Origin of the sequence: Streptomyces sp. NPDC005799 (assembly GCF_040630525.1) — a bacterium.
Taxonomy (GTDB): Bacteria; Actinomycetota; Actinomycetes; order Streptomycetales; family Streptomycetaceae; genus Streptomyces; species Streptomyces griseorubiginosus_B.
On record NZ_JBEXXQ010000070.1, the window covers coordinates 1 to 49,738 of the forward strand.

Annotated in this window: 43 protein-coding genes, 1 tRNA gene and 1 pseudogene; 21 read left to right on the forward strand and 24 right to left on the reverse strand. The window is 71.8% G+C overall.

The features are described 5' to 3' along the window. Positions 1-155: 155 nt before the first annotated feature. Both ABZ453_RS43860 and ABZ453_RS43865 read right to left on the reverse strand, forming a co-directional pair. Positions 156-866, reverse strand: a complete 711-nt coding sequence (locus ABZ453_RS43860) for a winged helix-turn-helix domain-containing protein (protein WP_359024509.1) — start codon at positions 864-866, stop codon at positions 156-158. Between the two features lie 47 nt (positions 867-913). Further along, positions 914-1,555, reverse strand: a complete 642-nt coding sequence (locus tag ABZ453_RS43865) for a TetR/AcrR family transcriptional regulator (RefSeq protein ID WP_359024511.1) — start codon at positions 1,553-1,555, stop codon at positions 914-916. A gap of 93 nt (positions 1,556-1,648) precedes the next feature. Between ABZ453_RS43865 and ABZ453_RS43870 the strand changes: the two genes are divergently transcribed. From ABZ453_RS43870 to ABZ453_RS43880, 3 genes are all read left to right on the forward strand, one after another. Beyond that, positions 1,649-2,800, forward strand: coding sequence for an acyl-CoA dehydrogenase family protein (locus tag ABZ453_RS43870; protein ID WP_359024586.1), 1,152 nt, complete (start codon positions 1,649-1,651; stop codon positions 2,798-2,800). A 76-nt stretch (positions 2,801-2,876) separates the two neighbouring features. Then, entirely contained in the window at positions 2,877-3,122 is a 246-nt protein-coding gene (locus ABZ453_RS43875; RefSeq protein ID WP_208780995.1) for a YiaA/YiaB family inner membrane protein, read from the forward strand. Between the two features lie 92 nt (positions 3,123-3,214). Next, positions 3,215-3,841, forward strand: coding sequence for a TetR/AcrR family transcriptional regulator (locus ABZ453_RS43880; protein ID WP_359024513.1), 627 nt, complete (start codon positions 3,215-3,217; stop codon positions 3,839-3,841). A 6-nt stretch (positions 3,842-3,847) separates the two neighbouring features. Here ABZ453_RS43880 and ABZ453_RS43885 read toward each other — a convergent pair whose 3' ends face one another. Further along, positions 3,848-4,309 carry a MaoC family dehydratase gene (locus ABZ453_RS43885; protein WP_133047203.1) on the reverse strand — a complete coding sequence of 154 codons (462 nt, stop codon included), beginning with the start codon at positions 4,307-4,309 and terminating at the stop codon, positions 3,848-3,850. A gap of 153 nt (positions 4,310-4,462) precedes the next feature. Here ABZ453_RS43885 and soxR point away from each other — a divergent pair, with 153 nt between their 5' ends. Further along, complete coding sequence (gene soxR / locus ABZ453_RS43890) at positions 4,463-4,945, forward strand: redox-sensitive transcriptional activator SoxR (RefSeq protein WP_359024515.1); 483 nt, start codon at positions 4,463-4,465, stop codon at positions 4,943-4,945. 33 nt (positions 4,946-4,978) lie between these two features. Here soxR and ABZ453_RS43895 read toward each other — a convergent pair whose 3' ends face one another. The 3 genes from ABZ453_RS43895 to ABZ453_RS43905 form a co-directional block, all read right to left on the reverse strand. Beyond that, complete coding sequence (locus ABZ453_RS43895) at positions 4,979-6,046, reverse strand: RNA ligase (ATP) (RefSeq protein WP_359024517.1); 1,068 nt, start codon at positions 6,044-6,046, stop codon at positions 4,979-4,981. A gap of 92 nt (positions 6,047-6,138) precedes the next feature. After that, complete coding sequence (locus ABZ453_RS43900; RefSeq protein WP_359024519.1) at positions 6,139-6,861, reverse strand: 3-keto-5-aminohexanoate cleavage protein; 723 nt, start codon at positions 6,859-6,861, stop codon at positions 6,139-6,141. Positions 6,862-6,975: 114 nt separating this feature from the next. Then, positions 6,976-7,578, reverse strand: coding sequence for a hypothetical protein (locus ABZ453_RS43905; RefSeq protein ID WP_208780989.1), 603 nt, complete (start codon positions 7,576-7,578; stop codon positions 6,976-6,978). Between the two features lie 266 nt (positions 7,579-7,844). Between ABZ453_RS43905 and ABZ453_RS43910 the strand changes: the two genes are divergently transcribed. After that, on the forward strand, positions 7,845-10,625 hold the full coding sequence (locus tag ABZ453_RS43910; RefSeq protein WP_359024522.1) for a penicillin acylase family protein: 2,781 nt from the start codon (positions 7,845-7,847) through the stop codon (positions 10,623-10,625). 49 nt (positions 10,626-10,674) lie between these two features. Here the strand turns inward: ABZ453_RS43910 and ABZ453_RS43915 are convergent, their stop codons facing one another. Next, a complete protein-coding gene (locus tag ABZ453_RS43915) occupies positions 10,675-11,997 on the reverse strand; it encodes a serine-threonine protein kinase (RefSeq protein WP_359024524.1) in 1,323 nt (440 codons plus the stop codon). Between the two features lie 94 nt (positions 11,998-12,091). Beyond that, positions 12,092-13,323: pseudogene (locus ABZ453_RS43920) on the reverse strand (DUF1343 domain-containing protein). 184 nt (positions 13,324-13,507) lie between these two features. Here ABZ453_RS43920 and ABZ453_RS43925 point away from each other — a divergent pair. The 3 genes from ABZ453_RS43925 to ABZ453_RS43935 are packed head-to-tail and all read left to right on the forward strand — an operon-like array spanning position 13,508 to position 16,585. Next, the gene (locus ABZ453_RS43925; RefSeq protein ID WP_359024526.1) at positions 13,508-14,281 is read left to right on the forward strand and encodes an SDR family oxidoreductase; all 774 of its coding nucleotides are present in this window, start codon (positions 13,508-13,510) and stop codon (positions 14,279-14,281) included. Further along, on the forward strand, positions 14,278-15,945 hold the full coding sequence (locus ABZ453_RS43930; protein ID WP_359024528.1) for an AMP-binding protein: 1,668 nt from the start codon (positions 14,278-14,280) through the stop codon (positions 15,943-15,945). The genes ABZ453_RS43925 and ABZ453_RS43930 overlap by 4 nt, the downstream gene beginning before the upstream one ends. A 46-nt stretch (positions 15,946-15,991) precedes the next feature. Next, positions 15,992-16,585: a TetR/AcrR family transcriptional regulator gene (locus ABZ453_RS43935; protein ID WP_359024530.1), complete on the forward strand. Its 594-nt coding sequence runs from the start codon at positions 15,992-15,994 to the stop codon at positions 16,583-16,585. 13 nt (positions 16,586-16,598) lie between these two features. On the opposite strand, the gene ABZ453_RS43940 is transcribed toward ABZ453_RS43935, so the two are convergent. From ABZ453_RS43940 to ABZ453_RS43965, 6 genes are all read right to left on the reverse strand, one after another. Beyond that, positions 16,599-17,813, reverse strand: a complete 1,215-nt coding sequence (locus tag ABZ453_RS43940; RefSeq protein ID WP_359024532.1) for an acyl-CoA dehydrogenase family protein — start codon at positions 17,811-17,813, stop codon at positions 16,599-16,601. A 6-nt stretch (positions 17,814-17,819) separates the two neighbouring features. After that, on the reverse strand, positions 17,820-18,842 hold the full coding sequence (locus ABZ453_RS43945; protein WP_359024534.1) for a phosphotransferase family protein: 1,023 nt from the start codon (positions 18,840-18,842) through the stop codon (positions 17,820-17,822). 134 nt (positions 18,843-18,976) lie between these two features. Continuing rightward, a complete protein-coding gene (locus ABZ453_RS43950; protein ID WP_359024536.1) occupies positions 18,977-19,294 on the reverse strand; it encodes a DUF202 domain-containing protein in 318 nt (105 codons plus the stop codon). Continuing rightward, a complete protein-coding gene (locus ABZ453_RS43955; RefSeq protein ID WP_359024538.1) occupies positions 19,291-19,683 on the reverse strand; it encodes a DUF202 domain-containing protein in 393 nt (130 codons plus the stop codon). Before ABZ453_RS43955 ends, ABZ453_RS43950 begins: the two co-directional genes overlap by 4 nt. After that, entirely contained in the window at positions 19,680-20,204 is a 525-nt protein-coding gene (locus ABZ453_RS43960) for an NUDIX domain-containing protein (protein ID WP_359024540.1), read from the reverse strand. Before ABZ453_RS43960 ends, ABZ453_RS43955 begins: the two co-directional genes overlap by 4 nt. Before the next feature lie 387 nt (positions 20,205-20,591). After that, positions 20,592-21,485 carry a DMT family transporter gene (locus ABZ453_RS43965; RefSeq protein ID WP_359024542.1) on the reverse strand — a complete coding sequence of 298 codons (894 nt, stop codon included), beginning with the start codon at positions 21,483-21,485 and terminating at the stop codon, positions 20,592-20,594. A gap of 395 nt (positions 21,486-21,880) precedes the next feature. Between ABZ453_RS43965 and ABZ453_RS43970 the strand changes: the two genes are divergently transcribed. The 4 genes from ABZ453_RS43970 (at position 21,881) to ABZ453_RS43985 (ending at position 25,883) form a co-directional block, all read left to right on the forward strand. Continuing rightward, positions 21,881-22,822: a hypothetical protein gene (locus ABZ453_RS43970; protein WP_359024544.1), complete on the forward strand. Its 942-nt coding sequence runs from the start codon at positions 21,881-21,883 to the stop codon at positions 22,820-22,822. 34 nt (positions 22,823-22,856) lie between these two features. Then, entirely contained in the window at positions 22,857-24,395 is a 1,539-nt protein-coding gene (locus ABZ453_RS43975; protein WP_359024546.1) for an APC family permease, read from the forward strand. Between the two features lie 125 nt (positions 24,396-24,520). Next, positions 24,521-25,273: a molybdopterin-dependent oxidoreductase gene (locus tag ABZ453_RS43980; protein ID WP_359024548.1), complete on the forward strand. Its 753-nt coding sequence runs from the start codon at positions 24,521-24,523 to the stop codon at positions 25,271-25,273. Then, a complete protein-coding gene (locus ABZ453_RS43985) occupies positions 25,257-25,883 on the forward strand; it encodes a cytochrome b/b6 domain-containing protein (RefSeq protein ID WP_208780973.1) in 627 nt (208 codons plus the stop codon). Before ABZ453_RS43980 ends, ABZ453_RS43985 begins: the two co-directional genes overlap by 17 nt. Here ABZ453_RS43985 and ABZ453_RS43990 read toward each other — a convergent pair. The 5 genes from ABZ453_RS43990 to ABZ453_RS44010 form a co-directional block, all read right to left on the reverse strand. Further along, positions 25,821-26,927 (reverse strand): hypothetical protein, encoded by a 1,107-nt coding sequence (locus ABZ453_RS43990; protein WP_359024550.1) that lies wholly within the window; start codon positions 26,925-26,927, stop codon positions 25,821-25,823. The genes ABZ453_RS43985 and ABZ453_RS43990 overlap by 63 nt on opposite strands. 111 nt (positions 26,928-27,038) lie before the next feature. Then, entirely contained in the window at positions 27,039-28,070 is a 1,032-nt protein-coding gene (locus ABZ453_RS43995) for an L-idonate 5-dehydrogenase (protein ID WP_359024552.1), read from the reverse strand. Between the two features lie 14 nt (positions 28,071-28,084). Then, positions 28,085-28,843, reverse strand: a complete 759-nt coding sequence (locus ABZ453_RS44000) for an SDR family oxidoreductase (RefSeq protein ID WP_359024554.1) — start codon at positions 28,841-28,843, stop codon at positions 28,085-28,087. A 10-nt stretch (positions 28,844-28,853) separates the two neighbouring features. Beyond that, positions 28,854-30,251, reverse strand: a complete 1,398-nt coding sequence (locus ABZ453_RS44005) for a gluconate:H+ symporter (protein WP_359024556.1) — start codon at positions 30,249-30,251, stop codon at positions 28,854-28,856. 39 nt (positions 30,252-30,290) lie between these two features. After that, a complete protein-coding gene (locus tag ABZ453_RS44010; RefSeq protein WP_359024558.1) occupies positions 30,291-30,809 on the reverse strand; it encodes a gluconokinase in 519 nt (172 codons plus the stop codon). Between the two features lie 130 nt (positions 30,810-30,939). Between ABZ453_RS44010 and ABZ453_RS44015 the strand changes: the two genes are divergently transcribed. Beyond that, positions 30,940-31,641: an FCD domain-containing protein gene (locus ABZ453_RS44015; protein ID WP_359024560.1), complete on the forward strand. Its 702-nt coding sequence runs from the start codon at positions 30,940-30,942 to the stop codon at positions 31,639-31,641. Between the two features lie 122 nt (positions 31,642-31,763). On the opposite strand, the gene ABZ453_RS44020 is transcribed toward ABZ453_RS44015, so the two are convergent. Further along, positions 31,764-32,159: a LuxR C-terminal-related transcriptional regulator gene (locus ABZ453_RS44020; RefSeq protein ID WP_359024562.1), complete on the reverse strand. Its 396-nt coding sequence runs from the start codon at positions 32,157-32,159 to the stop codon at positions 31,764-31,766. A gap of 234 nt (positions 32,160-32,393) precedes the next feature. Between ABZ453_RS44020 and ABZ453_RS44025 the strand changes: the two genes are divergently transcribed. From ABZ453_RS44025 to ABZ453_RS44050, 6 genes are all read left to right on the forward strand, one after another. Then, positions 32,394-33,335: a hypothetical protein gene (locus tag ABZ453_RS44025; RefSeq protein ID WP_359024564.1), complete on the forward strand. Its 942-nt coding sequence runs from the start codon at positions 32,394-32,396 to the stop codon at positions 33,333-33,335. Positions 33,336-33,356: 21 nt separating this feature from the next. Further along, on the forward strand, positions 33,357-34,436 hold the full coding sequence (locus tag ABZ453_RS44030) for a hypothetical protein (protein ID WP_359024566.1): 1,080 nt from the start codon (positions 33,357-33,359) through the stop codon (positions 34,434-34,436). A 173-nt stretch (positions 34,437-34,609) separates the two neighbouring features. Further along, entirely contained in the window at positions 34,610-36,136 is a 1,527-nt protein-coding gene (locus tag ABZ453_RS44035; protein WP_359024568.1) for a hypothetical protein, read from the forward strand. A gap of 132 nt (positions 36,137-36,268) precedes the next feature. Then, complete coding sequence (locus ABZ453_RS44040; protein ID WP_359024570.1) at positions 36,269-38,893, forward strand: carboxypeptidase regulatory-like domain-containing protein; 2,625 nt, start codon at positions 36,269-36,271, stop codon at positions 38,891-38,893. A gap of 12 nt (positions 38,894-38,905) precedes the next feature. After that, a complete protein-coding gene (locus ABZ453_RS44045) occupies positions 38,906-40,120 on the forward strand; it encodes a hypothetical protein (RefSeq protein ID WP_359024572.1) in 1,215 nt (404 codons plus the stop codon). Continuing rightward, on the forward strand, positions 40,117-41,595 hold the full coding sequence (locus tag ABZ453_RS44050; RefSeq protein WP_359024574.1) for a M20/M25/M40 family metallo-hydrolase: 1,479 nt from the start codon (positions 40,117-40,119) through the stop codon (positions 41,593-41,595). Before ABZ453_RS44045 ends, ABZ453_RS44050 begins: the two co-directional genes overlap by 4 nt. Here ABZ453_RS44050 and ABZ453_RS44055 read toward each other — a convergent pair. The 4 genes from ABZ453_RS44055 to ABZ453_RS44070 form a co-directional block, all read right to left on the reverse strand. Beyond that, positions 41,592-41,978, reverse strand: a complete 387-nt coding sequence (locus tag ABZ453_RS44055) for a YchJ family metal-binding protein (RefSeq protein ID WP_359024576.1) — start codon at positions 41,976-41,978, stop codon at positions 41,592-41,594. The genes ABZ453_RS44050 and ABZ453_RS44055 overlap by 4 nt on opposite strands. Positions 41,979-42,005: 27 nt before the next feature. Further along, entirely contained in the window at positions 42,006-43,376 is a 1,371-nt protein-coding gene (locus ABZ453_RS44060) for a M1 family metallopeptidase (protein ID WP_359024578.1), read from the reverse strand. A gap of 83 nt (positions 43,377-43,459) precedes the next feature. Further along, complete coding sequence (locus ABZ453_RS44065) at positions 43,460-47,326, reverse strand: Pls/PosA family non-ribosomal peptide synthetase (protein ID WP_359024580.1); 3,867 nt, start codon at positions 47,324-47,326, stop codon at positions 43,460-43,462. A gap of 346 nt (positions 47,327-47,672) precedes the next feature. Further along, positions 47,673-47,760 (reverse strand) — tRNA-Leu (locus ABZ453_RS44070). Between the two features lie 198 nt (positions 47,761-47,958). On the opposite strand from ABZ453_RS44070, the gene ABZ453_RS44075 reads away from it, so the two are divergent. Both ABZ453_RS44075 and chpH read left to right on the forward strand, forming a co-directional pair. Beyond that, entirely contained in the window at positions 47,959-49,284 is a 1,326-nt protein-coding gene (locus tag ABZ453_RS44075) for a M20/M25/M40 family metallo-hydrolase (protein WP_359024582.1), read from the forward strand. Between the two features lie 136 nt (positions 49,285-49,420). Continuing rightward, positions 49,421-49,654 carry a chaplin ChpH gene (chpH, locus tag ABZ453_RS44080; RefSeq protein WP_359024584.1) on the forward strand — a complete coding sequence of 78 codons (234 nt, stop codon included), beginning with the start codon at positions 49,421-49,423 and terminating at the stop codon, positions 49,652-49,654. Positions 49,655-49,738 lie beyond the last annotated feature (84 nt).

Here is a 49,738-nt window from a genome sequence, read left to right on the forward strand (position 1 = left end):
GGGGGGGGGGGGGGGGGGGGGGGGGGGGGGGGCGCGCGGGCCCCGGGGGGCTTGTTGGTGCTGTCTTCTTGCGGGGGGGGGGGCCCCCCCGCGCGACCAACCCCCACTCACGCGCACTCGGCAGACAACCGATCCGCCCTCCCCCCTGGCCGTCCTCACCGCAACGCCCCCGGTTCGATCCCCAACAGCTCCCACAGGGCCCGCTCACCGACATCCGTCACCTTCACAGCCCGCTCGGTACCGATCCGCACGCACCACCCCACCGAGAACGCATGCCGGCACAGCGCCGCCCCGGCCGCCCCGGCCAGGTGCGGTCGGCGTTCCGTCCAGTCCAGGCAGGCCCGGGCCAATGGGCGTCGGCTCCCGGCGGCCAGCGCGATACCCGCGGCCCCGAACCAGTCGACCCCCGCATCCGTGAGGGCGAACCCCGTGTCCTGGCGCAACAGCCCCCGCGCGGTCAGCCCGTCGGTCACCGCGATCCCGAGCCGCCCCGCCAGGTGGTCGTAGCAGGTCCGCCCCCGCGCCATCGCGGACCCCGCGCTCGACGCCCGCAGCCCCTGTGGCCGTACGGCGTCTCCCGGCGGTACCTGTGCCGCCAGATCCTCCACCAGGTGGGCGACCCGCGCGTCCGTGAGACGGACGTACCGGTGCCGGCCCTGGCGTTCCTCCGTCAGCAGGCCGCCCGTGACGAGCTTGCCGAGGTGTTCGCTGAGCGTCGACGGGGCGACCCCGGCGTGCCGGGCCAGCTCACTCGCGGTCCACGCCCGTCCGTCCAGCAGCGCGAGCAGACACGCGGCCCGTGTCTCGTCGGCGATCAGCCCGGCGAGCCGGGCCAGCCGCGGTGCCTGGGGATCCCTCGTGGTCATGCGTCCCAGGATGGGGTACGGACACTTCGGCGCCCGCCGAAAGGTCGCTACACCGGCCGCCGTACCTGCTCGTACTGCTGGGAAAGTCCGTCCAGCAGTGCCGTCAGGCCCGTCTCGAAGGCCCGCTCGTCGATCTTCTCCTGCTGCTCGGCGAGGAGGTGGGCCTGTCCGAGGTGGGGGTAGTCGGCGGGGTCGTAGGCGGTCGCGTCGTCCACGAAACCGCCGGCGAAGGAGCCGAGCGCCGAGCCCATGACGAAGTACCGCATCAGCGCGCCGATCGACGTCGCCTGGGCCGGTGGCCAGCCCGCGTGGACCATCGCGCCGTACACCGCGTCCGCCAGCCGGAGGCCGGCCGGGCGGCGGCCGGGGCCGGTCGCGAGGACCGGGACGATGTTGGGGTGGTCGCGCAGGGCGTCACGGTAGGAGACGGCCCAGTCGTGCAGCGCGGTCCGCCAGTCGCGGCCGTCCTCGAACATCGACAGGTCGACCTGCGCGCTCACGGAGTCGGCGACCGCTTCGAGGATCTCGTCCTTGGTGCGGAAGTGGTTGTAGAGCGAGGGCCCGCTGACCCCGAGCTGCGCCGCGAGCCGCCGGGTGGAGACGGCCGCCAGGCCCTCCGCGTCCACGAGCGCGCGTGCCGTCTCGACGATCCGGTCGGTGCTCAGCAGGGGCTTGCGCGGTCGGGCCATGGCGCACATAGTAGGGCTGCGAAGAGAAACTAGCAGTGCTAATTTAAATGTGCGGATTTCAAAGGTACGGATTTCAAGTGGGGTGATCCCGTGGTGAACCTGGGGCTGAGCGAGGAACAGACGGCCGTACGGCAGCTGGCCCGGGACTTCGTCGCCCGCGAGATCGCTCCCCATGTCGTCGACTGGGACCGGGCCGAGGAGGTCGACCGGGCCGTGGTGAAGAAGCTCGGCGAGGTCGGCTTCCTCGGGCTGACCGTGGACGAGGAGTACGGCGGCTCCGGCGGCGACCACCTCGCCTACTGCCTCGTGACGGAGGAGCTGGGTCGGGGCGACTCGTCGGTGCGCGGGATCGTGTCCGTCTCGCTCGGACTGGTGGCGAAGACCATCGCCGCCTGGGGGAGCGAGGAGCAGAAGCGGCGGTGGCTGCCGGGACTCACCGCCGGCGAGTACGTCGGCTGCTTCGGCCTCACCGAGCCCGGCACCGGCTCCGACGCCGGCAACCTGACCACACGCGCCGTGCGTGACGGTGACGACTACGTCATCGACGGCACCAAGATGTTCATCACCAACGGGACCTGGGCCGACGTGGTGCTGCTGTTCGCCCGCTCCACGGACGCACCCGGCCACAAGGGCGTCTCCGCCTTCCTCGTCCCGGCCGACGCCCCTGGTCTGACCCGCCGCACCATCCACGGCAAGCTCGGTCTGCGCGGCCAGGCGACCGCCGAACTCGCCCTGGAGGGCGTCCGCGTGCCCGCCTCCGCGATGCTCGGCGAGGAGGGCAAGGGGTTCTCGGTCGCCATGTCGGCCCTCGCCAAGGGGCGGATGTCGGTGGCCGCCGGGTGCGTCGGCATAGCTCAGGCCGCGCTGGACGCCGCCGTGCGGTACGCCGGTGAGCGCGAGCAGTTCGGCCGCTCCATCGCCCATCATCAGCTCGTTCAGGAGCTGATCAGCGACATCGCCGTCGACGTGGACGCGGCCCGGCTGCTGACCTGGCGGGTCGCCGACCTGATCGACCGAGGACAACCCTTCGCCGTCGAGTCCTCCAAGGCGAAGCTCTTCGCCTCCGAGGCCGCGGTGCGCGCCGCCAACAACGCGCTGCAGGTCTTCGGCGGCTACGGCTACATCGACGAGTACCCGGCGGGCAAGCTGCTGCGGGACGCCCGTGTGATGACCCTGTACGAGGGGACCAGCCAGATCCAGAAACTGCTCATCGGGCGCGCGCTGACGGGGGTCTCCGCCTTCTGAACCGCCCTCAGTTCTGAGTACTGCCTAGGTACTTCGGCGGATGTGGGACCGGCCACATCCGCCGACGCTTGTCCCCATGAGTGACACACCGGGCAAGCAGCAGAACACGGCCGCCTTCTACGGCCAGGCCGTCGCTTCCTTCGCGGTCGCCATGGTCGCGACCGCCATCGGCATCTTCAAACTGAACGCGGACGCCTGGGTCCGGGCCTTCCTGGGCATCGCCGTCCTGTACCTCGTGACCTCCGCCTTCACCCTCGCCAAGGTCATCCGTGACCGGCAGGAGGCGACCGAGCGCGCCTTCCACCCGTTCGAGAAGCTCTGACCGGCCGGACCGCTCTGAACGGGCACTCTAAGCGCTCGCTCACCTTCGGCGGTATGGTGGGAGCTCATGTCGGCGAGAGGGGCGAGCGAGCGATGAGTACGGCGGAGGAGACGGCCGGCGGCGAAGTGGCGCCGTGGGGCGAGGTCACGCCCGACGCGGCCCGGCGGCTGCTGATCGCCGCCGTGGAGGCCTTCGCCGAGCGCGGGTACCACGCCACGACGACCCGTGACATCGCGGGCCGGGCCGGTATGAGCCCGGCCGCGCTCTACATCCACTACAAGACCAAGGAAGAGCTGCTCCACCGCATCAGCCGGATCGGCCACACCAAGGCGCTGGAGATCCTGCGGACGGCGGCCCGGCGCGAGGGCACCGCGGCCGAGCGGCTCGCCGACGCCGTCAGCTCCTTCGTCCGCTGGCACGCGGGTGGCCGTACCACCGCGCGGGTCGTGCAGTACGAACTCGACTCGCTCGGGCCGGACGCCCGCGCCGAGATCGTCGCGCTGCGCCGGCAGTGCGACGCCGAGGTGCGCGGGATCCTGGAGGACGGCATCGTGTCCGGGGAGTTCGACGTGCTCGACGTGAAGGGCACCACCCTGGCGGTGCTCTCGCTCTGCGTCGACGTGGCCCGCTGGTTCAGCATCGACGGCCCCTGGACGCCCGACGAGGTCGGCGCGCTCTACGCCGACCTCGTGCTGCGGATGGTCGCGGCCTCGAAGTAGCCCCCGCTAGACGTAGTACCGGGACACCGACTCCGCGACGCACACCGGCTTGTCCCCGCCCTCGCGCTCCACGGTGAAGGCGACGGACACCTGGACGCCGCCCGGCACGTCCTCGACCTTGCTGATCGTCGCCGTCGCGCGCAGCCGGGAGCCGACCGGGACGGGGGCGGGGAAGCGGACCTTGTTGGTGCCGTAGTTGACGCCCATCTTCACGCCCTCGACCTTGATCAGCTGCGGGCCGAAGAGCGGGAGCAGCGAGAGGGTGAGATAGCCGTGGGCGATGGTCGTGCCGAAGGGCCCCGCCGCGGCCTTCTCCGGGTCCACGTGGATCCACTGGTGGTCGCCGGTCGCGTCCGCGAACAGATCGATCCGCTTCTGGTCGATCTCCAGCCAGTCGCTGTACCCCAGCTGCTCGCCCACCGCCGCCTTCAGTTCGTCGGCGGAGGAGAAGATCCTCGGCTCTGCCATGTCCCGGCCTTCCTGTGTGCGTCGGTGTCCACGGTGCCTCTGTGTCCGCACCGCTGATGTCCCGCGAAAATGTCTAAGCAACTGCTTAGCATGGTCGGCTCGGGACCCCATGTCAACGGATCGTGGCCGGACGGGGTGGGTAGGGTTCGATGAGTGCCCCAGATTCCAGAGAAGATCCACGAGCTCACGGTCGGCCAGCTCGCGGCGCGCAGCGGCGCCGCCGTCTCCGCCCTGCACTTCTACGAGTCCAAGGGCCTGATCACCAGCCGGCGCACCACCGGCAACCAGCGCCGGTACCACCGCGACACCCTGCGCCGGGTCGCCTTCGTGCGCGCCGCCCAGCGCGTCGGCATCCCCCTCGCCACGATCCGCGAGGCCCTCGCCGAACTTCCCGAGGAACGCACCCCCACCCGCGAGGACTGGGCGCGTCTCTCGGAGGCCTGGCGTGCCGAACTCGACCAGCGCATCACCCAGCTCAACCGCCTGCGCGACCATCTCACCGACTGCATCGGCTGCGGCTGCCTCTCCCTGGCCACCTGCGTCCTGTCCAACCCGGACGACGTCTTCGGCGACCGGCTGACCGGGTCGCGGCTCATGGTGGAGCGGCGGGGGAGCCGGCAGGGGCGGCGACAGTAGAACCGCGCCGCCCCCACGGAGGGCTGGGCACCTTCACTCGTACTCCGTCCCGCCCTTCCTGGTCAGATAGGCCGGGCTGACCGCCTTCGCGATCGCCCGCCCCCCGGTCACCGGGCTGTACCGCTCGACGGTGGGCCGGACGACGACCCCCTCGCGCAGGTGCAGCCCACGCCCCGACACGGTCTCCCGCCCGCTCGCGATCTCCAGCACCCGGTCGATGTCGTACGGCCCCTCGTGCAGCCTGGGCACCAACGGCAGCTCCCCGCCCAGCAGTTCGGCCGCGTCCAGCCAGCGCACGGTGCCGTCGATCTCCGCGGACACGTCGAAGACGGCGTACCCGAGGCTCTCGCGTCGCCCGTCGGCGCCGTAGGCGAGGTCCTGGACCCCCGCCCCGTAGACCTCGCCGAAGATCCCGACCCGGCGCGCCCCCAGCCGCTCGGCCAGCCGCGCCGCGGCCTCGGCGACAGCGTGCCCGCGCACGGCACGCCAGTACAGGTTGCGCGGATCCTCCTTCAACGCGAGGGACTTGGCGCCGAACCCCTTGGACGACACGTGCACCCGGCCCGCGTCGGCGAGATACGTGAGCAGGCAGGCCGAACCGTGCAGCTTCTCGGTCAGGACCACATCCTCGCCCGGTGTGAAGATGTCCGGAAACCGCTGGAGGTTCTCGATGTCCACCCAGGGCAGCAGATCGGGCGCGGACTCGACCTCACCACTCATCGTGGGCGGGATGGGCGGCACCCACTTGGTGATGCCGAGCGTCTCCGCGAAGTCGGTGCCCTCCACGGCGGCCCGCGCGAGATCGACGTCCGCCAGCGCCTTCGGCCGGCACACGATGCCCTGTGACAGCTCACCGCGCAGCCGGACCGCCTTCACCCGGTCGGAAGCCGGGCCCGCCAGCCGCCCGGTCAGCCCCAGCTCCTCGATCAGCGCGGTCGGCAGTACCGCCTGCTCGGGGATGTACACGGCCGCCTCACCCGTGCGGTACGCGCCCTTGGCGACGACCGCCCGGTACAGACCCACCTGGGCCAGTTCGAGAGCGTCGGCGTTGGGGTGTTCGTGGACGGTCAGCACTTCGGCGGTGACGCGCAGCGTCGACATGGGACTCCTCGGTTCCTGGGGCGCTCAGTTCGGTTTCATCGCCTCCCAACTGTCCGGACGGGAAAAGGGTGGAGCGAGCGGATTTACGGGTGCTACCGTCGCGCGCCGCCGTACTGACTCAGCCCCTCCGCCACCAACTGGGCGTTGGACAGGGCTCGTTCGCCGTCCGGGAGCAGCAGGGTGTCCTCCAGGCCGATACGGGTCGGCAGCCCCAGCCGCCCCGCCAGTCGCAGCACCGGCCAGGCCCCGCCGTCCTCGCCGTGCAGAAGGACGGGGCGGCCGCAGGCCAGGCCCAGGCCGGCCAGGAGGGCATCGGCGCTCGCCTCGGCCGTGTCCGGCGAGGTGTCCGTCACCTCGGCGAGTACGCGCAACACCCGTGGGGCGAGGGGCGAGCCGGTGAATCGGGCGGCGCCGTCCGTGCCCGACCAGACGCCCGCCTCGACGCCCACGCCACGCTCGATCAGCGCGGCGGAGACGTCCTCCGCGCCCTCCTCGTGCCAGTTGACCGAGGCGTGGTCCGGAAGCACCGTCCACTCCCGGATCCGGGCGAGCCGCGCCGCGGGATCCGGTTCCGCCCAGGCGCCCGTGGTCACCCCGACCGGCACGGACACCCGCGCCCGTATCGCCTCCAGCGTCGGCGCGAGCACCCGGGGCGACAACGAGTCCCGTCCGCACGGGGTCTTGGGGTGGACGTGGACGTCCGTGGCCCCGGCCGCGACCGCCCGCGCCGCCGACTCGGCCATCGCCTCCGGAGTCAGCGGAACCATCGCGCCGTCGGCCGCTCCCCGCGGTCCGTTGAGACACACCTGCACCATGCCTCAAGCCTGCCAGCCGCCACCGACACCGGTGCGTGAGCGGGCCCCGCCTGTGGACAACGCGGCGCTTGTGGAAAACAGGGGGTGCGGCATCCCCGGCGCACCCCCGCCGTGCTAGGCCGACACCAGCAGCCTTCCGCGCCTCGCGTCCGCCAGGGCCTCGGGCTTGAGCACGGGCCGTGGCACCAGGATTCCGCAGTGGGTGCAGACCGGACCCGAAGAGGGTTCGTGGTCCAGGTCGTAGGTCCAGATCAGCCGCTCCGTGCCGCAGACCGGGCACTCCGCACCCGGTTCGCGCTCCAGCGCGGAGATCAGTCGGCGCAGTACCTCGGCCAGCGGCTCACGGGGGTGAACCCGCGGGTCGTCGCACCACGCCACTCCGAAGCCGCCCCAGGTCAGCCGGTGCCAGTCGTCCACACTGCCCGGCCGGCGCAGCCCGTCGTGCTTCTCCTTGCGACGCCGCTCGGCGAACTCGACCTCGTAGGCCAGCCAGACCGAACGGGCCTCCTCCAGTTCCTCCAGTGCGGCCACGAGCCGCGCTGGGTCGGGGGAGCGGTCCTCGGGACCGAACCCTGCCCGTGAGCACAAATGGTCCCAGGTCGCCCTGTGCCCGTAAGGAGCGAACCGCTCAAGGCACTTGCGCAGTGAGTACCGCCGCAGTGCCAGATCGCACCGCGGGTCGCGGACCTGTCTCGCCAGACTCCGGAAACCGGCCATCGCCCTGCACCTCCGTCACACCTGCACCTGTACTTCGGTCACTTCGGCGTCGTCGTACACGGACTTCGGGTGACCTCGTCCGACGTCACCCGACGTCGCACGGACGTCGCCGAATAGACGTATCGACACACGATTCGGCTCCATCCGATTTCCGATGACCTCCATAAGCCGACGCACCGAGTTCCAAAACTTGACGATTGTTCATCTTCAATCCCGGGGATACCGGCGGTAACGTCCCGGCACACCCCTCGTCGGCAGGAGCCGCCATGCCTCGGCGTACCGTGCGCACCACCCTCGACAGACTGAGAACTCCCGGCAGACTCACCGGGTTCCTGAAGTCCGCATCCATATGCGTCCTGATTGCAGGTCTTTTGTCCCCACTGGCCTCGGCCCCGGCCTCGGCCGCGGCCTCCAACGACTACTGCGGCGGCCAGTGTTCCGACATCCTGCCGCCAGGTGAGAACGGCAACGCGACCCTGGCGCAGATCCTCCTCAACCAGGCCTTCGGCTCCCAGCCCGATCACGCCGAGGACCAGCTCGGCCCCTACGCCAACCTGGCCACGGGGTACTCGGGCCTGACCGACGCGAAGATCAACACTTTCTTCAACGACGCGTCGTTCGGGGTCGCTTCCGATCAAGTCGCCTCCACGGAGAAGCCGGCGGGCCGCACCGATGTGACGATCGTCCGCGACAAGAAGACGGGCGTACCGCACATCACCGGTACCACCAGATACGGCACCGAGTTCGGCGCCGGATATGCCGCCGCTGAGGACCGGCTGTGGCTGATGGACGTCTTCCGGCACGTGGGCCGCGGCCAGCTGACCACCTTCGCGGGCGGCGCCGCCTCCAACCAGGGCCTGGAGCAGGAGTTCTACCGCAACGCCCCCTACAGCGAGGCCGACCTGCAGGCGCAGATCGACAACGCCGTCGCCAACGCGGGCGCCCGCGGCCAGCAGGCCCTCGCGGACGCCAACGCCTACATCGCCGGCGTCAACTCCTACATCGACGCCTCCGACTCGGGCCGCTACTTCCCGGGCGAGTACGTGCTCACCGGCCACAAGGACTCGATCACCAACGCCGGTACGATCGACCACTTCAAGCTGACCGACCTGGTCGCGCTGGCCTCCGTGATCGGCACGCTGTTCGGCTCCGGCGGCGGCGGTGAGGTCAACAACGCGATCTCCCTGCTCGCCGCCCAGTCCAAGTACGGCGTGGAGCAGGGCACCAAGGTCTGGGAGGCGTTCCGCGAGCGCAACGACCCCGAGGCCGTCGTCACCGTCCACAACGGCGAGAGCTTCCCGTACGGCACCAAGCCGGCCACCGCCCAGGGCGAGGCCCTGCCCGACGCCGGTTCGGTGACCACCGAGCCGCTGGTCTACGACGCCACCGGCACCGGTGCCGGCCAGAGCGCCAACGCCGCCTCCCAGACAGCAACCGCGACCGCCCTCTCCTCCGCAAAGCGCGGTATGTCCAACGCCCTGGTGGTCAGCGGGAAGTACACGGCCAGCGGCCACCCCATCGCCGTCTTCGGACCGCAGACCGGCTACTTCGCCCCCCAGTTGCTCATGCTCCAGGAGATCCAGGGCCCCGGCATCAGCGCCCGTGGCGCCTCCTTCGCCGGCCTGAGCATGTACGTCGAACTCGGCCGCGGGCAGGACTACTCGTGGTCCGCGACCACCTCCGGCCAGGACATCATCGACACCTACGCCGTCGAGCTGTGCCAGGACGACTACCACTACCTGTACCACGGCACCTGCACGGCCATGGACAAGGTCGAACAGGCCAACTCCTGGAAGCCGACCACGGCCGACGGCACGGCGGCGGGGTCGTACACCATGCGGGTGTGGAAGACGAAGTACGGACCCGTGGAGTACCGGGCGACCGTCGGCGGCAAGAAGGTCGCCTACACCACCCTGCGATCCTCGTACATGCACGAGGCCGACTCGATCATCGGCTTCGAGATGCTCAACGACCCCGACTTCGTGAAGGGACCGGCGGACTTCCAGGCCGCCGCGCAGCACATCAACTACACCTTCAACTGGTTCTACGCCGACTCCCAGCACACCGCGTACTACAACAGCGGTGACAACCCGGTGCGCCCGAGCGGCGTCGACCCCGAGTTCCCGGTGTGGGGACAGGCCGCCTACGAGTGGCAGAACTGGGACCCGACCACCAACACCGCCGACTACACGCCCGCCTCCCAGCACCCCAACTCCGTCGACCAGGACTACTACGTCTCCTGGAACAACAAACAGGCCCTCAACTACACGACCGCCAGCTGGGGCGACGGCTCCGTGCACCGCGGCAACCTGCTGGAGGACCGGGTCAAGAAGCTGGTCGCGGCCGGCGGGGTGACCCGCACCAAGCTGGTGCAGGCCATGGCCGACGCGTCGCTCACCGACCTGCGCGCCGAGGACGTCCTGCCCAAGCTGCTCAAGGTCATCAACAGCGGTACGGTGACCGACTCCACGGCCGCCGCCGCGGTGAGCAAGCTCCAGGCATGGGTCACCGCGGGCGGCAAGCGCACGGAGACCTCGGCCGGCTCCAAGACCTACGCCAACGCCGACGCCATCCGCATCCTCGACGCCTGGTGGCCGCTGCTGGTGAAGGCCGAGTTCCAGCCCGGCCTCGGCAGCGACCTGTACACCGACATCACCAACGACCTGCCCATCGACGAGTCCCCGTCGGCCGCGCACGGGCCCACCGGCTCACACGCGGGAAGCTCTTTCCAGTACGGCTGGTGGAGCTACGTCGACAAGGACATCCGGGCGGTGCTCGGTCAGTCGGTGCAGGGCGGCCTGACGCAGAAGTTCTGCGGCGACGGCACCGTGAGCGGCTGCCGGGACGTCCTGATCAGCACCCTGAAGACGGCGGCCGGCCTGTCCGCGTCGACCGTCTACCCCGGGGACTCGCTGTGCTCGGCGGGCAACCAGTGGTGCGCCGACTCGATCGTCCAGCGCACCCTGGGCGGCATCAAGCACTACAACATCAGCTGGCAGAACCGGCCCACCTTCCAGCAGGTGGTGGAGTACACCTCGCACCGGTGAGAAGCGGTGACGAACGATGAGTGCTATGTGACATAGCACTGGCGGCGGGTCAGCGGATGCGGCCCGCCGCCAGCACCACCCGCGCCAGCTCGGGGTGCACGATGTCGCTGTGCGCCCCGCACGGCGGGTCGCCGCGCCTGACCACCTCGGCGGCGTCGATGTTGACGCACCCCGAGGCGGGCAGCGTGGCGGCCAGGGCCTCCGACAGCGTGTACGCGCGCGTACCTGGCACCGCCTGCACCCCGTCGTGCCCCATCGCCCCCCACTTGGCGCCCAGCGCCGACCCCAGGTCGAGCCCCTCGACAAGCCCCTCCGCGTCGCCCGCCATCCGGGAGGCCAGCGGATACAGCGTCCCGAGCGCCGAGTCGAAGTGCGAATAGCAGCACACCAGGGGACCGTCGATCAGGTTCTGCCGGCCCTGCAGCACCCCTCCCGCGTGCGCGTCGAACGGCAGCCGGGCCGCGAACGCGTAGTGCGAGAAGGCCCCCTGGAGCAACGTCACCGACTTCACCGTCCGCACCCCCTCGGGCCGCCCGCCCAGCGCGAACGACACCAGCCGCCCGCCGAAGCTGTGCCCGACCAGATGCACCCGCACCTCGGGCGCGGCGGCGGCCAGCCGCCCGACGACCGGCCCGAGTCCGCGCTCCCCGACCGTCCCCGCGCGCCGCTTCATCGCGTAGTACGTCGCCTGCCGCAGCAGTTCCTTCGCCCCGTCCCAGGGATTCGGCAGCGTGAAGCCCTCCGCCCCCGCACCCGGCCGGAGCGCGGTCAGTGCCTGCGCGAAGTCGCAGCAGAGCGCCTCGGAGTCCCCGGTGAACAGCACGGGTTCGCTCTGCGGGACGCCCTCCGCGAGGGTGTCCGCCGCGAACAGCGGCTGCGGCCCGCCCGGTACGACCTCCACCAGCAGCCGCACCAGCCGCCCGAACTCCTCCACCCCGTTCGAGGGCCGCTGCTCCAGCATCCGCGCGATCTGGTCGACGACCGTGGCCCGCCCGGGGAACGTCTCCAGCAGCGCGTGCCGGGTGTCCTTGTCCAGCGCGTCCCCGGGTGCCGTCTCCGCCTCCGTTGCCACCACGGACTTCGGGAAGTCGGGGATCGGCTCGTCGCAGAAGCGCATCGACGGCCAGACGACGCCGACGTACCCGATCCTCGCCTGCGGCGCGAGGTGCGGGACGGGCGCGAAGAAGTGGCCGTAGAGCCGGGTCGCGCCCGAGCGGTCGTTGTTCCAGCCGTGCGCGAAGACGATCAGATCGCGCACGCCGCGCCGCGTCACCTCGGTGAGCAGCCGGTCCCGTTCCTGCCCGTCGACGTCCCCGTCCGCGTCGAAGGTCAGTTCCCAGTACGGAGTCACGCTCATTGTCGGCTGTGTCATCACGGCCCCCTCGTCCCCCGTAGCGGTGCGCTGTGGGCGCATCGTCCTGCGGAGGGACAAGATTGGCCATACTGCGTGACTCGGTTCTATGGACTCATTTGTAGAGAAGGTACTTCCTTCGGGTCCGCCGGAACGCGGTGAGTTCGTCCTGCCAGCCGGCCACCACCTCGTCGGTGCCGGCGCCGGCGTCGATCGCGGTGCGCACGTGCGTGGAACCCGTGAGCTTGTCGATCCAGTTGTCGGAGCGCCAGGCGAAGCCGCTCCACACCTTCTTCGCGGTCACCAGCAGCGCGATGCCGGTCCGCACGGGGTCGTAGGCGGCACGGTCGTGCACATGGATCTGGACGCCGCCGATGGTCCTGCCCTGGAACTTCGAGAACGTCGGCGCGAAGTACGCCTCCCTGAAGTGCGCACCGGGAAGGGCGAGTTCGTTCGCGGCGGTGGCCCAGCGGCCGTCGATCCCGTCGGCTCCGAGCAACTCGAAGGGGCGGGTGGTGCCGCGGCCCTCGGAGAGGTTGGTGCCCTCGAACATGCAGGTGCCCGAGTACACCAGCGCGGTGTCGGGCGTCGGCATGTTCGGGCTCGGCGGCACCCAGGGGAGCGCGGAGGCGTCGTAGAACTCCGAGCGCCTCCACCCCGTCATCAGTACGGTCTCCAGGGGCACCGGTGTCGTCAGGAACTCCCCGTTGAACAGCCGCGCCAGCTCGGCGACCGTCATGCCGTGCGCCTGGGAAACAGGCCGGCGGCCCACGAAGCTCGCGAACTCCTTGTGCAGGACCGGGCCCTGGGCGGACCGTCCGGTGACCGGGTTCGGGCGGTCGAGGACGACGACCCGCTTGCCGGCGAGCTGGGCCGCCTCCATGCAGTCGTAGAGCGTCCAGATGTACGTGTAGAAACGGGCGCCGACGTCCTGGATGTCGAAGACGACGGTGTCGACGCCGGACGCCGTGAAGACGTCGGCCAGTTCGCGGCCGCTCTTGAGGTAGGTGTCGTAGACCGGGAGGCCGGTCGCCGGGTCGTCGTAGCGGCCTTCCGAGCCGCCGGCCTGGGCGGTGCCGCGGAAACCGTGCTCCGGGCCGAAGACCGCGGTGAGGTCGACCCGGGGGTCCTCGTGCATGACGTCGACGATGTGGCGGACGTCTCTGGTCACGCCGGTGGGGTTGGTGACGATGCCGACGGTTGGTTCTTCAGGGGGGTGTAGCCGATCGCGGCGAGGCGTTCGAAGCCGGTTCGGCGGTGGTGTGGGGTCGTGGAGACGGGGCGTGCGGTGGTGAGGGGTGTTGCTGCCGTTGTCGCCGCGAGGAATGCTCGTCTGGATAGGCGCATGGGGGGCACCGTATGGCTCCCGCTGGTTGGGAGGAAGCTTGCGGTTGTTCGTGGCTTGTCGCCCCCGCGCGGCGGGGCCCACATCGATACAGCCCCGCGCCCCTGGGGCGTGGCGGCCACCCTTCCTTGATACATACCGACCGGTTAGTCTGGGCGCCACCAGAGCCGCAGTCGAGGGAGACCGATGGTGGAAGCCGTTCAGGGTGCCGGTGTGGTTGTGACGGGGGCCGGAGGGGGGATCGGGGCCGCCCTTGCCCGGCGCTTCGCCGCCGAAGGGGCCCGGGTCGTGGTGAACGACCTGGATGCCGACCGGGCCAAGGCGGTCGCCGACGAGATCGGCGGGATCGCCGTGCCCGGTGACGCCTCCTCCGTCGTCGGCGACGCACGGGACGCCCTCGGTGGGATCGTCGACGTCTACTGCGCCAACGCCGGGGTCGCTTTCGAGGACGGGGCCCAGGGGCTGTCCGCCGACGAGAAGTCCTGGGCGACCGCCTGGGACGTCAACGTCATGGCGCATGTGCGGGCCGCCGAGGCGTTGCTTCCGGGGTGGCTGGAGCGCGGAGCGGGTCGTTTCGTCTCCACCGTGTCCGCCGCCGGGTTGCTGACCATGATCGGGGCGCCCTCGTACAGCGTCACCAAGCACGGGGCCTACGCCTTCGCCGAGTGGCTGTCGCTCACCTATCGGCACCGGGGGATCAAGGTGCACGCCATCTGTCCCCAGGGGGTGCGGACCGACATGCTGGCCGCCACCGGGAGCGCCGGGAACCTGGTGCTGCAGCCGACCGCGATCGAACCGGCGGACGTGGCGGACGCGCTGTTCAAGGGGATCGAGGAGGACCGGTTCCTGATCCTGCCGCACCCCGAGGTCGCCGGGTACTACCGGGCCAGGGCCACCAGCCCCGACCAGTGGCTGACCAACATGAACCACATCCAGCAGAAGTGGGAGGAGGTGCGATGAGCGGGTCCGGCTACGCGGACAAGCCGTGGGTGGCGCTGCTGAACGAGGCCCAGCGGGCGCCCATCGAGCCGCTCGACTCGTTGGTGCACGCCCTGCGGCGGTCCGTCGCCGAGGCGTCCGACCGTGACTTCCTCGCCCACTTCGACGGACGGATCAGCTACCGCGAGGTCGACGAGCTCAGCGACTCGGTGGCCGGGTATCTGGCCGCCCAGGGGCTGGAGCGCGGCGACCGGGTGGCGATCCTGCTGCAGAACTCCCCGCACTTCGTGCTCGCTCTGCTCGGGGCGTGGAAGGCGGGGGCGGTCGTGGTGCCCGTCAACCCCATGTACAAGTCGGGGGAGGTCGCGCACGTCCTGCGGGACGGCGAAGTGGCGGCGCTCGTGTGCTCCGACCGCGCCTGGGAGTCGTATCTGCGCCAGACGGCCGCCGACTCGCCGGTGCGGATCGTGCTGACCGGGTGCGAGCTGGACTTCCAGACACGTGACGACGCGCGCGTGCTGGGCTTCGAGCGGCTCCCCCAGGCCGATGACGCCGAGGACCTGGTGGCCGTGGCGCGCGCGGGGCACAAGGCGCCGGCTGGACGGGACCTCGGCCCCCGTGACATCGCGCTGATCAGCTACACCTCGGGGACCAGCGGCACGCCCAAGGGCGCCACCAACACGCACGGCAACATCATGTACAACGCCGAGCGGCAGCGGACCGGGCTCGCCCTGCCGGAGGCGCCCGTCTACTACGCGCTCGCCCCGCTGTTCCACATCACCGGGATGGTGTGCCAGCTCGGCGCCTGCCTCAACAGCGCCGGGACCCTCGTGCTGACGTACCGCTTCGAGGCGGGGGTCGTGCTGGAGGCGTTCGCCGAGCACCGGCCGCACTACACCGTGGGACCGTCGACGGCGTTCATGGCGCTGGCCGCGCACCCGGACTGCACGCCGGACCACTTCTCGTCGTTCGTCAACATCTCCAGCGGGGGCGCGCCCGTGCCGCCGGCGCTGGTGGAGAAGTTCCGGGCGGGATTCGGGCCGTACATCCGCAACGGCTACGGGCTGACGGAGTGCACCGCGCCCTGCGCCTCCGTGCCCCCCGGTCTGGAGGCGCCGGTCGACCCGGTGTCCGGGACGCTGGCCGTGGGCCTGCCGGGGCCGGAGACCGTCGTACGGATCGTGGACGACCAGGGGCGCGAGGTGCCCTTCGGCGAGCAGGGGGAGATCCTGGTGCGCGGGCCGCAGGTCGTGCCGGGCTACTGGCGCCGCCCCGACGCGACCGCCGAGACCTTCCCGGACGGCGAACTGCGCACCGGCGACATCGGGTTCATGGACGAGCAGGGCTGGCTCTACGTCGTCGACCGCAAGAAGGACATGATCAACGCGTCCGGCTTCAAGGTGTGGCCCCGCGAGGTCGAGGACGTGCTGTACACGCATCCGGCGGTGCGGGAGGCGGCCGTGGTCGGGGTGCCCGACGGGTACCGTGGCGAGACCGTCAAGGCGTACATCAGCCTGCGTCCGGGCGCCGAGACGGACCCGGACGAACTCGCGGTGTACTGCAAGGAGAGACTGGCCGCCTACAAGTACCCGCGGCAGGTGGAGATCCTGCCCGACTTGCCGAAGACGGCGAGTGGGAAGATCCTCCGTCGGGAGCTTCGATCCCGCAGGCAAGCAAGCGAATAGAACACCGGAACACGGCAGAATTGCCCGGAAGGCAGGTGGCGGCACAGTGCCCAGGACGACGGACGGAGACGGTACGCCCGTCCCGCAGCGGCTGCTGGCCGCCGCCACCCGGCTCTTCGCCGAGCAGGGCTACGACCGCACCTCCGTGCAGGAGATCGTCGAGGCGGCCGGCGTCACCAAGGGTGCGCTGTACCACTACTTCGGCTCCAAGGACGACCTCCTGCACGAGGTGTACGCGCGCATGCTGCGCGTACAGCAGGAGCGTCTCGACGCCTTCGCGAACGCCGACGAGCCGATCGAGAAGCGGCTGCGGGCCGCGGCGGCGGACGTGGTCGTCACGACCATCGAGAACCTCGACGACGCGATGATCTTCTTCCGCTCCATGCACCATCTGAGCCCGGAGAAGAACAAGCAGGTGCGCGCCGAGCGGCGGCGCTACCACGAGCGCTTCCGTGCGCTCATCGAGGAGGGGCAGCAGGCCGGGGTCTTCTCCCGGGCCACCCCGGCCGACCTGGTGGTGGACTACCACTTCGGTTCCGTCCACCACCTGTCCACCTGGTACCGCCCCGACGGACCGATGAGCCCGCAGGAGGTCGCCGACCACCTGGCCGACCTCCTCCTACGGGCTCTGCGTCCCTAGCGGGTCCCCGCCGTCACAGGTACTTCTTCAGCTCCCGGCGGGCCAGCGAGCGCTGGTGCACCTCGTCCGGTCCGTCCGCCAGCATCAGCGTGCGGGCACCGGCGTACAGCTCGGCGAGCGGGAAGTCCTGGCTGACGCCGCCCGCGCCGTGCAGCTGGATCGCGCGGTCGATGATGTCGACGACCGTGCGGGGCGTGGCGATCTTGATGGCCTGGATCTCGGCGTGGGCACCCCGGTTGCCGACGGTGTCCATCATCCAGGCCGTCTTCAGCACCAGCAGGCGCAGCTGCTCGACGGCCACGCGCGCGTCGGCGATCCAGTTCTGCACGACGCCCTGCTGGGCCAGTGCCTTGCCGAAGGCGGTGCGGGAGACGGCCCTGCGGCACATCAGCTCGATGGCGCGCTCGGCCATGCCGATCAGCCGCATGCAGTGGTGGATCCGGCCGGGGCCGAGGCGGGCCTGCGCGATGGCGAAGCCGCCGCCCTCCTCCCCGATCAGGTTGGTGACCGGCACACGCGCCTGGTCGAAGACCACCTCGGCGTGGCCGCCGTGGTAATGGTCCTCGTAGCCGAAGACCTGCATCGCGCGCTTGACGGTGACACCCGGGGTGTCCCGGGGGACCAGGACCATGGACTGCTGGCGGCGGATGTCGGGGCCGTCCGGGTCCGTCTTGCCCATCACGATGAAGATCTTGCAGTCGGGGTTCATCGCCCCGGAGATGTACCACTTGCGCCCGGTGATGACGTACTCGTCGCCCTCGCGCCGGATGTGCGTGGTGATGTTGGTGGCGTCGGAGGAGGCCACCTCCGGCTCCGTCATCGCGAACGCCGAGCGGATCTCACCGGCCAGCAGCGGCTCGAGCCACTGCTTCTTCTGCTGCTCGTCGCCGAACTGCGCGAGCACCTCCATGTTCCCGGTGTCCGGTGCCGCGCAGTTGAGGGCCGTGGGCGCCAGCTGCGGGCTGCGGCCGGTGATTTCGGCGAGCGGGGCGTACTGGAGGTTGGTGAGACCGGCGCCGTACTCGCCGTCGGGGAGGAAGAGGTTCCACAGGCCCTGCCTGCGCGCCTCGGCCTTCAACTCCTCGACGACGGCCGGAGTGTCCCACGGGGACGCGAGCGCGGCGCGCTGCTCCTCCACCACCGCCTCGGCCGGGTAGACGTACTCGTCCATGAAGGCGAGCAGCTTGGCGCGCAGTTCCTCGGTGCGCGCGTCGAACGCGAAGTCCATGTGCGATCAGCCTTCCTGAAGGGTCGTCAGACCGTGCTCGATGAAGACGGGGACCAGGCCCCCGATGCGGTCGAAGCCCTGGCCGACCGTCTGGCCCAGCGTGTAGCGGTAGTGGATGCCCTCGAGGATCACGGCGAGCTTGAACCAGGCGAACGCCGTGTACCAGGAGACGGCCGAGACGTCCCGCCCGGAGCGGGCCGCGTACCGCTCGATCAGTTCGGCGGGCGCCGGGTGGCCGGGGGCCTCGGCGGTCGTGGAGACGGGGGAGTCGGGCGTGCCGAGCGGCAGGCTGTACATCACCAGCAGGCCGAGGTCGGTGAGCGGGTCACCGAGCGTCGACATCTCCCAGTCCAGGATGGCCTTGATCCTGTCGTCCGCACCGATCAGCACGTTGTCCAGGCGGTAGTCGCCGTGGACGACGGTCGGGGCGGGCGAGGTCGGCAGGCGGCGGCCGAGCTCGGCGTGCAGCTCGTCGATGCCGGGCAGGTCGCGGTTGCGGGAGGCGTCCAACTGCTTGCCCCAGCGGCGCAGTTGGCGGTCCAGGAAGCCCTCGGGGCGGCCGAAGTCCGCGAGGCCCACCTCGGCGGGGTCCACCGCGTGCAGCTCCACCAGTGTGTCGACCAGGGACAGCACCGCGCCCCGGGTCCGCTCGGGGCCCAGCGGGGCGAGCTGGCCGGCGGTGCGGTACGGGGTGCCCTCGACGAACTCCATGACGTAGAAGGGCGCCCCCAGCACCTCCTCGTCCTCACACAGCAGCACCGGCCGCGGCACCGGCACCTCCGTCGGGTGCAGCGCGCTGATGACCCGGTGCTCACGCTTCATGTCGTGCGCCGTGGCCAGGACATGGCCCAGCGGAGGCCGCCGTACGACCCACTTCGAGGTGCCGTCCGAGAGCGCGTACGTCAGGTTCGAGCGTCCGCCCTCGATCAGCCGGCCGGTCAGCGGGCCCTGCACCAGACCGGGCCGCTCGCGCTCCAGCAGGGAGCGCAGCCGGTCGAGATCGAGACCTGGCGGATGATCGGGGCTCATCGGTGCTCCTTCGCGGGCGCGTGAACGGGACTCGCCCCATCATGCCGACTGGTCGGTATGTCGTCCAGTGTCAGGACTCGAAGTGACCGGTGCCACCCGGGGCCGAAGCTCGCACGGGAGCCTGCTCCCCACGTTCAGAACACCAGCGCCGCCCCGCACGCCGCCATGGCCACCGTGCACAGGATGGCAGCCGTGGCGTGACGGGGGGCCAGGACGGCGGGGGCCGCGTCCGCCGCGAGGGCGCGGATGCGGCGGTGGGCCAGGAGGAGGAAGGCCAGCCAGAGGGCGCAGCACAGGGCGCAGGCGACGACGCCGACCGCCGAGACGCCGCCGTGCAGTGCCGTCTTCATGGCCAGTACGGCGGCCACCGTGCTCGCCAGGGTCGTACGACGCCACGCGAGGCGGGTGCGTTCGGGCTGCAGGCCGGGGTCACGGGTCTCGGCCGTGCTCATCCCTCCCACCCGACCAGGACCACGACGACCATCGCGAGGGCCACGATCGCGACGACCACGCTGAGCAGGGCCGGGAAGCGGGAGACCGGGAGGTCCTCGCCCCGGCGCATGGCCCGCTCGCAACGCATCCAGTGGTTGACCGCGCGCAGCGAGCACAGCACGCCGGCGCCCAGCAGGGCGAGCGCCAGCCCGACGCGCCAGGCCCAGCGCAGGTCGGGGAGGAACTGGTCCACCGCGAAGCCGCCGCCGATCAGCGCGAGGGCGGTGCGCAGCCAGGCGAGAAACGTGCGCTCGTTGGCCAGGGAGAACCGGTAGTCGGGGGTTCGGCCTTCCTCTCGGACCTGCTCGGGGGCGAACCAGAGCCGGACGTTTCGTGCGAAGTCGATCACGTCGAGGACTTTATCCGGTGCGCCTTCAGGCGTTCGAACGCGGCCAGCCCGTCCGGCACCCACTCCCAGTCCGCGAGCCGCCGCTCCACCTCGGCCTCCGGGAGGAAGTCGTGCCAGGCGACCTCCTCGACCTGGGGGCGGACCGGCAGCTCGCAGCGCACCTCGTACACCGCCGACCACCAGGTGCGGCCCGCGCCGTCGTCGTACAGGAACTTGAAGAGGAAGCGGGGGGCGGGCAGGCCGGTGACGCCCAGTTCCTCCTCGGCCTCGCGCAGGGCCGCCTCGTCGTAGGACTCGCCCGCGCCGACCACACCGCCGACGAACATGTCGTACAGGGAGGGGAAGACCAGCTTGGTCGGGGTGCGGCGGTGGACGAAGACGCGGCCCTCGGTGTCCCGGGCCTGGATGAAGACGCAACGGTGCCGCAGACCCTTGGCGTACGCCGCGCCGCGCGGGGACTGCCCGATGACCTGGTCGTGCTCGTCGACGATGTCGAGGATCTCGTCTGCCGGGTTCGTCATACGGCCATCCAAGCAGGCCGCAGTCGGTTCGGCGGCACCTCCCGGATCCGCTCGGCCCGTCCCGGGAGGGGGCCGGTGGGTGTGCTGCCACCGTGGAGTCGGCACGCGATGACGAACGCCGGGATGCCCCCCGCGGGCATCCTGGTGTCTGGTGGCGTGGGAATGGGGCGGGGTGAACGGGCCCGGCGTCGGTTCGGCTGGAGGTTCCGGGTCCGCTGGGCTTGTTCCGGGAGGGGGCGGTGGGTGTGCTGCCATCGTGGAGTCGGCGCGCGGCGATGAACGCCGGGATGCCGCCCGTGAGCGGTGGCGGCTGGGTTCAGCCCTGACGGCCGAGGTCGCTGGGTTGGTGTCCGGCGGCGTGGGAATGGGGCGGGCTACAGGCCGCCCTCAGTTCGGCTGCAGGTCCCGCATGCGCTCGGGCTTGGCCGCGCCGGTCGGCATGCAGGGGTGCAGGCCCAGCAGCACGATGCCGCCGACGATCGCCGCGAGGCCCGCCGCCTCCCAGGCCAGGGCGCCGGTGTCGGTGCGCAGCCGGTCGCCCAGGAAGCCGACCCCGCACAGGATGCCGGCCAGCGGCTGGGCGGCGGTGAGGGCGGGCAGGGACATCCGCAGGGGTGCCGTCTCGAAGGCGCTCTGGACCAGGATCAGGCCGGTGACGCCGAGCGCGGCCACGCCGTAGGGCTGCCAGGTGGTGAACAGCTCGGTGAGGCCGCCCTCGGAGAAGCGCTGGCCGCTGATCCGGGTCAGGGCGTCCTGGACGCCGTAGAGGACGCCCGCGGCGAGGGCCAGCAGCACGGGGGCGGCACTGAGCCGAGAACGCTTGGCGTACGTCGTCAGGAGCAGGGCCAGTCCGAGCATGGCGCCGATGATCAGCCAGTGCCGGAAGGGGTCGGTGAGCGCGCTGCCCCCGCGTGGCTGGCCCGCGACGATGAAGGCCGTGACGCCGCCCGCGAGCAGCGCGAGTCCGGTCCAGCCCTGACGGCCGAGCGGCTGCCGGGTCTGGCGGCGGGAGAGGGCCAGCGCGAACAGCAGGTTGGTGGCGAGGAGCGGCTCGACCAGGGAGATCTCGCCCTCGCTCAGCGCGACGGCGCCGAGCACCATGCCGACCACCATCAGCCCGATGCCGCCCAGCCAGCGCGGCACCCGCATCAGGTCCAGGAGCAGCCGGGGCGAGAGGAAGTCACCCAGGGGTGCGTGCTGTGCCGCGTTCTGCTGGAGCACGAAGCCGAAGCCCAGGCAGCATGCCGCGCTCACGGCGAGGACCAGAACCAGAACCGACACGCTGCGTACCTCGATCATTGGGCCGGGCTACGGGGGGCGTTTGGGTGACTGTAGCGTCCCAGTGCCCGGCGTGCCCCTGGGAGTACCCGTATTCGGGCGGTCGACCCGTCACTTCGCGCCGTCGATCAAGGGGCGGTCGAGGGCGGTGACACGGCCGTCAGGCCATGGTGCGGGGCGAACGGGGGCGGTCGCCATGGCGTACGCCACACCCCGGACCCGGCCCGCGTCCGGGCGGCGGATGTCCGGATCTCAACTACCACAATGGCAACGGAAGTTGACGCGTGTAAGGCTCAGTCGGCCCTTGACGTAAAGCATTGGCTGCCGGTTTGCTGTGCGTGATCAGTCGAAGGCAGTCCGCAGCCCTATGCCGACCGTGCCGCGTAAGGAAACCCGAGGTGACTCCACCCCCACCGCCCCTCGGCCGGGCCCGCAAACGTGCGGCCCAGGTCATGGACGCGGCTCTCGACGACGGCGAGCTCGTCGCCGCCCGGGCCGCCCTGGCGCAGGGGCGGTGGCAGGTGGCGCGATCGCTTCTCGTGCACACGGGGGACGACTGGGACCGGCGCGGCCACCGGGTGGTCGTGCTCGCGCAGGAGCGGCACGCCGCCGCCTGGGCCCGGGACTGGCTGCTCGCCGAACCCGATTCCGGCGACGGGGCCCTGCTTCTCGCGCTGGCCCTGGTCGAGCGCGCCGCACGCGGCAAGGAGCAGCCGGACCAGGCCCGCGAGGCCTGCCGGCGCGCCGCGGGCCTGCTGCCCGCCGACCCCACTCCCTGGCTCGGCCTGCTCCTGCTCGAGCAGGCCTGGGACGAGACCGAGCGGATCTTCGGCCAGATCCGCGCCCGGTACGCCGACCACCACCACGCCCACCACATGATGGTCGCCCGCCTCGCCGAACGTCACGCCGAGGCCGGCCCCGACCCGCTGCACGAGGTCTACGACTTCGCCAACTGGGCCGCCGAACAGGCCCCCGCCGACTCCCCGCTCGCCGTCCTGCCGGTCATCGCGCACGCCGAGCGCTACCGCGTCCTCGCCGCCCACGGCCTTGAACCCGCCAACCCCGCCGCCTCCCGCCACTGGACCGGACGCCGGGCCCGGCAGGTCATGAAGGCCGCATTCGACTGGTGGCTGGAGTGGGAGCACGAGGGCCACCCGCGCCGGCTGGTCGACCTGAACTTCCTGGCCCACGCCAAGGTCTGCGAGGGCCGGGGCGCCGAGGCGGCCGCCCTGTTCCACCGGATCGGCGAGCACGCCACCGCCGCGCCCTGGTCCTACCCCGACCGCGATCCGTACCCCGCCTTCCGTGCCGCGCGCACCGCCGCGTTCGGCACGGCGTGACAGACCCGACACCGACCCCGAGGACGGTCCCTCCATGGCCACCGAGAAATCCAGCGCGAGCAGACCCGCCGCCGGCATCAGCACCTTCAAGGGCCAGGAGCGCGCACTGCGGGCCGACCGCCTGGGCACGGGCGGTCTGCTGCTGTCCGTGCTCGCCGCGACCGCCCCGCTCATGGTGGTCGCGGGTGTCATGCCCACCACATTCGCGGTGATGGGGATCGTCGGCCAGCCGCTGCTGTTCGTCGTCCTCGGCGTGGTGCTGATCCTCTTCAGCGTCGGATACGCCGAGATGAGCCGGCACGTCCACAACGCGGGCGCCTTCTACGCCTACATCTCCCGCGGCCTCGGCGGCACCGCCGGCGCGGGCGCCGCCCTGGTGGCCCTGGTCGCCTACAACGCGCTCCAGGTCGGCATCTACGGCATCTTCGGCTTTGAGGTCTCCGGGCTGTTCTCCACCTACGCCCACGTGGACGTCGCCTGGTGGATACCGGCGCTGGTGGCACTGGCGGTCGTCGGCGCGCTCGGCTGGCTGAAGATCGACCTCAACGCGCGGGTCCTGGGGGTGCTGCTGATCATCGAGGTGATCCTGGTGGTGATCTTCGACGTCGCGGCGGTGGCCGACCCGGCGAAGCAGGGCCTGTCGCTGCACGCCTTCAACCCCGACACCCTCAGCGGCGCGGGCGTCGGCACCGCCCTGTGCTTTTGCATCGCGGCGTTCCTCGGGTTCGAGCAGGCCCCCGTGTACGCGGAGGAGACCAGCAGGCCGCACATCCTGGTGCCGCGCGTGATGTTCCTCGCGGTCGGCGGCGTCGCCGTCTTCTTCGCCGTCAGCTGCTGGGCGCTGACCGTCGCCGCGGGACCCTCCCAGGTCGTCGGGGTGGCCCAGAAGGAGAGCGCCGGCATGCTCTTCTCGCTGACCGACTCCCGCCTCGGCGGAACCTTCACCGACGTGCTGCACGTGCTGTTCGTGACCGGCATGTTCGCCGCCATGCTCAGCTTCCACAACGTCGTCGCCCGCTACACCTTCGCCATGGGCCGCGAGGGCCTGCTGCCGCGCGCCTTCGGCCGCACCACCGGCACCAGCGGCGCCCCCGGCACCGGCTCGCTGCTGCAGACGGCCGTCGCGGCGGTGATCGTGATCGTCTTCGCGGTCGCCGACGACAAGCCCACCGGTGATCCGACGGCGCCCGTGCTGCACCTGTTCACCTGGTTCGGCAACATCGGCGCGCTCGGGGTGATCGTGCTGATGGCGGCCGCCTCCGTGTCGGTGATCGTCTTCTTCGCCCGGCGCGGGGCCGTGGGCGCGCAGGCCTGGCGGCTGGTGACCTCGGCGCTCGCCGCCGTCGCCCTGCTGGTGATCGCCGGCTACACGGTCAAGGACTTCGACGTCCTGGTCGGCGCCGGCCCCGACTCGGCGCTGAGCTGGGTGCTGCCCGGCACCATCGGCCTCGCCCTGGTCGTCGGTCTCGTCCAGGGCCTCATCCTGCGCTCGCGTACACCCGAGGCCCACGCCCGTATCGGGCTCGGCAACGAGGCGTTCCAGCTGGACAAGGCGGCCCAGGAGACGGCGTAGCGCCGCGGCGTCGACCGCATGGCACCGGGGCGTTTTCTGAGAACGCCGTAAGAAGTGCTTACGGAACCCTGACGAGCACCCGCGATTCCTGGTCCGGCCGGGCCCGCGGGTGTTCGAATGGATACGTGAACCCCGAACAACCCGAGGAGCCGGGCAAACCGGCGCCGCCCACGCAACGCGGCACCCCGGTCGGCCGCCGGGTCCTGCTCGGCACCATCGGCCTGGGCGCCCTCGGCGTGGTGACCGCGCCCACCGTGCAGCGCGCCCTGGAGAGCTTCCTCGGCGCCGCCGCGGGCAAGGACCCCACCGGCCTGACCGGTCTGCTCCCGAACGGCGGTGGTTTCCGCTACTACTCGGTGACCACTTCGGTACCGCACAAGGACGCCTCGAACTACCGCCTCACCGTCGGCGGACTGGTCGACCGCCCGAAGACCTACACGCTCGAGGACCTGCGCGCCCTGCCGCAGACCCGGCTGGTCAAGGACGTCCAGTGCGTGACCGGCTGGCGGGTCCCGGACACCCCCTTCGAAGGGGTACGGCTGTCCGACCTGCTGGACGCGGCGGGCGTGCGGTCCGGCGCCGGGGCGGTCCACTTCACCTGCTTCGACGGCGCGTACACCGAGAGCCTCACCCTCGACCAGGCGCGCCGCTCCGACGTCCTGGTGGCGCTGCGCATGCAGGACAAGGAGATCGGTCACGACCACGGCGGACCGGTCCGCCTGTACGTGGCGCCGATGTACTTCTACAAGTCCGCCAAGTGGCTCTCCGGCATCACCGTCACCGAGCACGTCAAGCGCGGCTACTGGGAGCACCGGGGCTACGACGTGGACGCCTGGGTCGGCAACTCGAACGGACGCGACGATGACCCTACGAGCTGAGGCGCACACCCCGGCCGCCACCGAGGTCCGCCGGTTCGGACCGGTCCAGAAGTGGGTGCACCGGACCACGGCCGCGCTGATGGGTGTGTGCGTGGTGACGGCCGCCTTCCTCTACGTCCCGCAGTTCGCGGAACTGGTCGGCCGCCGCGAGCTGGTGGTCCGCGTCCACGAGTGCGCCGGGCTCGCCCTGCCGGTGCCCGTGCTGGTGGGCCTGGTCTCCCGGCACTTCCGCGCCGACCTCGGGCACCTCAACCGCTTCGGGCCGCACGACAAGACGTGGCTGCTGGCGGTGGTGAGCCGGGACAAGCGCCGCTCCTCGCGTCCGGCTGCGAAGTTCAACGCGGGGCAGAAGATCTACGCGTCCTGGATCGCCGGGGCCACACTGGTGATGCTCGGCACGGGCCTGATCATGTGGTTCACCCATCTCACCTCGATCGTGTGGCGCACCAGCGCGACCTTCGTGCACGACTGGCTGGCGCTGACCATCGGGATCGTCATCGCCGGGCACATCGGCATGGCGATCGGCGACCCGGAGGCCCGCAGTGGCCTACGGACGGGGAAGGTGAGCCGGGAGTGGGCGAAGCGGGAACACCCTCTCTGGCGTCCGTGAGCCGGGCCCGGCGGGCGGCCGCGCCCCTTCCGGCGGCGGCGAGCTCTGGCCCGGTGACGGGACCGTGACGGTGGGTGCCACCACCGTGAAGGCGTCCTTCAGACGTGCCTCGGTGCTGCCGTAGCGGACGACCACGTCGACGGATGCCGGATAGGAAGCCAGGACCGGTACGACCGCCGACAGCACCACTTCGTCGCCCGACACGGAGCGCAGCACGGGCGGCACGGGCAGCGCGCGCCCGCCGATGGACACGCTTGCGAACCTGGGCAGTTCGGCGGGGTCGAAGCAGGTGCCGTGCAGCTCGATCCCGACGGTGTCGCCGGGCTGGGCCACCTCGGTGTCCACCCCGGCGATCCGGTAGGCGCACGCGGGCGCGGAGCTCGAGGAGGCCTTCAGCCGCACGGTGGCGTGGGGGTGCAGCCGGTGCAGTTCCAGCAGCCCGCCGAGGACGGCGTAGGCGGCGCGCCCCTTGCAGGTGCCGACCTTGCCGGCCAGCGCGCCGTAGTCGTCGGCCGCCGTCGCCCAACCCCCGCCCCGGCCCTGTACGGCGAGACAGGCGGTGGCCAGAGCCCGCAGCACCCGCCACTCGGGGTCGGCGGAGGCCGCCGGGACGACCGTGCGGGCGGCCCGGCACCGGCCCGGGTCCCGGAGCTGGTCGTAGACACCGGCCGGGTCCGGCGTGGGGTCGGCGTTGGGGGAGGCCGGCCCGGGCGGAAGCCAACCCGGGCTCAGAAGAAGGCTGCTGCTGTGGCCGGGAGAGGTCGTGGGGGAGCTGCGACGGGGAGTCGCGGCGCCGGGACGGTGGCGCGGAACGTCCGGGCCTACGGTCCCCGTGGCCTCCCCGGCCGGTGACTGACGGGGGGTGGGGGAGGGGGGTGCCGTACGGGGGCCGTCGGTGACCGTCGGACCGGTGGTCACGATCGAGCTGCCGCCGCCTCCGCCGTCCGGGCCGCCACTGCCGTCACCGCCGAAGGCCGCGACGGCCACCGCCACCGCTCCCGCCACGAGCAGCCCCGAGATACGCATCCCGAGGGAAACCGCCATCACGCCCCCCGACACGGTCCGCCCCCGGAGCTCCCAGGTCCGGGGATCTCCTCATCATGCGGGCGGCCACGCGCCCGGGGAACCCGTATTCGGCTGATCCTTGGGGAATGTTCAGGAAGTCCCGAAGTCCAGCAGCACCTTGCAGGACCGGCTCCGGTCCGCCGCCAGTGCGAAGGCCGACACCGCTTCCGGCACCGGGACCACCGCGCTGACGAGCCCGTCGAAGGCGGGCTCGGCCGCCAGCAGCCGCAGCGCCTCGTCGAACTCGGTGTCGAAGCGGAAGGCGCCCCGCAGTTCGATCTCCCGGCTGACGACGAGATTGCCGGCGAAAGGAGAGGGTCCCGGCGGCAGCATCCCCAGCTGGACCACGACCGCGCCGCGCCGCGCCAGCCGCAGACAGGTGTCCAGCCCCGCCGGCACCCCGGACGCCTCCACGGCCACGTCCACCTCGGACGGCCACCCGGGATCGTCCGGGTCGTCGGCCCGTACGAGGGTGTCGGCGCCGGCGAGGCGCGCGTACTCCAGGGCGGCGGGGAGCAGGTCGGTGACCGTGACCCGTGCGGCGCCCGCGGCCCTGGCCGCCGCGACGACCAGACAGCCGATGGGCCCGGCGCCGGTGACCAGGACGTGCCTGCCGGTCACGTCACCGGCCCGGCGCACCGCGTGCAGGGCGACGGACAGCGGCTCGGCGAGGGCCGCCCGGCGCAGCTCCAGCCCCTCCGGAAGCGGCCTCAACTGCTCGGCCGGGACGACCACTCGGGCCGCGAATCCGCCCTGTACGTGGGGGAGGCGAGCCGCGCTGCCGAGGTAGCGGGTGTCCCGGCAGACGTTCCGGCGTCCGTCCACGCACTCCGGGCAGGCACCGCAGGGACTCGCCGGGTGCACGGCGACGGCCGTACCCGCGGCGGGACTTGCGGGGGACGGAGAGCCGTACGCGAGGACCGTCCCGACGACCTCGTGCCCGAGCAGCATCGGCTCCCTCAGGCGGAAGTCGCCGACCCCGCCGTGCCTCCAGTAGTGCAGGTCGGACCCGCAGACCCCGCCGTAGCGGACGGCCACCAGGGCCTGCCCCGGGGCGGGTTCCGGGACCGGCAGCTCCTCGACGCGCAGGTCGTCCTGACCGTGGATCACACAACCGAGCATCCCCGCGGCCCCCTTCACAGCACGCTCGTCATTCCGCCGTCGACGTACAGCACCTGTCCGCCGACGAAGTCCGCGGCGGGCGAGGCCAGGAAGAGCACCCCGCCCACCAGGTCCTCGGTACGGCCCCAGCGGCCGGCCGGGGTGCGGCGGCGCACCCAGGCACTGAACTCCTCGTCCTCGACGAGTGGTTGAGTCAGCTCCGTCTCGATGTAGCCCGGCCCCAGGCCGTTGACCTGCACACCGTGCGGGCCCCAGTCGGCGCACATGCCCTTGGTCAGCATCTTCAGCGCGCCCTTGGTGGCCGCGTAGGGCGCGATGCCGGGGCGGACCACCTCGCTCTGCAGCGAGCAGATGTTGACGATCTTTCCGTGACCGCGGGCCGTCATGTACCGGGCCGCCTCCCGGCCGACGAGGAAGGCGCTGGTGAGGTTGGTGTCCAGGATGCGGTGCCAGTCGGCGTCGGTGAACTCCAGGAGCGGGGCGCGCAGTTGCATGCCCGCGTTGTTGACGAGGATGTCCAGGGGGCCGACCCGCTGTTCGACGTCCGCCAGGCCGGCCCTCACCGAGGAACCGTCCGTCACGTCGAACACGGCCGTGTGGACGTCGCCGGGCAGGTCGGCGGCCGCCTTGGTGAGGCGGTCGGCGTCCCGGCCGTTGAGGACCACCGTGCAGCCGGCCTCCGCCAGGCCCCGGGCCAGGGCCAGCCCGATGCCCCGGCTGGAGCCGGTGACCAGGGCCCTGCGGCCGCTGATGTCGAACAGGGGGTGACTCATCCTCGTACTCCTAGATGACCAGTGAGAGGAGCAGGACCAGGCCGCCCGCGACCACGGAGATGATGGTCTCCATGACGGACCAGGTCTTGATGGTCTGGCCGACGCTCAGCCCGAAGTACTCCTTCACCAGCCAGAAACCGGCGTCGTTGACATGGCTGAAGAAGAGCGAGCCGGCGCCGATGGCCAGGACCAGCAGGGCGGTGTGCGTGGTCGACATGTCGGCCGCGAGCGGGGCGACCAGACCGGCCGCCGAGACCGTCGCCACCGTCGCCGAACCGGTGGCGAGCCGGATGATCACCGCGATCAGCCAGGCCAGCAGCAGCGCCGGGATCGACCAGTCCTTGGAGATGTCCAGGATCATCTGGCCCACGCCGGTGTCGATCAGCGTCTGCTTGAAGCCGCCGCCCGCGCCGACGATCAGCAGGATGCCGGCGATGGGCGCGAGTCCCTGCTCGACCAGCGGAGTGAGCCGCTCCCGGCCGAACCCGGCGGGCCGCAGCAGCGTGAAGATGCCGACGAGCACCGCCGCGAGCAGGGCTATCAGCGGGTTGCCTATGACGTCGAAGACGCGCTGGGTGATGTCGTCGGGGTTGTCGATCACGATGTCGACCAGTGCCTTGGACAGCATCAGCACGACCGGCAGCAGGACCGTCGCCAGGGTGGCGCCGAAGCCGGGGCGGTTCTCCAGTTCCTCGGAGGCGCGCGGCGGCAGCATCCGCTCGGGGACGGGCACGTCCACCCAGCGGGCCGCGACCTTGGAGAACAGCGGGCCGGCGATGATCACCGTCGGGATGGCGACCAGGATGCCCAGCGCCAGCGTCACACCGAGGTTGGCCTTCACCGCGGCGATCGCGACCAGGGGACCGGGGTGCGGCGGGACGAGACCGTGCATCACGGACAGACCGGCGAGCGCCGGGATGCCGATGCGCATCACGGAGTAGTTGCCGCGCTTGGCGACCATCAGCACGACCGGGATCAGCAGCACGATGCCGACCTCGAAGAACAGCGGGAGTCCGATGACCGAGGCGATCAGTACCATCGCCCACGGCATCGCCCGGCCGCCGGCCTTGGCGAGGATGGTGTCGACGATCTCGTCCGCTCCGCCGGAGTCGGCGAGCATCTTGCCGAGGATGGACCCCAGGGCGATCAGCACACCGACGCTCGCGACCGTGGTGCCGAGTCCGGTGGTGAAGCTGAGGATGACCTTGTCCAGCGGGGCCCCCGCGACGGCGCCGAGCACCAGCGAGCCGATGGTCAGGGAAAGGAAGGCGTGCAGCTTGAACTTGGTGATGAGCACGACGATGACGGCGATGCCCACGAGTACGGCGATGCCCAGCTGAGCGTGGCCGGCCGAGGTGATCGGCTCGGGTGCGTCCGCTGCCAGCATCTCGACGCTGAGTCTGGTCACGGTGGTCCCTTGCAGGTACGGGGAGTGGGGTAGGGGGTCTTACCGGGCCGGGTGGGGGAGTGCGCTCAGCGCCTTCATGGCCCGTTCGGTGATCTCTTCGGGGCTGCCGGTGACGTCCACCGCGACACCCGGCTCGTCCGCCTGGAGCGGCTGGAGGGTGGCGAACTGGGAGTCGAGCAGCGCCGTCGGCATGAAGTGACCCTGCCGATGCGACATCCGGTCCTCGATCAGGGCGCGGTCGCCCGTGAGGTGGACGAAGACGACACCGGGGGCCGCGGCGCGCAGTCGGTCGCGGTACGACCGCTTCAGCGCCGAGCTGCTGACCACCCCGCCGAGCCCGGCCCGCTCGTGCGCCCAGGCGCCGATGGCGTCGAGCCACGGCCACCGGTCCTCGTCGTCGAGCGGGACACCGGCCGACATCTTGGCGATGTTGGCCGGCGGATGGAAGTCGTCGCCCTCGGCGTACGGAACGCCGAGCCGCGCCGCGAGCAGGGGACCGATGGTGGTCTTCCCGGTGCCCGCGACGCCCATGACCACGACGACATGGGGGGTGCTCATCGCTGCCTCACTGTCCTCTTCGACACATGATGTCGACGTAACTGAAGCCGATTAGGTACGACGATTTCAAGACCCTGACATAAATAAGTCTGACTTTTTGTCTCGGTGATCCACCCCGTACTCTGAGTGCATGAGCACAGCGGGCCGGGGGCTGCACGGCCGTGTACTGGACACCCTCGGCCCCGCGATCACAGCGGGCGAGTACCCGCCGGGCAGCGTTCTGCGCACCGACGAGCTGGCACAGCGTTTCGACGTCTCACGGTCGGTGATGCGGGAGGCGGTCCGGGTCCTGGAGTCCATGCACCTGGTCGAGTCACGTCGGCGCGTGGGCGTGACGGTGCGCCCCGAGGCCGAGTGGAACGTGTACGACCCGCAGGTCATCCGCTGGCGCCTGGCCGGCGCCGACCGCCCCCGTCAGCTGCGCTCACTGACCGTGCTGCGCTCGGCGGTCGAACCGGTCGCCGCCGCTCTCGCGGCGAGGAACGCCAGCGCCCAGCAGTGCGCCGAACTCACCCAGTGCGCCCTCGGCATGGTCGCCAACTCCCGCGGCCACAAGCTGGAGGAGTACCTCGTCCACGATGTGGCCTTCCACCGGGTGATCCTCGCCGCCTCGGGCAACGAGATGTTCGCCCGCCTCGGGGACGTCGTCGCCGAGGTCCTCTCCGGCCGCACCCACCACGACGTGATGTTCGAGGACCCCGACCCCGCCGCCGTCACCCTCCACGTCCAGGTGGCCGAGGCGGTACGAGCGGGCGACGCGGCCCGCGCGGAGGAACTCACCCGGGAGATCACGGTGGGGGCGCTCCAGGAGCTGGACATCCTGGCGCCCTAGGACGACAGCCCGGGGGCGGTCACTCCCGCGCGCCCCGCGCCGTCACGCCGAGGGGCAGCACGACGAAGGCATCGGCCATGGCGTCCCCGGCTGGGGCCAGCGGTCCCATCGGGACACCATGACTAGGTCAACTCCATGGGATCGGGCTTCAGCTGTTGGTCACCCGACGTCAGCCGGCTCACCATCGCCGCCCGGGACGTCACGTCGAGCTTCATGAAGATGCGACGCAGATGGGAGGCCACGGTCCAGGTGCTGATCTCCAGGACCGAGGCGATCGTCTTGTTGGGGTGACCGCAGGCGACCATGCGGGCGATCTCCAGCTCGCGCGGGCTCAGTAAGGAGACGGGCCCCGTCCGGTCGCCCCGCAGGACCAGACACCGTACGCCGTCGATCTCCAGGTCCAGCAGCACATGTCCGTCACCGGCGGCGAGCTTGGCGATCAACTCCACCGCCAGCGCCTCGACTTCTGCGGCGGTCCGCTCCCTGGCCAGTAGTCCGGTACCTGCCCCGTCCGTCATCGCCAGCCCCCTTGCCTGCAGCGGCCGGGACCTCACCCGGTTCCACGCCCGTCGGCATGAGCGCACTTTAACAGCGGGTGCGACCCCCCTGTGCCCCATTTGCGTGTAGCACGTCCGAGGGACGCTCATCCGAACCCGACCGGTACGGCCGACCGCAGTACGTGCGACTGGTAGGCCAACTCCGCCATGACCAGGGTGAGTTGTCCGACCGCGTGACGAGAGGCGGCGATGCACATGCGCCAGGCCGAGCTGGAGTACGAGGACGAGGCCGCCCTGGAGAGCGAGTTCGAGGGCGCCGGCGAGGAGGAGTACCTCTTCGAGGAGGAAGGCGAGGAGGAGGGCGAGGAGTTCCTCGGCCGGATCGCCGGTGCGCTCGGCGGACTCCTGGGCGAGGGCGAGTACGAGGGGGAGTACGAAGGCGAGTGGGAGGGCGAGTACGAGGGCGAGTTCGAGGAGGAGGCCTTCTTCCGCCGGATCCGTTCCTTCGTCCGCCGGGCCGCCCCGATCCTGCGCCAGGTCGCGCGGGTGGCCGCCCCGATGGTGGGCACCGCCATCGGCGGACCCCTCGGCGGGGCTCTCGGGAGCGTCGCCGCCCGGGCTCTCGGCGAGGGCGAGTTCGAGGAGGAGTACCTCTACGAGGAGGAGGGCGAGGGGGAGTTCGAGGCCGAGGCGGAGGAGGAGGCGACCCGACCGCTGACCCAGCAGGAGGCGCTGGCCGAGATGATGGCCGCCGTCGCCGCGCAGGCGCAGACCGAGGCCGAGGCCGAGGCGATGATCGGCGCCGCGACCGTCTCCGCGCTGTCCGCCCGGGACCGGGCCGCCCTGCGCCGGCTGCTGCCGCATCTGGTGCGGGCCACCTGCGTCCTCACCCGGCTGCTGCGCCGGCAGCGTGCCACCCGGCCCGCCGTGCGAGCCGTGCCGCTGATCGTCCGCCGTACGGCCCGTGTCCTCGGCGCCCGCGCCGCGGCCGGCCGGCCCGCCGACCGCCGTACCGCCGCCCGCGTCATGGCCGGGCAGACCCGGCGCGTCCTGGGCAGCCCGCAGCAGACGGCCCGGGCACTGCAGCGCAACGTGCGCGCCGCGACCGCGGTCCGTGCCACCAGCCCCGCCGCCCGGACCCGCCGCCCCTACGCGGGCGCGCGGCTCCGCCGCCCCGGCTACTCGGCCCCGCGCTGAGCCACAGGAAGGACTGCGGCCATGAGCACGACCACCAACGGTGCCGGTCCCAGGACGTCCGGCGCGGCGCCGCTCCCCGAGCTGGAGGGGGAGTGGGAGAACCTCTACGAGGGCGAAGGCGCCCTGGAGAGCGAGTACGAGTACGAGGGCGAGTACGAGTTCGCGGGCGAGGGCGAGTTCGAAGGCGAGGAGTTCCTGTCCTCCCTCGCGGGACTGGCCGGCCGGGCGGCGCGCTCGGCACTCGGTGCCCTGGGCGGCGGGGGCTCGGAGCAGGAGTATCTCTTCGAGACAGAGGGCGAGTTCGAGGAGGAGTTCGAGGAAGAGAGCCTCCATCACAGGGAGTTCGAGGAGGAGTTCCTCCACGAGTACGAAGCGGAGGGCGAGTTCGAGTACGAGTACGAGTCCGAGTCCGAGGCGGAGGGGATGACCAATCCCCTTCGGCGGATCTACCCGGACGCCCTGATGGAGCACCTGGGACATGCCGCCGCCGAGGCGGAGTCCGAGGAGGAGGCCGAGGCGTTCATCGGCGCGCTGGCGCCCATCGCCGTGGGCCTGGCGCGCCGGGCCGCGCCGGCCGTCATCCGCCACGCTCCGCAACTGGTCCGCGGCCTCGCGGGCGTGACCCGCACCCTGCGCCGCAATCCCGCGACACGGCCCCTGGTCCGGGCGCTCCCCACCATCGCCGTACGCACCGCCGGCAGCCTGGCCCGGCAGGTGGCCCGGGGCCGTCCGGTCACGGCACGCTCGGCCGCCCGTACCCTGGCCGGCCAGACGGCGGCGGTCCTGTCCGACCCGCGCAGGCGCCGTGCGGTGCTGCGGCGAGCCCGGACCATGGACCGCCGGTACCACCAGGCCGTACGGTCGGGTGCTCCCGGAGTGGCGCCGGTCTCGGCCGCCGCCGTGCGCTCGGTGGCGGCGGTCCCGACGGGCGTGACCGGCCCCGGACCGTACGGACGGCCGACGGTCGTCCCGGCGACGCGCCGCCGGTACGGGCCTCGTCGCGTGGCCGCCCCTCCCCCCGGCCTGCCCGCCCTGTCCGTCGCGTGGGTCCCGGTCCCCGCCTACCGCCCGGCCCGCCCACGCAGGCCCTACGGCATCTGACGGAGGCCCCCGATGACCGCAGCCACGCCGTGCGACCGGGCGGCCCGGAAAATCCCCTCCGGAAAACCGGACCTTGCCGCCCCGGCCGACCCGGGGCGGACGCCGCGACGTGCCGCACGGCGGCCGCGGTCCGGGGGCACGGTCCGCTCCCGGGTTCCGGCCGGAGGCCGACGATGAGCGCGCCGACGGCCCGCGACCGGGCCCGTACATCGGGTGCGGGCGCCTCCCGTTCGGGCGTCCCCCGCACGGACGTCCCGCGCTCGGGCGCACCCCGCTCGGGGGTCCGTCCGGTGCTCGCCGCGCAGCCCCGGGTCTCCGCCTCCGCCGGTATGCCAGCCCGTCCCCCGGGACAGGTCCGCCGTGCCCCCGGGGCTCCGATCCCCACCCCGGACCCAGGGACCGCCGTCGTCCAGTCCGGTCGCCCCGTCCGTCCCGCCCCCGTCGTCGTCCCCGTCCGCCAACCCTGGCTCCGTGCGCAGGGGTTGAACGTCACCCGGCATGCCGCGGCCCTGCGGCCCTTCCGGGCAGGGGAGTTCGGGAGCGGGGCTGCGGCGCCCACCGCCGGACATCTGCAGGCCGTCAACGCGCTGTTGCGCCAGCTGCGTGGTGAACTGCTGCGGCAGAGCGAGCAGGTTCGGGAGCTGGCCCGCGCTGCGCAGGCCCGGCCCGTCACCGGGCGCCTGCAGAGGCTGCTGACGGCCAAGGAGCAGGCCCACGACTGGGTGCGTGAGGTCGAACGGATCTGGGACTTCTACTTCGAGCTGTTCGGCCAGCGCCAGACCGTGTTCGCGGACGCCCTGCTGTCGTGCGACCGCATCGCCCTGTCCTGCTACCAGGCCGCCTACCTCGGTGTCGGCGAGGCCAAACCGCTGCCGGCCCCGCCCCCCTTCTCCTTCATGCGCACCGGATTCTCCCCGGCCACCTTCCGCCGCGGCATCCCGCTGCGCCGCCTCGGCCGACGTCTCAACCCGTTCCCGCTGGTCCAACTGCCCTACCACCGACTGGTCAACCCCTGGACCCTGGGCGCGGTGCTTCACGAGGTCTCCCACAACCTCCAGAGCGACCTCGGCCTCGACCAGGCCGTGCCCCGCGCGATCGCCCGCCGGCTCCTCGACGAGGGCTGCCCGCCCGCCGTCGTGCGCACCTGGGTCCGCTGGAACCGTGAGATCTACGCCGACCTGTGCGCCCTTCTGCTCGGCGGCCCCGCCGTGGTCGGGTCCTTGCTCGACGTGATCGGCCGCGCCCCGGCGACCGTCCTGACGTACAGCCCGCACGGTCCGCATCCGACGCCCTGGTTGCGGGCCTGGATCTCGATCGAGCTGCTGCGCAGGACGGGGTTCGAGGAACAGGCCGAGCGGTACGGGCGGTTGTGGGCCGCGATCTATCCCGACCCGCGGGCCGGCACCCTGCCCCGCGACCTGCTGGCCACGTTCCAGGCCGCCCACCCCGCGGTCGTCGACGCCCTCTGCTTCCGGCCGTTCCCCGAGCTCGGCCGCCGCACCCTCGCCCAGGTGCTGCCCTTCGGCGCCAAGGAGTACGCGATGCAGCGGGAAGCCGCCGAACGCCTCGCCGCCGGAACCGACCCGGGCATCATCCCGGCCCGTTTCCTGATCGGCGCCACCCGCTCCGCCCTGGACCGCCGCCTCGCCCGCCCGGGCGTGATCACCCGCAACTTCTACACGGAACTGGCGAGGCGATGACCGTGACCCTCCGGTTCACCCGGGCAGGCGCGAAGACCGCGCCCGACGCCCGATGCCGGCAGACCGCCGCGCTGACCAGCCCGTGCTCCACGTCCGGCGTCGGCCGCTGACCTGGAGAGGAAGGAGAGCACGATGCCCACACTCACGATCCAGGTCTACCTCGCGCCCACTCCCGACGCCGGGGAACCGAATCCGAAGGCCTGGCCGAAACCGCACAACGTCACATTGGAGCTCTCCCGGACGACCGGGGGGCCACCGATCACGGTGGGGCCCTCGGACGAGCAGGGGCTCATCACCTGCGCACTCGAGCCGGGCACCTACACGGTCGCCGCGCGACCGGACACACCCGTGGGCTTCACCGACGTGCGGGCCTCGGGCGGTGGCGAGCCCGCCGATCTGGTCCTGGCGGCCCGGAGCGGACAGCGCGGGAAGGAGCCGTACGTCGTGCTACTGCCCGAAGCCGGCACGCAGCTCGTGCGACTGCTGACCGTCACCCCGGAGGGTCGGACGGCGCCGGGTGCCAGGGCCGCCGTGGCGGGTGTCGACTACGTCAGCGGGCCGGACGGCCTCATCCACGCGGCGGCCAAGGGCGAGAGCGTCGACGTTGTCGCCCGCAGCGGCGGGTTCTACGCACCGCTCGACCCCAAGGCCACCGAACACCCCATGGGAGTGGACCCGCTGGCCGATGAGCCGAAGCGACTGGTGTACCGGCGCGACTTCGCCCGTTTCGTGATCGAAGCCGCAGTGGACGGAAAACCGGTGGTCGGAGCGGTCTTCCGGCTCGTGCCGTCCGACGCCCGAGACGAGACCGACTCCCGGAGGGAGCGCACCGACGGCCATGGCCGGTGCGTCTTCGACACCGTCGCTCCGGGCATGGCGGACATCGCCGTCGACGACCTGTCCCACGCCAAGTGCGGCACACACGGTGTCGACGTCGACCCCAGGTACCGGCGGGCGCTCTGCAAGGCCGCCCGAGGCAAGGAGCACGACATCTCGGAGCGCTTCAGGTTCCTCCGGCTCGCCACCGAGGAGACACACGGCATCAGCGGGGAGGTGACGGACGAGGAAGGTCACCCGGTCCCCCACGTGAGGGTGACGATCCACAGCGAGGACGGAACGGAAGAACTGGACACGACGCACACCGACGACGACGGCGACTACGAACTCGTCGTCGACCGTGCCGGTGTCTACCTGCTTTCCGCCGATCCCGGATACGGGGAACCGGTCCAGTGGACCACCGTCGACGTGAACTCCACGCCCGTCGTACCCTTCGTCGTCACCCGCCCGCCCGGCAGGGGCGGCAGGACGACCCCCTCCGGCCAGGTGCTCAGCGACCTGTCCTCGTTCCCCGTTCTCACCGAGGACATCGGTTCCGGCCGCGGCGCCCCGGTCGTCGGCGGAGACCGCTCGGCCACCTACGGGCAGATCGTCGAGGGCGCCCTGCGGGATGTGCTCGGCTGGCGTCCCGGCTCCAACACCTCGGGTTTCCAGGCGGCGCTGACCGGGGCCTTCGAGTTGCGGGAGGTGGAGGGGCACACGGAGTTCACCTGGCACCCGCGCGGCTACGCCGTCCAGGCAGACCTGGGCGCGCTCACCGGAGCGCAGGCGAGCATCTACAACCGGGCCAAGAACGCCCTGGACCAGGTCACCCCCCTGCTCGACGGCCTGCAACCCCTGGACCCGGCCGCCGATCCGCAGGACACCGAGGCCATCCGTACCATCGTGCGGTCGGAACTGGGAGAGCTGGTCGACGAGTTGGCCGTGGAGGGCGGGCCGCGCATCCAGCGGGTGAACGAGCTGTTCACCCTGCTGGCCGGTCCCCACGTCACCGGCACGCCACTCAATCCGGACTCGGTGGGCGGGCAACTCGCCCAGCTCCGCGAGCGCTTCGGGCTGAACACCGGCCGCGTCGGCACACTCGACGAGGAACGGATCGTCACCAACTTCCGTATCGTCGTCGACCACGTGCTGGCCCTGGAAGCAGGCTGGCAGACGTACCGCCAGCTGTTCGACGGCACCACCCCGGACACCTCGCTCGGCACGGTTCTGATCCGGCTGTCCCGCAACCTGGACGTGGTGGCACAGTCCGTCGAGGAAGCCGTCTTCACGCTGGAGTCCGTCTTCATCGACGCGGCCCAGCGCCAGACGATCAGGCTGGAGTTCCCCGCTTCGTCGGGCCTGCCCTCGATCCTCTTCTCCGACCTGCTGGACTGGGTGGTCCGGGTCAGTACCAGCGAGGCACCCCGGCTGATCCGGGAGGCCGGCAAGGACGGCGTCGTCGCGATCACCCCCATCCTGGACCAGCTCGCCGACCTGGTGCGCCGCACCCTCGCTCTGGCCCGCAGCGGCACTCTGCCCAGCGGCGTTGCGCTGCCCGACGGCCTGCGGACCGGGCGGGTGGTGCGCGCCCTCGGCGAACTGGCGCAGCAACTCACCGACACGGCGAGGCTGGCCCACGCGGTGCAGCGCGGCGAGCCTCCGCTCGTGGTCTTCGCCGAGGCAGAGAAGCACAGCGGGCACCACCTGCGGGTCCGCCTGGTCGGCAGCGGCTTCCTCCCCGGCGCCACGGCGGAGCTCTCCGCCCTCGAACGGCCGGACTGGGCCGTCATCGTCTCCGGCACCGTGGACACCACCAAGCCGGGACGAGCGACCGCCCTGTTCAACGGCGTGCCACGGGACCGCGACCTCACCTGGGTGGTGACCCTGGTCAACCCCGGCGGCATCCGCAGCAACACGGTCGACGCCCTGACGACCTGACGGAGGAGACCCATGGCGAACGAACAGGACTACCAGGCCTTCCTCGACCGCATCGCGGCCCTCCGGGAGACCGTCACCGACCGGCTGTCCGCGCAGCTCGTCGCCGATCCGCAGCTGGCGGACGTGCTGACGAAGCAGATCGACGACCTGTTGCAGTCCGCGGTCAAGGCGGACCTGGAGCAGAAGCCGCCGCCGGACAAGGGCCTCGCCCAACTGGTCGGCATCGGCGACCAGGCCGCAGACGAGCTCGGCAAGACCCGGCTGCCGCAGGCGATCGAGCCGTACGACGAGACGGTGTCCTCCGAGCGGCTCGTGGCGATGGCCGACCTCTACTACATCTACCAGCACGAGATGATCGGCGTGTTCCGCGCCGTGCAGAAGCTCCAGGAGCTGTTCCGCGCGGGCGCCGTGTACCTGTCCAGCGGTGCGGGCGCGTACGCGCTCTACCAGTTCGACCGCCGCGAGGTGCTGCGCTACACGCGCCGGGACCGACTGGCCGCCTACCGCCGTGCCTTCGGCTACGGCAGGGCGCCCGTCCCCTCCGGCTCCCGCGCCAACGGCGACTTCCACGGCCTCCTCGAGCACTTCGTCAACCAGGTCGCGCTCTTCCACCGCGACAAGCGGATCGCGGACGTGGTGCGCGAGCGGGCCTACGACCCGAGCTTCGGCAGCATCGCCGTGGTCCGCCGGGCCGGCCTGGACCTGCGCAACAACCTGAAGTTCACCTCGTACGGCCATGTCAACGTGCTCCGCGTCGAGGTCATGCAACTCCTCGACGAGGCGTACCGCATCCTGGGCTCGGACGACATCAGGCGCCTGTACGGCGCCGACACCGCCTGGGACGTCGTGGAGATCGTGCTCGCCCAGTACTTCGGCGAGCGCCTGGTCACCTCGCCGCGTCAGCGCATGGGCATCGCCGGCCGCGAGGTCCTGCGCTGGCTGGCCCAGCCGCATCTGCTGCAGACCCAGCGAGCCAAGTTCGAGACGCTTCTGCTGGAGATCGCCGAAAGCGCGGAGGAATGGCTCACCAGCGCGCAGTCGCTCGGCGTCGCCGTCCGCCAGGAGGACCGCCGGGGCATGCCCTGGGACCGCTCCGCCGCGCCCGTCGCGGGCGCCCAACGCGTCACCCGCCCACGGCCACCGGCCCCGCCGGTGGTCCGCGGCACGGGGCCGGCCGGCGGGACACGGGGCCGTGCCACCGCACCGCTCAACGGGGCGCGTGTGTGACCCGAAGCCGTGAGGCCGGCGCCGAGCGCGCGCGGACGGCGCCCGGGGGAACGGTTCGGCCCGCTGTCGCGGGCCACGTTCCCGGCGGGAGTGCGTCCCTCGGCGGCGGTCGTACGAGCGGAGCCCGTACGACCGCCGCACTCCGCCATACCCGCGCCCGTCGCGCCCGGACCCTCTCCCTCCTGTGCGACCTGATCCGCCACCCGACCGTCAGCGCCGACCCCGCCCACCGCGCCGACCTGCGCGCCTGTGCCGCGGTGCTCGCCGCGCACCTGCGCCGCATCGGACTGGACGCCGTCACCGTGCGGCCGGGGCGCGCCGCCCCGTACGTCACCGGCGAGTGGCTGCGGCGACCCGGCGCTCCCGTGGTGCTCGTCTACGGTCACTACGACGTGCAGCCCGCCGGACCGCGATCGGCCTGGGCCACGCAGCCCTTCCGCCCCACGGTCCACGCCGGATACGTCCACGGCCGCGGGGCCAGCGACGACAAGGGGCAGCTCGTCGCGCAACTCGCCGCGATCGAGGCCTGGCTGGCGGCCGGGGGCCCGCCCGTCAACCTGCGGATCGTCCTCGACGGCGAGGAGGAGATCGGCAGCCCCGCACTGAGGCACCATCTGCTCCGCCGTCCCGCCTTCCTGCGCGCCGATCTCGCCGTCGTCTCCGACACCCGGATGCGGGATCCGCACACCCCCGTCCTGGTCACGGGCCTGCGCGGCTCCCTCGCCGTCCGCCTCGACGTCACCGGCCCCACCACCGACCTGCACGCCGGTGCCTACGGGGGCGCGGTGGCCGAACCCGCCCAGGCGCTGTGCGCGTTGGTGGCGAGCCTGCACCGGCCCGACGGCCGTGTCGCCGTCGAGGGTTTCTACGACGACGTACGCCCCCCGCACCCGGACACCCGCGCCCGGCTCGCCCGCGACGGACCGACGGATCAACAGTTCCTCGCCCCGGCAGGACTCCGGTACGGACACGGCGAACCGGGCCACTCCGCCTTCGAGCGGGCCACCGTCCGCCCGGCGGTGGTCGTCACCGCCCTGCACGCCGCGGCCCGTGCCGCCGTCCCGCGCCGGGCCGGCGCCGAACTCGGCGTCCGTCTGGTGCCCGGTCAGCGGCCGGCCACCGTGTTCCGGGCCCTGCGCACCCATCTGGCACAGCGCGTCCCGCGCGGGGTCAGGGCGCGGCTGACACCGCTGTCCTCCTGCGGGCCGTACCAGCTGGACCTCCGCGATCCCGCGGTCGCCGCCGCACGCCGGGCCGCCGCCCCCGTCTTCGGCCGGGCGCCCCTCCTGCTGCCCTCGGGCGGCTCCATCCCCTTCGTCGGCGACCTCGCCACCACCGGCACCCGGACACTCCTCCTGGGCTTCGGCCTCCCCGACGACAACATCCACGCCCCCGACGAACGCTTCGCCCTCAGCAGCCTGCACCGCGGAACCGACACCTGTGTCCGCCTCTACGCGGAACTCGGCGCGCTCTAGTCCTCGAGGAACTCCCCGCCCACGTACACCCACGCCCCCTCCACCCGCTCGAAGCGGCTGCGCTCGTGCAGCGCACCGCCCCTGAAGGACGCGCGGAAGGTCACCGTGCCGGTGGCGTGGAAGGCCGAGCCGTCGGCGGTGTCCAGGATCTCCAGGCCCGTCCAGCGCATCCCGGCCTCGAAGCCGACCCGGGCGGGGCGGGTCCGCGGATGCCAGGTGCGCAGCAGATAGGGCTCGTCGCGCTGGACGAAGGCGCTGTAGCGCGAGCGCATCAGCGCCTCGGCCGTGGGTGCCGCCGCCTCACCCCGGTGGAAGCGGCCACAGCACTTCTCGTACGTCCCCGGGAGACCGCAGGGACAGGACGGTGAGGGGCGTCGGGACATGGGGGTCATTCTGCCCGCCCCGCCCGTCTACGCCGACTCGGCGTTGGTCGGCGGGTGTGTGGGACGCGCCGGGATCTGGGCCGGCAGCGCGGGCAGCCGGGTGCCGTACACCCAGGCGTCGAAGAGGCCGTCCAGCGGTTCGTCCGCGTAGCGGTTCGCATGGGCCGTGAACGTCGTGGTCGTCACCGCCCCGCCCCGGTGCAGTCCCGCCCAGCCGCGCAGCATACGGAAGAAGGCCTCGTCGCCCATCGCGCAGCGCACCGCGTGCAGGACCAGCCCGCCGCGCTCGTAGAGCCGGTCGTCGAACATCGACTTGCGTCCCGGATCGGCCAGCCGGAGGTCCTGCGGCTGCGAGGACAGCAACCGGTGTGCGGCGGCCGCCAGTTGCTGCGCGCTGCGCCCGCCGGACCGCTCCGACCACAGCCACTCCGCGTACTTGGCGAAACCCTCGTTCAGCCAGATGTGCCGCCAGTCCGCGATGGACACACTGTTGCCGAACCACTGGTGCGCCAGCTCGTGCGCCACCAGCCGCTCCCAACCCCGGGCCCCGTCCACGTGGTTGGCGCCGAACAGCGACAACCCCTGAGCCTCCACGGGCACATCGAGTTCCTCCTCGGTCACCACGACCGCGTACTCGTCGAACGGGTAAGGCCCGAACAGCTCCTGGAACAGGTCCATCATCTGCGGCTGCCGCGCGAAGTCCCGTGAGAACTCCGGCAGCAGATGCGCCGGGATGTGCCCGTGCTGCGGCACCCCGCCCGGCCCCGGGTCGCCCAGCAGCACCGTCTGGTACTTGCCGATCGCCAGACCGACCAGATAGCTGGAGGTCGGCGCGGCCTGCTCGTACACCCACGTCGTGGTGGACGCCTTGGTCGTACGGGTCAGCAGCCTGCCGCCCGCGACCACCGCGTACGCCGATGGAGTGGTGACCGAGATCTGGTACGAGGCCTTGTCGGCGGGCCGGTCGTTGCACGGGTACCAGGACGGCGCCCCGATCGGCTGGCTGGCCACCAGAGCCCCGTCCTCCAGCTCCTCCCAGCCGAGCCCGCCCCAGGGGCTGGGGACCGGCTTGGGATTGCCCGACCAGTGCACCTCGACCGGGAAGGCGGCACCCGGACGGACCGGCTTGGCGGGACGGACCCGCAGCCGGCCGCCGCGATGGGTGTAGTGCGCCGGGCGGCCGTCCACCTTGACCCGGCCGATCTTGAAGTCGGCCAGGTTGAGGGTGAACTCGGCGAGCGGCGAGCGACCCGCTATGGCGCTGATCCGGGCGCTGCCCGCCAGCCGGTTGGGACCAGGACGGTAGTCCAGCGTGAGCTCGTACCGGTGCACGCGGTAACGGGCATCACCGTGTTCCGGAAAGTACGGGTCCGAACCACCCGACTGCTGAACTGCCACTGCCGCTTCTGCTCCCTGCGCCGTCGAACCACTCGCTCCCGCCGGTGCCTCGCACGCGACACCCAGATCCGAGTGGCCCGCGTTCAGGGACGCCATGCCTCGATCGGGTTGCCGAGCCAGCGGGTGTCGTCCGGGACGGACTCCGCGGCCATGACGAGCGACGCGGGACCCAGGGTGGTGCGGGCCCCGATCGTGCTGCCGGGCAGCACGATCCCGCCAGGGCCCATCGTGGCGCCCTCACGGAGAACAACAGTATCCGTCCGCAAGATCCGGTCGTGGAAGAGGTGGGTCTGCAGGACGCAGCCCCGGTTCACGGTCGCCGCGTCCCCGAGGGTCACCAGGTCGGTCTCCGGCAGCCAGTAGCTCTCGACCCAGACGCCCTTGCCGATCCGGGCGCCGAGCCCGCGCAGCCACGCGGTCATCACCGGCGTGCCCGGCACGGAACCGGCCAGCCAGGGTACCGCCACGACCTCGACGAAGGTGTCGGCGAGCTCGTTGCGCCACACGTAACCGCTCCACAGCGGGTGCTCCCCGGTGTGGTGCCGGCCCACGAGCAGCCACTTCGCGACGATCGACACCAGCGCGGCCACCGCTCCGGCCCCGAGCAGCACGACACCCGACAGCAGCGCGGCCCACGGCCCGAGCAGGCACAGCAGGGCCGCCGTGCCGCCCGCGATCGCGGCCGAGCAGAACACCGGCAGGATCCGGCACAGCTCCACCAGACCGCGCGCCCACAGCAGCCGGGCCGGCGGGTCGTACGTCCGGCTCTGGTCGCCGCTCTCGGCGTTCCGCGGCAGCTTCACCGGCGGCAGCCCCAGGTAGGAACTGCCCTTCTTCGCCTTCTTCGGCGTCGCGGACAGCACGCCCACCAGGCCGCCGTCCGGCACGCTGCGCCCCGGCGCGGTCATCCCGGAGTTCCCCAGGAACGCCCGACGCCCGATCTCCGCGCGCCCGATCCGCATCCAGCCGCCACCGAGCTCGTACGGCGCGGTCAGCGTGTCGTCGGCCAGGAACGCGCCCTCGCCGACCGTCGTCAGGCTCGGCAGCGCCAGCACCGTGGACACCTCCGCGCCCCGCCCGATCCGCATCCCGAGCAGCCGCAGCCACACCGGCGTGACCAGCCCGGCGTACAGCGGGAACAGCGTCTCGCGCGAGCGGTCCATCAGCTGCGTGACCGTCCAGGCCTGCCAGCCGGTGCGGCTGTGTGTCGGGTACGTCCCCGCACGCAGGCCCAGGCTCAGCAGCCGCACGCCGACGAGGATCTGCAGCGCGTACGCCGCTCCGAACGCCAGCGTCGCCGGGACGAGGGCGAGCGCGGCACCGCGCAGGGGCGCGGCCGGATCGATGAGGGCGTGCGCCACGAGGAAGGCGGCCCCGCAGGCGACCAGCGGCAGCGCGGAGAGCACGAGGCCCGTCAGGCCGTACATCACCCGCCAGTACGTGCCGCGCTGCGGGCGCTCCTTGGGCCAGTTCCGCTTGGCCTTGCCCAGCTTGACCGCGGGCGCGCCCGCCCAGCGCTGGCCGGTCGGGATCTGCCCGTTCACCGCGGAACCGGGGGCCACCTCGGCGCGCTTGCCGACGCGGGCGCCCGGGAAGAGCATGCTGCGGGTGCCGACGGTGGCGTGCGCGCCGACCTTGACCTGCCCGATCTCCAGCCGGTCACCGTCCAGCCACCAGCCGGAGAGGTCCACCTCGGACTCCACGGCGGCGCCCCGGCCCAGCTTGAGCATGCCGGTGACGGGCGGCAGCGAGTGCAGGTCGACGTCCTGACCGACCTTGGCACCCAGCGCTCGGGCGTACCGCTCCAGCCAGGAACCGGTCAGCGTGGTAGCCCCGGAGAACTCCGCCAGCCGCTCGGCGGTCCACAGCCGCAGATGGACGCCGCCACCACGCGCGTACCGGCCGGGCTCGATGCCCCGCAGCAGCAGCCGGGCGCCGCCCGCGGCGATCGCGAGCCGTCCGGGCGGGCTGAACAGCGCGATGCCGCCGACCGCGAGCAGCCACCAGGGCGCCGTCGGCAGCCAGGACCAGGCGGGCAGCAGATTGCCGAGCGCGGCCAGCACGATCGTCCAGCGCAGACCGAGCAGCGTGAACAGCGGCACCAGGAGCAGCAGCTGGACGACCTTGGCGCGGACCGGCACCGGGGCGATTGTGCGCCGGGCGCCGTCGTCCTGGGCCGACGCCTCCAGATGGCGGGCCAGCTTGCGCAGCGTGGGCTGCTGGTAGATGTCGAGGACGGCCGCGCTCGGGTAACGGGTGCGCAGCCTCGTCGTCAGCTGGGCGGCGGCCAGGCTGCTGCCGCCGATCGCGAAGAAGTCGTCGCGGGCGCCGGCGACCGGGATGCCGAGGACTTCCGCCCACTGCTCGGCCAGCCAGGCCTCGGTGCCGTAGAGCTGTTCGGCCGGACCACCGGTCTCCAGACCCTCCAGCGGCCAGGGCAGCGCGTTGCGGTCGACCTTGCCGGACGTGCGGGTGGGCAGGTCCTCGACGGGGGCGATCAACGGCACGAGCGCGGCGGGCAGCTCGGCGCGCAGCTTCTCCACCGCGGCCGCGTGGTCCCAGCCGTCCTGGGTGACGACATAGCCGACCAGGAGCTGGTTGCCGCTGCGGGCGGTGCGCACGGCCGCGGCGGCGCCGGCCACCCCGGGCAGCGCCTGCAGTGCGGCGTCCACCTCACCGAGCTCGATCCGCCGGCCGCCGAGCTTGATCTGCTCGTCGGCACGGCCGAGGAAGACCAGCCCCTCCGGTTCGGCCTTCACGAGGTCACCGCTGCGGTACGCCCGCTCCCAGCCCAGCGATTCGAGGGGCGCGTACTTCTCCGCGTCCTTCTCGGCGTCGAGATACCGGGCGAGACCGACCCCGCCGATCACCAGCTGACCGCTCTCGCCCATCGGGACGGGCTCCCCGGCCTCGTCGACGACGGCCAGCTCGTAGCCGTCCAGCGGCAGACCGATGCGGATCGGTTCCTCGCCGCTCATCAGTGAGGCGCAGGCCACGACGGTCGCCTCGGTCGGCCCGTAGGTGTTCCAGACCTCGCGCCCCTCCGTGACCAGCCGCTGCACCAGCTCGGGCGGGCAGGCCTCGCCGCCGAAGATCAGCAGACGAACGTCGTTGAGGGTCTCCGGCTCCCAGAGCGCGGCGAGCGTCGGGACGGTGGAGACCACGGTGATCTCCTGCTCGACCAGCCACGGACCCAGGTCGGCGCCGCTGCGGACCTGCGAGCGCGGGACCGGCACCAGACAGGCGCCGTAGCGCCAGGCCAGCCACATCTCCTCGCAGGACGCGTCGAAGGCGACCGACAGGCCCGCCATGACGCGGTCACCGGGACCGATCGGGTCCTCGGCGAGGAACAGCGCGGCCTCGGCGTCCACGAACGCGGCGGCGCTGCGGTGACTGACGGCGACGCCCTTGGGCTTGCCGGTCGAGCCGGAGGTGAAGATGATCCACGCGTCGTGCTCGACGCCCGGGCGCGCGGCGGGCACGTCACCGCGCCCGTTGACGGTCAGCTCGTGCGCGGTGCCGACGACGGCCCGCACCTCGGCCTCCCCGAACACCAACGCGGCCCGCTCGTCGGGGTCCTCGGCGTCCACGGGGACGTAGGCGGCTCCCGCGGCCAGGACCGCGAGGATCGCCACATACAGGTCGTTGGTGCCGGACGGCACGCGGATGCCCACGCGGTCACCGAGTCCGACACCGGCCGCGCCGAGCTCGCGCCGCAGCCGCTCCACCTCGCCGGCCAGCTCCCGGTAGGTGAGCTGGACGGTGCCGTCGTCCAGGGCGAGTTCGTCCGGGTACGAGCGCACGGACGCGTCGAAGATGTCGACAAGTGTGCGGGGGGAGGCCGCCTGACCTCCCGAAAAACGTCCTGTGTCGCCGAACTGCTGGTGGATCTCAGCGCTGAGCTCTTCGTCGAGCAGGCCGAGAGCACTGCTCTCGTGTATGGCTGCCATCGGGTCCTCGCGTCTCGATCCCGGAAGCCTCCGGGGCGCTGGCGGGCCCGCAGGTCTGCCTGGGGTTGTCCTCCTCCAGCTCCGTAACAAACCGGAAATCTTAGTACGACGCTAGGTTCATGCCGTCTGATCGACCACTCGGAAGGGCCGTTCGGGGCACCATGAAGCCCCGCAGACCACCTCTGACCTGGTGATCTTCAAAGCGGAGAGAGATGTCCCACACCGTGGGTGAGGAGAGGCTCACGGGGCGCATGTGGCGCCCGACGCGAGAGGGAACATGCACGGCGCACGGCCACAACACAAACGGTGCCGACCGAGTATCGGTCAGCACCGGAGTGTCCGCTGATGGTGTCCGAGGGGGGACTTGAACCCCCACGCCCGATAAAGGGCACTAGCACCTCAAGCTAGCGCGTCTGCCATTCCGCCACCCGGACAAGGTGTCTGTCGCACGGGGTTTCCCCCGCGGCGACGAAGGAAACATTACCAGGCTCCCGGGGGTGCCCGATCACCCCCCGTCGCGACCCCGCCCCGGCGTGAACGGCGTGTGACGGGCCGGGCCCGGCCTTGGGGCGCGGCCGGGGTCGGAGGGAGGATGAGGGGAACCACCAGCAGTGACAGCGGGAGGAAGCAGCGTGAGCGACACGGACACGACCAGGACCGTCACCGGCGAGGACGAGGTCGTGGACCTCTGCCGCGAGCTGATCCGGATCGACACCAGCAACTACGGCGACCACTCGGGGCCCGGCGAGCGCAAGGCCGCCGAGTGGACCGCCGAGAAGCTCGCCGAGGTCGGCCTGGAACCGCGGATCTTCGAATCGCACCCGGGCCGCGCCTCGACCGTGGCGCGTATCGAGGGCGAGGACCCGTCCCGGCCCGCGCTGCTGATCCACGGCCACCTGGACGTCGTACCGGCCAACGCCGACGACTGGACCCACCACCCGTTCTCCGGCGAGGTCACCGACGGGTGCGTGTGGGGACGCGGGGCCGTCGACATGAAGGACATGGACGCCATGACCCTCGCCGTCGTGCGCGACCGGCTCAGGAGCGGCCGCAGGCCCCCACGGGACATCGTGCTGGCGTTCCTCGCCGACGAGGAGGCGGGCGGCACGTACGGCGCCCGGCACCTCGTCGACCACCACCCGGACCTCTTCGAGGGCGTCACCGAGGCGATCAGCGAGGTCGGCGGGTTCTCGTTCACGGTGAGCGAGCAGCGGCGGCTCTATCTGATCCAGACGGCCGAGAAGGGCATGCACTGGATGAAGCTGACCGTGGCCGGGACGGCGGGCCACGGTTCGATGATCCACCGCGACAACGCGATCACGGAGCTCTCGGAGGCCGTCGCGCGCCTCGGCCGGCACACGTTCCCGGTCCGGGTCACCAAGACCACCCGCGCCTTCCTCGACGAGCTCGGCGACGCGCTCGGCACCGAGCTGGACCCCGAGGACATGGAGTCGACCCTGGCCCGGCTCGGCGGCATCGCCAAGCTCATCGGGGCGACTCTCGGCAACACCGCCAACCCCACCCAGCTGGGCGCCGGTTACAAGGTCAACGTCATCCCGGGCGAGGCCACCGCGCACGTCGACGGGCGCTTCCTGCCGGGGCACGAGGAGGAGTTCCTCGCCGACCTGGACCGGATCCTCGGCCCCAAGGTGCGCCGTGAGGACGTGCACTCCGACAAGGCCCTGGAGACCTCCTTCGACGGCGCCCTGGTCGAGGCCATGCAGTCCTCGCTGCTGGCCGAGGACCCGACCGCCAAGGCGATCCCGTACATGCTCTCCGGTGGCACGGACGCCAAGTCCTTCGACGACCTCGGCATCCGCGGCTTCGGCTTCGCGCCCCTCAAGCTGCCCCCGGAGCTGGACTTCGCCGGCATGTTCCACGGCGTCGACGAGCGGGTTCCGGTGGACGGCCTGAAGTTCGGCGTGCGCGTTCTCGACCGTTTCATCGACGCGTCGTGACCTCGGTAATCGCCAGCCTGTACGGAACTGACTGAGAAGAGTGAATGCGCTCATAAGCTCGTAGCTCCAATACTCCCTCCTCGTTACACGTGATGCGATCCGCTACTTGGGATCGCATTGCCAACAAGGAGGAATAATGATCAAGAAGGTCGTCGCTGCTGCGGCTGCCACTGGTGGTCTGGTTCTCGCGGGTGCGGGCCTGGCCGTCGCCGACGCCGGCGCTCAGGGTGCCGCGGTGCACTCCCCGGGTGTCGCGTCCGGCAACGTCATTCAGGTTCCGGTGCACATCCCGGTGAACGTCTGCGGCAACACGGTCTCCGTGATCGGGCTGCTGAACCCCGCCTTCGGCAACACCTGCGTCAACCACTGACGTCGGCCCCCAAGGGGTCGTTTGTTCACGCCGTCGGCTCCGGAGTGCGTGCCCAGCGCGCCGGAGGCCACCGGCCGTTTAGCG

Excerpts from the sequence above, each read along its gene's own strand:
- ABZ453_RS43990 (WP_359024550.1), bottom strand. The coding sequence starts at position 26,927 with ATGGCGGTTTCCCTCGGGATGCGTATCTCGGGGCTGCTCGTGGCGGGA.
- ABZ453_RS43875 (WP_208780995.1), top strand. The coding sequence starts at position 2,877 with ATGAGTGACACACCGGGCAAGCAGCAGAACACGGCCGCCTTCTACGGC.
- ABZ453_RS43930 (WP_359024528.1), top strand. The coding sequence starts at position 14,278 with ATGAGCGGGTCCGGCTACGCGGACAAGCCGTGGGTGGCGCTGCTGAAC.
- ABZ453_RS44000 (WP_359024554.1), bottom strand. The coding sequence starts at position 28,843 with ATGAGTCACCCCCTGTTCGACATCAGCGGCCGCAGGGCCCTGGTCACC.
- ABZ453_RS43975 (WP_359024546.1), top strand. The coding sequence starts at position 22,857 with ATGGCCACCGAGAAATCCAGCGCGAGCAGACCCGCCGCCGGCATCAGC.
- ABZ453_RS43960 (WP_359024540.1), bottom strand. The coding sequence starts at position 20,204 with ATGACGAACCCGGCAGACGAGATCCTCGACATCGTCGACGAGCACGAC.
- ABZ453_RS43880 (WP_359024513.1), top strand. The coding sequence starts at position 3,215 with ATGAGTACGGCGGAGGAGACGGCCGGCGGCGAAGTGGCGCCGTGGGGC.
- ABZ453_RS44045 (WP_359024572.1), top strand. The coding sequence starts at position 38,906 with ATGGCGAACGAACAGGACTACCAGGCCTTCCTCGACCGCATCGCGGCC.
- ABZ453_RS43895 (WP_359024517.1), bottom strand. The coding sequence starts at position 6,046 with ATGTCGACGCTGCGCGTCACCGCCGAAGTGCTGACCGTCCACGAACAC.
- ABZ453_RS43860 (WP_359024509.1), bottom strand. The coding sequence starts at position 866 with ATGACCACGAGGGATCCCCAGGCACCGCGGCTGGCCCGGCTCGCCGGG.
- ABZ453_RS43925 (WP_359024526.1), top strand. The coding sequence starts at position 13,508 with ATGGTGGAAGCCGTTCAGGGTGCCGGTGTGGTTGTGACGGGGGCCGGA.
- ABZ453_RS44020 (WP_359024562.1), bottom strand. The coding sequence starts at position 32,159 with ATGACGGACGGGGCAGGTACCGGACTACTGGCCAGGGAGCGGACCGCC.
- ABZ453_RS43995 (WP_359024552.1), bottom strand. The coding sequence starts at position 28,070 with ATGCTCGGTTGTGTGATCCACGGTCAGGACGACCTGCGCGTCGAGGAG.
- ABZ453_RS44065 (WP_359024580.1), bottom strand. The coding sequence starts at position 47,326 with ATGGCAGCCATACACGAGAGCAGTGCTCTCGGCCTGCTCGACGAAGAG.
- ABZ453_RS43865 (WP_359024511.1), bottom strand. The coding sequence starts at position 1,555 with ATGGCCCGACCGCGCAAGCCCCTGCTGAGCACCGACCGGATCGTCGAG.
- ABZ453_RS43900 (WP_359024519.1), bottom strand. The coding sequence starts at position 6,861 with ATGGTGCAGGTGTGTCTCAACGGACCGCGGGGAGCGGCCGACGGCGCG.
- ABZ453_RS44010 (WP_359024558.1), bottom strand. The coding sequence starts at position 30,809 with ATGAGCACCCCCCATGTCGTCGTGGTCATGGGCGTCGCGGGCACCGGG.
- ABZ453_RS44055 (WP_359024576.1), bottom strand. The coding sequence starts at position 41,978 with ATGTCCCGACGCCCCTCACCGTCCTGTCCCTGCGGTCTCCCGGGGACG.
- ABZ453_RS43985 (WP_208780973.1), top strand. The coding sequence starts at position 25,257 with ATGACCCTACGAGCTGAGGCGCACACCCCGGCCGCCACCGAGGTCCGC.
- ABZ453_RS44035 (WP_359024568.1), top strand. The coding sequence starts at position 34,610 with ATGAGCGCGCCGACGGCCCGCGACCGGGCCCGTACATCGGGTGCGGGC.
- ABZ453_RS44015 (WP_359024560.1), top strand. The coding sequence starts at position 30,940 with ATGAGCACAGCGGGCCGGGGGCTGCACGGCCGTGTACTGGACACCCTC.
- ABZ453_RS43945 (WP_359024534.1), bottom strand. The coding sequence starts at position 18,842 with ATGAGCCCCGATCATCCGCCAGGTCTCGATCTCGACCGGCTGCGCTCC.
- ABZ453_RS44025 (WP_359024564.1), top strand. The coding sequence starts at position 32,394 with ATGCGCCAGGCCGAGCTGGAGTACGAGGACGAGGCCGCCCTGGAGAGC.
- ABZ453_RS43915 (WP_359024524.1), bottom strand. The coding sequence starts at position 11,997 with ATGACACAGCCGACAATGAGCGTGACTCCGTACTGGGAACTGACCTTC.
- chpH (WP_359024584.1), top strand. The coding sequence starts at position 49,421 with ATGATCAAGAAGGTCGTCGCTGCTGCGGCTGCCACTGGTGGTCTGGTT.
- ABZ453_RS43905 (WP_208780989.1), bottom strand. The coding sequence starts at position 7,578 with ATGGCCGGTTTCCGGAGTCTGGCGAGACAGGTCCGCGACCCGCGGTGC.
- ABZ453_RS43940 (WP_359024532.1), bottom strand. The coding sequence starts at position 17,813 with ATGGACTTCGCGTTCGACGCGCGCACCGAGGAACTGCGCGCCAAGCTG.
- ABZ453_RS43950 (WP_359024536.1), bottom strand. The coding sequence starts at position 19,294 with ATGAGCACGGCCGAGACCCGTGACCCCGGCCTGCAGCCCGAACGCACC.
- ABZ453_RS44040 (WP_359024570.1), top strand. The coding sequence starts at position 36,269 with ATGCCCACACTCACGATCCAGGTCTACCTCGCGCCCACTCCCGACGCC.
- ABZ453_RS43885 (WP_133047203.1), bottom strand. The coding sequence starts at position 4,309 with ATGGCAGAGCCGAGGATCTTCTCCTCCGCCGACGAACTGAAGGCGGCG.
- ABZ453_RS44030 (WP_359024566.1), top strand. The coding sequence starts at position 33,357 with ATGAGCACGACCACCAACGGTGCCGGTCCCAGGACGTCCGGCGCGGCG.
- ABZ453_RS43910 (WP_359024522.1), top strand. The coding sequence starts at position 7,845 with ATGCCTCGGCGTACCGTGCGCACCACCCTCGACAGACTGAGAACTCCC.